Below are 57,671 nucleotides of genomic sequence, written 5' to 3' on the forward strand. Positions count from 1 at the left end.
GTCCTTATTATTTACATACTGTGGATATTCTTTTCTTAGCACACGTTCTAATTCTACTGAAATACCTGTACTACTCGCTATACCTAAATTACAAGTATCTGTTCCAGGACAAGCAGTGATATCTAATAAACTATCGTATCCAGCTTCTGCAAAACCAAGTTTATTTAATTCTGTGTAGAAGAATGGTAAAAAAGCTGCTCTTACATGACGAATTAAAATATTCTGACGTAATGTAAATCGTAACTCATTTGCTCCGTATTTCTTAATTAAATCAGCTAACTTTCTAGCTTTATCAGTATAAAAATCACCTAAATGTACTTTTATTCCAATAGCAAATAAACCATCTTGTTTCTGCGGAATTACATTTGTAGATTTCCATAAATCATATGCATCTTGATCTTCAATAGTTACAGAAGGAACTTCTGATGTTTCAAAAACAATTTCATTTTCAAACTCAGCTGTATCAATAGGATAAGATTGATATGCTAAAGCTCTTTTTTCTTTATCTACTAAATTTAAAAATCCATCTAAACCTAAATCTTTAACTAAGAATTTCAAACGAGCTTTTGCTCTTTTAGCTCTTTCTCCGTAACGATCGAAAACCCTTAAAACTCCTTCTATAGTTGGAATTAATAGATCTGTAGCTAAGAAATCATACATTACATCTGCATGCCTTGGCTGAGAACCTAGTCCACCTGCTAACACAACTTTAAATCCGCGAATTTCTTGATCTCCGATCTTTTTAGTTTTAGCTATAAAACCTAAATCGTGAATAAAACTTAACGCAGTATCATCATCTGTGGCAGAAAAAGACATTTTAAACTTTCTCCCCATTTCTTGACAAACAGGATTTCTTAAGAAAAATTGAAATGTTGCGTGTGCATATGGCGTTACATCAAAAGGTTCTTTAGGATCTATTCCTGCAGTTTCTGATGCTGTTACATTTCTTACTGCGTTTCCACAAGCTTCTCTTAATGTAATATCATCTTTCTCTAATTGAGACCAAAGCTCAGGCGTTCTATCTAAACTTACATAGTGAATTTGAATATCTTGTCTAGTCGTAATGTGTAATCTTCCTCTAGAATATTCATCAGACACATCAGAAATACGATGCAATTGTTCGCTAGTTACTTTTCCGTACGGTATTTTTATACGTACCATTTGAACTCCTAACTGTCTTTGCCCATATACACCACGAGCTAAACGTAGACTTCTAAAACGCTCTTCATCTACCTTTCCTTCCTTAAAAAGTCTAATTTTTCTTTCTAATTCCAAGATGTCTTTTTCAACAACTGGATTTTCTATTTCGCTTCTAAAACTTTGCATGGTAATAGGGTTTAGTTATGCAAAAATTGCTGCTTGTTTAATAATTCTTCTTCGGTTTCTACATGATTCTCATCAGGAACACAACAATCAACAGGACAAACTGCTGCACATTGTGGCTCTTCGTGAAACCCTTTACATTCTGTACATTTATCTGGTACAATGAAATAATATTCATCAGATATTGCTTCTTGATCATCTTCAGCATTTAGCTTAATTCCATTCAACAATTCAATATCTCCTTCTAGAGAAGTTCCTTGACCGTAATTCCAGTCTTCGGCCCCTTCGTAAATCGCTGTATTCGGGCACTCTGGCTCACAGGCACCACAATTGATACATTCGTCTGTTATAATAATTGCCATTTCCTGTTTTTTTTAATTGATGAAACCTACTCCCGAAGTATTATTTGTTTTCGGATTGATTAAGATAAAAGCTCCATTCGCTTTGTTTTCTTTATAACTATCCACAAATAATGGTTTACTTACTTTCAGGCTAACTTTCCCTATTTCATTCAGGGAAAGTTTTGAAGGGTTTTCATTTTCGCCTGAAAAGTCAGTATTAATAATTGTATCTAAACTTGTAATCTTAGCTTGTACATCGTTTACACCGTGCTTGATATAATATTTTTCTGAAGCCTGTAATGGCGTACTATCCATCCAACAAATTGTAGCTTCTAATTGTTTTACAACTTTTGGTTCTTGACCAGTTTTCACTAACATATCACCTCTACTCACATTCACATTATCTTCTAATGTTATGCTTACAGAACTTCCACTTTTAGCTTGTTCGAATTCTTGATCGAAAAACTGAATACTTTTTACTTTAGATTTTGTTTCGGAAGGCAATACAGTAACTTCGTCTCCAACTGCTAAATCTCCTCCGTATAATTTACCCGCATAACCTCTGTAATCGTGATATTCGTCTGTTTTAGGACGAATTACGGTTTGTACAGGAAAACGTACTTTAAAATCAGAATCTTGTTCCTCTTCTACATGTAAACCTTCTAAATACTCTAATAAGCTTTTACCTGTATACCATGGAATATTATTTGACGCAGTAACTACATTATCTCCATGTAGAGCTGAAACTGGCACAAAAGTTAAATTTTGATCTTGATATCCGCTTTTTTGAGCTAAATACTCAATCTCTCCTTTAATCTGGTTGAATTTCTCTTCAGAATAATCTACTAAGTCCATTTTATTCACCGCAATAACAACTTCTTTCACTCTAAGTAGATTATTGATAAAGAAATGACGATATGTTTGCTCGACTACACCATTTCTAGCATCTACTAAAATTATAGAAGCTTGAGAATTTGATGCTCCAGTTACCATATTTCTGGTGTATTCGATATGTCCAGGACTGTCGGCTACAATAAAACTTGTTTTTGGTGTAGAAAAATAAATATGAGCTACATCTATTGTTATTCCTTGTTCTCTTTCAGCTACTAAACCATCTGTAGCTAATGAAAAGTCTAAATAGTCAAATCCACGTTGCCTACTTTTTTCTTCAATTGCTTGAAGTTTATCTTCGGTCAATGAATTTGTGTCGTATAAAATTCGTCCTATTAACGTGCTCTTTCCGTCATCTACACTTCCTGCTGTTGCTATCTTTAGTACGTTCATTTCTTTGCTATTATTAGAGCTTTAGACTGTAAGGTTCTTTAAAATAATCCCTAAAAACAATAACTTCTTACAGTCCTTAACTCTTCTTTAATTTTGTAATTCTTTAAAAATATCCTTGTTGCTTTCTTTTTTCCATTGCCGCTTCAGAACGCTTATCATCTATTCTAGCGCCACGTTCAGAAATTTTGGATTCTCTAATTTCTGCAACTACAGATGCAATATCTACAGCATCTGACAAAACCGCTGCAGTACAACTCATATCTCCTACAGTTCTAAAACGAACCATTCTTTGCTCAACTTTCTCATCTTCATCTCGATATACAACTCCATCATTTGCAGACCAAATCAATCCGTCTCTTAAGAAAGTTTCACGCTGATGCGCAAAGTATATAGAAGGAATTTCAATAGCTTCTTTTTGGATATATGACCATACATCTAACTCTGTCCAATTTGAGATAGGAAACACACGAACATTCTGACCTAAATCAATTCTTCCATTTAACATATCGAACAATTCTGGTCTTTGATTTTTTTCATCCCACTGACCGAAATCATCACGAACTGAGAAAATTCTTTCTTTTGCTCTTGCTTTCTCTTCATCTCTTCTTGCTCCACCGATACACGCATCGAATCCGAATTCTTCAATTGCATCTAGTAAAGTCTCTGTCTGTAAAATATTTCTACTCGCATACTTTCCAGTTTCTTCTTTTACTTTACCAGCATCAATATTATCTTGAACATTACGAACGATTAACTCAACTCCTAACTCTTCAACTAATCGATCTCGAAACTCAATAGTTTCAGGAAAATTATGTCCTGTATCGATATGCATTAAAGGGAATGGAATTTTTGCTGGGTAAAAAGCTTTTTGAGCTAATCTTACCAGGGTAATACTATCTTTTCCTCCAGAAAATAACAACACAGGCTTTTCAAACTGAGCTGCTACTTCTCTTATGATATAAATTGCTTCACTCTCTAATGCTCCTACTCTAATTACATCCGTATTCATAATCATGTTTTTTAAATATGTAAACCACATTCTCTATTACTCTCTACCTTAGTTGGATCGAAATACTTAAACTCGTTAGGCAAATCGAATTCCGCTAAATATTGATCTAAATCTTCATCTGAAAAATTGTAAAAAGGACTCACTTTTAGCACTCCATCTTTACTAACAGAAACAATATCAATACTATCTCTAAAAGCAGTTTGTCCTTTTCTCAAATTTGTAAACCAAACATCTGGTTGATGTTCGTGCATTGCTCTTTTGAAAGGTTCTAGTTTTACTTGCTCTGTAAAAACAGCATGATTTGGATCATCTACACTTGGTAAACCTAAAACAACATCTCTGTGAGCAACAGTTTGCTTTGGTACATATAACTTTACGTTTAAACTTAATTTTTCTATAAGTTCTTCTGCATGTTTATACGTTTGAGGTGTATTATAACCTGTATCGCACCACACTACTGGAATATCTTTTTGTTCAGTTACCACTAAATGTAAAATTGCACTTTCATATGGTCTAAAATTAGTTGTAACTACTGGTTTTTTAGCTACTGATAAAGCCCAACTTACAATCTCTTGAGGAGATTTTCCTTTTAATTCTTTATTTATTTCTTCTATATTCATTTTCTGCCCCATTTAATGCTATTCCAAACTCTTTCGTGAAAAAAATACAACAACATTTTGGTTACTAATTCGATTCCTCCTATTGATAATGCTGTATTTACTTCTCCTGTAATCAACCAAGAAATTACGATGGTATCTATAGTTCCGACTGCTCTCCAACTAATTGATTTTACTACACTTCGCATTGGTTTTTCGGAGTATCTATCTTCCTTGAAATTCGATTTATCTTCTATTACTTGTTCAATTATCATTTTCAAAACACATTTACCCTATCGGGATAGTAGGTTTATAAAACAAATATACGTATGATTCATTAATATCAAAGTAAAAATCAAAAAATTAACACTATTGTAATATTTGTTTAACTAAACTAGATCGGCAAGCGTAGTATTACGTAAAACATGCAATGTATTATCACGTACTTGAATCATTAATTTGTGTACTGCACATGCTTGTTCGTCTGGACAATCATCGCATTTTTCATAAAAATTCAAACTTACACATGGTACCATTGCAATTGGGCCTTCAAGAGTTCGGATTACTTCTGTCATTTTAACCTCAGAAGGCTCTTTAATCATGTAATAACCTCCACCCTTTCCTTTTTTGGCTCCTAAAACACCTGCTTTTCTTAAGGTAAGTAATATACTTTCTAAAAATTTATGAGATATATTTTCACTTTCAGATATTGTTGCAATCTGAACCTTTTCTCCTTTTTCTTGCTTCGCAATAAAAGTTAAAGCCTTAATCCCATATTTTGTTTTCTTAGAAAGCATACTACAAATATATACTTTCTTATAGATTTTTACACTTCTAACGCCTGTTTTAGATCCTTAATAACATCATCTACAAATTCTAATCCTATCGAGCTACGTACTAATCCATCTGTAATTCCAACTTCTAGTCGATCTTCTTCGCTTAGTTTACTGTGAGTTGTGGAAGCAGGATGCGTTACAATTGTTCTAGAATCTCCTAGATTTGCAGATAAAGAACATAATTTTATTTTATTTAAAAACTTTCTTCCAGCTTCGATTCCTCCTTTAATTTCAAAAGCTACAATATTACCTCCTAATCTCATTTGCTTTTTTGCTACTTCATATTGAGGATGCGATGGTAAAAAAGGATATTTCACAAAATTTACCGCTGCATGCGCTTCTAAAAATTGAGCAACTTTTAATGCATTCTCACAATGTTTATCTACTCGAACAGCTAAAGTTTCTAAACTTTTAGATAATACCCAAGCATTAAATGGTGACATCGCAGGACCAGTATTTCTAGAAAACAAGTAGATTTCTTTAATCAATTCTACTTTTCCTACTGTAACTCCGCCTAAAACTCTTCCTTGTCCGTCAATCAATTTTGTTGCTGAATGAATTACTAAATCTGCTCCGAATTTTATCGGATTTTGTAAATATGGTGTTGCGAAACAATTGTCTATCACCAATAACAAGTTATACTTTTTAGCTATTTGAGATAATGCTTCTAAATCCAAAATATCTACTGCTGGATTTGTAGGTGATTCTGCATATAAAATTTTAGTATTCGGTTGAATTAAACTTTCAACTTTATCTAATTCATTAACTTTAAAATAACTAGTTTCTATATTCCATTTTGGCAAATACTTTGTAAATAAACTGTGTGTAGAACCAAAAACAGAACGTGAAGAAACGATATGATCTCCAGCACTTAATAATGCTGCAAATGTTGAAAACACAGCGCCCATTCCTGTAGCAAATGCATAACCTGCTTCTGCTCCTTCCATTGCAACAATTTTATCTACAAACTCTGTAGTATTTGGATTAGAAAACCTACTGTATAGATTTCGTTGCTTCTCTTCTGCAAAAGAAGCTCGCATATCTTCTGCATCATCAAAAACAAAACTTGATGTTAAAAATAATGGTGTAGAATGTTCTGAAAACTGTGAACGTTCTGTCTGAATTCTTACGGCCTGTGTTTCAAAATTCTTACTCATATCTCTTTGTTATTCAAAATAATTTTATAATTGATTTTAGCTGTTTGCTCTATAATCTTAGCTACAGAACAATATTTTTCTACAGCCAAACTTGTTGCCTTTTTAACTTTTGCACTACTCACCGTTCCATTGAAACTATACGTAATGGTGATATCTTGAAAAATTGCTGGTATTTCATCTTCTTTACGAGTAGCATCTATTGAAACATTATAATCGAAATCGTAAACCTTTTGTTTGTTTAGAATTTTTACTACATCGATGCTACTACAACTTGCTAGACTTACCAACATTAATTCCATCGGACGAATAGCATTTACAGAGGTTTCATCTTGAGTTTGTCCTACTAATAATGAATAGCCCGTTTGATTTTTTGCTTCAAATAATAGGTGTTTGTTATAATTTTTTAGTTGAATGTTCATTTGTTTTATTTTTTTGTTAATCGTAAAATATCTCCGAATACACCTCTTGCTGTAACTTCTGCTCCAGCTCCAGCTCCTTGAATTACTAGCGGTTGATCTCCATAAGATTCTGTGTAAATTTCAAATATGGCATCAGATCCTTTTAAACTTCCAAGTGGTGTATCTTTAGCTACAGAAACTAGTTTTACATCTAACTCTCCTTTATTTTGTTGTAAGTCTCCATGTAAATCTCCAATGTATCTTAGTACATGATTTTCTTTTTGATCTGACTTTTCTGTAGTGTAATATGGATCTAACTTTGTAGTATTTGATAAGAAATCTTCAACACTTCCAGATCTCAATTCTTCTGGAATTAAATTCTGAATTTGAATATCTTCAAACTCATTTTCTAAATCTAATTCTCTGGCAAGGATTAAAAGTTTTCGGGCTACATCATTACCGCATAAATCTTCTCTAGGATCTGGCTCAGTATATCCATTTTTAATAGCTTCGGATAACACTTCTGAAAATGAAGTTTCTTCTTCAGAAAATGTATTGAAAATAAAACTTAATGATCCTGAAAAAACTCCTCTAATTCTCGTAATATTTTCTCCTGAATCGTGTAATAATTTTATTGTATCAATTAATGGTAATCCTGCTCCTACATTGGTTTCGTAGAGATATGTTTTTTTGTTTTCTTCTAAAACATCTCGTAATTCTTTATAGAAAGAATGTGCAACTGTATTTGCTATTTTGTTCGATGAAACTAAATCGAAACCTGCTTTTACTAAAGGAATATAATTGTGTACAAAATCTTTACTAGCTGTATTATCAACAGCGATTAAGTTTTCTAAATGATGTTCTTTTGCAAAACTTATCACTTCTTCTATACTGTTACTTGTATCACTATCATTCAGATTGTCTTTCCAGTCTTTATCTACTCCGTTTTTACTTAACAATACATTTTTAGAATTGGCTACAGCAAAAATATTTAACTGGACTTTTCTTCTTTCCAAAATGTTTTTTGCGCTTGCTAAAATTTGTTCAATTAAAGTTCCACCTACTAAACCTTTTCCGAAAATTGCAATGTTTATTTTCTTAGCTACTCCAAAAACCTGACCGTGAATTACATTAACTGCTTTGTGTAATTCTTCCTTTTTCACTACCAAACTCACATTCTTTCCTGAGATTGTATTATTGAATAATAACGGAACTATTTGATTCTGAATTAGAGCATTGTATGGTAAGTGGAATTCACTAAGATCTTGACCAATAATTGAAATTACAGCAACGTTATTTACAATTGTGATTTGATTGACATCTTTAGTAATTAAGTCTTGTGCAAATTCTTGTTCTAAAGCTTTAACCGCTAATTTTGACTTTTCTTTATCAACCACCAATCCAATTCCTCTTTCTGAAGAGCCTTGAGAAATAATACTAACGCTTATTCCATGATTTCCTAAAGATTTGAAAATACGTGCATCTACTCCAATTTTACCTAATAAACCTCTTCCTTCAAAATTTAGTAAAGCTACATTCTCTAATACTGAAATTGATTTGATCCCTTTAGTTTTACTCTTTGAAGTAATTAAAGTTCCAGCATCCTTAGGATTAAACGTGTTTAAAATTCTAAGATTTATATTCTTTTCTATTAACGGAATAATTGTTTTTGCATGTAGAATATTCGCACCGAAATTTGCTAATTCATTGGCTTCAGAAAATGAAAGTTCTTCAATCTTTTTAGCTTCACTAACCAAATCTGGATTTGCAGTAAAAATTCCATCTACATGTGTATAATTCTGTAACTCTTCTGCATCTAAATAATTTGCCAATAAAGACGCTGTATAGTTGCTTCCGTTTCTACCTAGAGTAGTTGTTTCATTCTTTAAATTTGAAGCGATATAACCAGAAACAATATTAACTGTACTTCCGTTATGTTCTTTAAAATGATTTACAACGTTCTCTTTAGAAAGCGTATCTATAGGTTGTGCATTTCCGAAACTTTCATCTGTTTTTAGTAAAACCCTAGCGTCTGTTGCATGAGCTGGAATTCCTCTTTGTTGTAATAATTCTGTTACTGTTTTTATCGAAATTAACTCACCTTGAGCTAAAACCTCATCTTTTGTTTTATTGCTATAATCACCCAATAAACTTACTCCTTCAAATAACTTTTCTAGTTTTTGAAACTCATTAGAAAAATCTAATAATGGTGTAATTTTAGTTTGCTCGTATTTAAAAGCTTCTAATTGCTCTTGATAAGTTTCACTTTTTGAGGCACGTTCTAAAATTGATTCTAATTCGTTTGTTGCATTTCCTCTTGCTGAAACTACAACTGTAATATGCTCTCCTTTATTTATTTTATTTTCTATAATATTGATGACATTATCAATTCCTTGATTTGATAATGATTTCCCTCCAAACTTTAAAACTTTCATCTTTTTAGCTTTTGGATTTTCTTTAAAAATTGATCCGAATATTTTTTCTAGTTGTTCATATTCAATTAAAAACGCATCGTGTCCGTGTACAGAATTAATTTCATTGTACGTTACATTAGGATGTTTTTGCGCTAATTTTTTATGCGTTTCTCTATTTTCTTCCGCAGTAAAAAACAAATCAGAATCCACTCCAATAATGTGAATATTGGCTTTAATGTTTTCTAGAATATCTTCTGTATTTTCTCCTTGAGTTACATCGATCGTTTTTAGTAACTGATTCATTAATTTATATGAAGCCAATTGGTAACGCTCTTGTAATTTTTTTCCATGATGTAACAACCAACTTTCTACATTGAAAATTTGTAAACTCTCGTTTTTACTTCTTTGGAATCGTTGTTTAAATGATGCTGGAGTTCTGTAACATAACATCGCATGAATTCTAGCATCGTGAACTGGATTTTTAGAATTGGTTAAAAACAATTCTTGAATTTGACAGTTGGCTATTAACCAATCTGTAGATTTCCAGTCTGTTGCTATAGGAATTAAATGCTCGGTTATTTCTGGTTGCAATACTGACATTTCCCAAGCAATTCCACCTCCTAAAGAACCTCCGATTAGAGCAAAAAGTTTTTCAATATTCAACTCTTTTAAACCTTGAATAAAGATTTGAGCGACATCTCTTGCTATAAAACTTTTGTACTCATCAATTAAAAAATCGTCGTAGCCATTACCTGGAATATTGAAACATAAAATAGTGTACTTGTTAGTATCAATGATTTTATGTTCACCAATTATGTCTTTCCACCAACCATCTTCTCCCGCAACATTACTATTCCCTGTTAACGCATGATTTACTAAAATCACTGGTGCTTCATGAAGTGGTTGTCCGAAAAGCTGGTAAGACAAACGAATTGGTATTGCCTTACCACTTTCTGTTATATAACTAGGTAAATTAATATGGCCTAATGTGTGCATTGTACTATGAACTTAGAAACAAATTATTCTTGAATTACTAACTGATTTACAGCTTTAAAAGCTTCTTTTAAATCAGATTTTAAATCTTCTACATTTTCTAATCCTACTGAAAGTCGAATTAAATCTTGCGTTACTCCTGTTGCTTCTTGTTCTTCATCACTCAACTGTTGATGTGTTGTACTTGCTGGATGAATTATTAAAGATTTTGTATCTCCAATATTTGCTAATAATGAGAATAACTTCGTATTGTCTGCTATGGTCTTTGCCGCTTCATATCCTTTTTTAGCTCCGAATGTTACAATTCCACTTTGACCTTTTGGTAAGTATTTATCAGCTAAGTCTTTGTATTTATTTCCTTCTAAACCTGGATAATTTACCCAAGCTACCTCGTCTTGTTCTTGTAACCATTTTGCTAATTCCAATGCATTTTCACTATGCTTTTGAATTCTTACGGGTAAGGTTTCTAAACCTTGAATGATTTGAAATGCATTGGTTGGACTTAATGCTCCTCCAAAATCACGTAATCCTTCTAAAATTAATTTGAATGTAAATGATGCTGCCCCTAAAGTTTCGTAATATTTTAATCCGTGGTAACCAGCAGAAGGTTCAGTAAATTCTGGAAATTTACCATTATCCCAGTCAAAATTACCTGCATCAACAATTACTCCTCCAAGAGAATTTCCTTGCCCGCCAATGTATTTTGTTAATGAATGAATAACAATATTTGCACCGTATTCAATTGGATTCAATAAAGATGGCGTAGCAACTGTATTATCTACGATAAAAGGAACTTTCGCCTTCTTAGCTTCAGAAGCAATATTTTCAAGATCTAGTACATCTAACTTCGGGTTTCCTAACGATTCAGCAAAAAATGCTCTTGTGTTTTCCTGTACTGCTTTTCCGAAATTTTCAGGATCTGATGGATCAACAAAAGTTGTTGTAATTCCTAATCTTGGTAAAGTCACTTTTAGTAAATTATAAGTCCCTCCGTATAAACTACTAGAAGCTACAATATGATCTCCAGCTCTTAATAACGTTAATAAACCTGTTGAAATTGCTGCTGTTCCCGAAGCAAAAACTACTGCTCCTACTCCACCTTCTAAAGCCGCTAAACGTTCTTGTAAAATTTGATTTGTTGGATTATTTAAACGTGTGTAAATAAATCCTAATTCTTTTAAAGAAAATAAATTAGCTGCATGATCTGCATTATTAAACACATATGAAGTTGTTTGATAGATTGGAACAGCTCTTGTTCCTCCTGTTTGTGTTACATCATGCCCAGCATGTAATGCATTTGTTTCGAATTGTAATGTACTCATTTTTCCTACTTTTTTGAGTTAATAAAAAATTAATCTAAAAAGTCAAACCACACCGTTTTACGATGCCGCATATAGAAAAATGTTATTAAGAAAAAATAAGACGTTTCGTTAAGTTAATAGAAAGTCTATTTTGTTATCTATCCCGATATTTTTTGGGTAGAATTTAGCACCTTCTTTGACTGAGCAAAGGGTTGCTAAGGTTTCACAGGGTCTATTCCCTCCACCTTTCTTGATAACATTATCGATAAGTGTTTGAACTTTACGTCTGCAAATATTCAATCATAAAAACTTAAAATCCAAATTTTTCGATACTTTTTTACAAAAAAATTATTTTAGTTTAAATTTCATAAGCAATGGAAGATGATCTGAAACTTGTCCGAATTCCTTTAAAACTCTAGCCTCAACAGGAATTATATTTTCAGAAGTATAAAAGATATAATCTAATCTTTTATGAGGTTTATCGCTATCATAAGTAAAATCATATTTTTCTTTTGAAAAAGCAGCGTTTCCAACATTTGGAATATTAAAAACCTCTAAGATTGCTGCGTCTTTAAAGACAGGATCGCTATTAAAATCTCCTACTAAAATGGTTGGATAATCTTTAGCATACTGATTAAATAGTTCTACAACTTTTTTAACATGTTTTATCCGTGTTTTTTTATCAAAAGCTTCTAAATGTACATTCAAAAGGATTAGTTCTTTTCCATTTATATTCGTTTTTACAACTTGTACTAATCTATCTAAATAAAAGGCATCTCTGTAAAAAGGATTGTCCTCAACTCTTTCTAATACAATTCTAGAATAATCACTCAAACTGTACTTACTTAAAATCGATTGACCTGAAACTACTTTACCGAAATTCACGCTTGGCAAACCGTAAGGAAAAGGCACATATTTTTTATCCCAGTTTATAGCTCTAGCAATATAAATATAACCTAGTTTTCCTATTTCTTCTTCTTGATTTACATTGAAAGAACGTCCTGAATTATAATCAACTTCCTGTAATGCAATAAAATCGGAGTTCAATTTTTTGAATTCCGTTAACGCCTGATCTAAATTTTTATTGAATAAATCTTTTGTCTTTGCTATTGGTTTATTGTTCGTCATACCACTTAGGTAACCAATATTGTATGTGATCACACTAAATATTGAATCGTTTGTATGACTAACTTGATAATCATTTTCTATAAGTTTTGCATAGTCATTTTTGTTTAAAGCAGCACTCGATCCCCAAAAATAAAAAGCCACAAACAAAACGATAAAAACAAATATCATTTTTATCAGAACAGAAAATATTCGCCTCATAATCAACTCCCTTTTCTTTATTTATAAAGGGAGCCTAATATACGATAAAGTTTTTTTTCTGAATTAATTAAACCTTTTAAGTAATGAAAAGTCTTAGAAGTATAATATTTAAATAAAAAGAGAATGAAGAAAATGGTTTCTGTAATGCTGGTTTTAGGTTTTTTAATGACTGGCTTCGCACAAAAGAAAAAAAGAAGAGGAGATGATGGTTTTTCTGTAGATCAGAAAACTGAATTAGCCTTAAAAAAAATGACGCTTCGGTTAGATTTATCTGAACGTCAGCAAAATAAAATCCGTCCCCTATTAGCTGAACAAATTACAAAACGTGAAGAGTTTAGAAAGAATCGTAAAGCTAAAAAGTTAAGTGCTGATGAAAGATATGAAAGACAAATGGCGCATTTAGATAAAAAAATTGCTTTTAAATCTTCTATGAAAGAAATCTTAAACAGCAAGCAATATGAGCGATTTGAAAAGATGAATGGTAGACGAGCTCATAAAATGAAGAGAAAGATGAAAATGAAAAAAAGAAAAAGACATGAAGAGCAAATGAATGCTCCTGAAAGAGCATAGTAGTTTGATAATTGGTTTTTAGTTAACCCCAATTCCTAAGTGAATTGGGGTTTGTTTTTTAGCTTTCTCCGTTTAATACTTTCCATTCACCATTTTCTCTGTATGTATTTACTTTATCTAAAGTTCTTCTACCATCTGGAAAAGTGCAATATTCTGTTACCAAACAATGATCTTCTGAAATAAACTCGCGTTTAAATGCGCTCTTTACACCTGAAAAATCTGGCATTCCGTTTTCTTGCATATGCTGTACAAAAGATAACTCAATAACTTCTGCTGTTTTAGCAATAATTTCATCATCGATTGGAATATTAGCCATATTGCCTAACATGAGTTCGGCTTCTTTTCTAAAGTTTTTACAACTTATCGCTTTGGCTAAATCGTTATTATTATAAGCTTCTTCTATGGATAAAATTGCGCCTTCTGGTGTAGTAAAATCTAATGGAAAATAATCTTCACCCTCATCGATAATCATACCTAAACTTTGATCAAATTCGGGTAATGCTTCTTGAGGCATTCCTTCTCTTATGGCTCTGATAGTATATCCGCCAATTAATCGAGCATTCTCAATAATCATCCAATCTGAAACTTCATTTTCTGTAATTCCTATTTTCTGACCTAAAGCAACATTTGAAATATCTGCAGGTTCATTTCCTACTACTCCATAAATATTGCCATCGCTATCGTAACTTGGTTCACCTAACCAAATATGCTCGATAATTCCGTTTTCTTCAATTTTAGCTTTTACGGAAAAGTATAATTGTCCTTCCTTTGGAGTTTCAATACAAGATTTAAAATAATGAAGTGTTAATCTTGCTTTTTTCATAGCCCAATTCATTCTATCATCCTCATCTGCTATGTAATGAACATCTGGTTGTTCTTCTCTTTCAAGAATTACTTTTTCTTTTTCACCTTTCTTTCCGAACAGCTTTTTAAAAATCCCCATAGTTTTAGTTTTTATTTACCATCTAAGATAATAAAAGTATTGGGTTATTTTACAAAGATGAAATGTCGTTTATTCTTTAAACCAACTTGCGTACTTAACATAGTTATTTGCAATTCTGTCAACCTCACCAGATGTTAATTCAGGAGAAATATCTTTAACTTTTTTTGCTGGTACTCCTGCATAAATACTTCCACTTTTAACATGAGTATTTTTTGTTACTACTGCTCCAGCTGCAATAATTGTATTGCTTTCAATAATACAATCGTCCATGATAATACTTCCCATTCCTACTAAAACATTATCATGAATTGTACAACCGTGTACAATGGCATTATGACCAATAGAAACATTATTTCCAATAGTCGTAGGAGATTTTTGGTACGTAGCATGAATTACCGCTCCATCTTGAACATTTACTTTATTTCCCATTTTTATAAAGTGTACATCTCCACGAATTACAGCATTAAACCAAACGCTACATTCTGTTCCCATAGTAACTTCTCCTACAATAGTTGCATTTTCTGCAACGAAACAATCTTCTGGAATTTGAGGCTCTTTTCCTCTTACAGGTTTTATTATTGGCATTTAACTTCTTTTATACTTATAAACTATCAAAAAATTAACATCCCACTGGAATGATAAATTCTATAATTTTTTCTGTGACTTTATTATTCTCATCTGTTAATACAAATTTCAGAAAAACTTTACTACTTGTTACTCCGATAGGATATTTATTTACATCATCTACATTCTTCATTAATTTTGACCATCTTTCTCCGCAATGTTTAGCAACAGCTTTTTTAAGGTCATTTATCTTAATTGGTATAAATTTTTCAGCATCTTCTTGAGAATAACTCAAGATTTTGTATGAATTCTTTTGTTTTAAATACGATAATTTCTCCCATTTTGAATAATAATGTTTCCAATTTAAAAGATCACAATGTGGTCCTTCATCCATAATTGTAACACTATTTTCATATCGCTGAAAAACTTTCACTCGTTTATATTTATTATGATATACTTTTAAATATTTTCCTTCAGGACTGCCACTTAAATCTACTTCAATTCTTCCAACACCATCTTTAACTGTAATTTCTTTAGAGAAGTTATAATTAATTTCGATATGATCTATCTCAATAATAAGATCTTCAAACTTAATTTCTATTCTTTTATTTATTTTTTTTTCAGTTAAAAATCCACTAAACACAAAACCTTCTTCTTTCTTTCCTTCAATATTCGCAGAAACTTTTAACCACTTACCTTTAATTTCTTTGCCATTATCTAAAAATGAATAATTAATTCCAGTTTTTCTATCTACTGTTACTTTTTGTCCATATTTAAACTTGCTTAATCTTTCAGAAGAAACACTAGGTTTTTCTCTTACAATCAAACCATTATCAGCTGAAACATATAAGAATTCTTGACAAAATAACCAGTTGGAAATTATTGAAAAGAATAAAATTAAACCAAATTTAATCTTCATTATAAACTATTTAAAATAAGCTAATAAATTTCCTTTTTTTGATGCGGAAACTAATACTTCTTTTCCATTGATTAATTCAACACTACCTCCTTTACCTTTTTTATATTTCGTGATATGGTTAATATTCACCAAATACGATTTATGAATTCTTGCAAAAGGATATTCTCTCAATACTTCTTCGAAATGTTTTAATGTTTTACTCACAACCTTCTTTGAGTTCTCGAAATGAATTTCTGTATAATTATCGTCTGCTTTACAGAAAATAATTTCCTCTACATTAACAACTTCAAAACCGTCTTGAAGCGGAATAGTTATCTTTCCTTTTACTGTACTATGAGGTGTTAATACTTTATTCTGTAGTTGTTCTTCTTTCTCTTTTATCTCTAAAACTAAATTCACTGATTTGATAAGTTCATCAATAGAAATTGGTTTTAGTAAATAGTAAGTTGCTTGATTATTTAGTGCTTCTATAGCATAATGATCGTATGCAGTTACAAAAATCGTTTCAAATGTTTTGTTTTCTACCTTTTCCAATAAATCGAAACCGTTTCCGAAAGGCATTTCTACATCTAGAAAAACTAAATCTAATTCATGTTTTTGAATTAATTCGTAAGCTTCTTCAATATTACTTGCTTCTCCCATTAATTCTATACTCGGACAATATTTACCTACGTAATTCTTTAGTATTTCTCTACTGATTTGCTCGTCTTCAACAATAATAGTTTTCAGTTTCATTATTTATTTTTTTAAGGTTAGTTCGACTTTGGTTCCGCTGCCATCTTCAAAAAGATCAGAAATTGTAACACTTACTTTATCTTGATACATATCGTTTAAAATAGCAATTCTATTTTTGATAGTACTCATTCCTTTAGATTTTTGTTTCAATTGATTTTTTGTTTTCATCTCTAAAGATTTCTTTCTTCCAATTCCGTTATCTTCAATAACTATAGTAATTGAATCTTTATCTCTTTTCTGAACAGCTATACTCAATTCTCCTTTATCTTTTCGATAACGTAATCCGTGCCATATTGCGTTTTCAATATAAGGCTGAAGTAACATTGGAGGGATTTGAAATTCTTCTAAATTGATAGATTTATCAACATCTATAGTATAATCAAATTTATCTCTGAAACGATTGTGTTCTAATTTCACATACAATTCTAACAATTCTATTTCTTTTTGAAATGGAATAAAATCTTCATCTGAATTTTCTAACACAGAACGCATTAAAGCAGAAAATTCTGAAAGATATCTATTTGCATTGCGTTCATCATTGACTGCAATAAAACTGTTTACTGAATTTAATGCGTTAAAAATAAAATGCGGATTCATTTGTGAACGCATCGATTTTAATGCCAATAAATTGTTTGCTAATTGTTGTTTTTGATTTGCTCTGTGCTTATAAAAAGTAAGTAAACTCATTAATATTAAACCTCCTACAAGTGAGTAAATTACGATTAATTGTGTTTTACTTTTTGCATTCATTAATTCACTATCCTTAATCGCTAAACTCACTTTACTATCTGTAAGTTCGTTGTTTCTTTCTAACACTGTAATACGACTTTGATAATCTGAAATTTTCTTTGTCAATCGCTTTGCTTGATAGATTTCTTGTTCTTTTCTGATGTATAATGAATCTACAATATCAACATAATTCCTATACGTCTGAATTGCTTTTACGTGTTGACCAACAGTCGCATACACTTCAGATAATTTTCTAGTAGCATGTTTTTGAACTTCTAAATCTTCTTTTTGTCCGGCTTCTTCAACACTCTTTTCTAAATATTCGATAGCTTCAGCATAATTTGCTTTTTGTACGTAAGCATTTCCGATCTTATAATTTAGTTTTTGAGATGTTAAAGAATCTTTTACTTCTTCATTTTCTTCAGCTATGAATCTAGAAATTGGATTATCATCTCCATTAATGCTGTCAGTTTTAAGTTTATTTAAATAATCTATTTTATTTGCTGGATCATCAACACTTTTTAAAAGCTCTTTTCTCAGTTTTATCTCATTATCATATTGCCTTGTTTCGTTGTAAAAATCAGCTACTTCTTGCTGTACTTTTAAAGCTGGTTTTTTCGGTAATTCAGAAGCTTCTTTTAGTGTTATACTAATTGTTGTATTCGCTGTACTTAAATCACCCTCTCTAGCATATATATTTGCCAGTTTTGTATTGATATCTAATGTTACATCACTAATAGCTTTATCTTTAGCTAACTTTAATCCTCTTTCGTAATATTCTTTAGCTTCTTTGTCTTTACTCTCTTGAGAAAGCGCATCACCTAAACCTTCAAATACTTGGACTTTTTCATAGTTACTCAACTTATCTTTCATTAATAACTTATAAGTATTTTCACTGTCTTCATATTTCTTGGCTAGAAATTGAGTTTTTGCCAACTGTAATCTAGTTTCTGTCTTTTCATTAATCTGTAATGAAATCTTATAATTACTTATCGCAATATCATATTGTTTCCAATGAAAGTAAATGTCTCCTAAAACCTTGTAAGTATTAGCGTTTCTCTTTTTAGATTCATTTGCTTCTAAAGCTTCTTCAATAAAATGGATACTTTTATCTAGATTTTTTTCCTTGTAAAACAAGGCAGAATCCATGATTTGTGTGTAGTTTGGAGATATTATCTTTTGTTGTTTCCCTCTTAATTTATTTATGCTTTTTTTAAAATAACTCGGATTGTCTGTTATCTGAATTAAGATATCATCTTTAACTCTTATGACTTCTCTTACTGTTTCAAAGTCAGGATGTCGAACAATTAATTCATCATCAATTCTTGCTTTTACTCTGTAATACCCATTTGCATCACATTTTGATGTAGTAAAAGAGTTTATACTTATTTCAGCATTTCTTATATAAACGTTATTCTCTGTATCAAAAATTCGAACTTTTAACTCAAAACCTCCACCTTTGTTTAAAATTGAATTTTGCGAATTGATTTTCAAAAAACTAAGTAAAAAAAGAAAAAATGCTATGTAATATTTTAATTTCACCTTCAATTTCTTAATAAATAATATGTAAACTTATCACCAAAAAACCAATAAAAAAAATGCGGTTCTTTAGATTTTATCCTTAAAACCATTGAAAAAGTAAGCTTTACTCAGCTTAAAAAACCATTCACTAACCAAAAACTACATTTTACTCATATCCGTTTTTTTTAGAAAAAGGTTGCTTCTAATTTTGACTTCAGAATAAAACGAGTTATGAAAAGAATAGCAATAATAATCTTCACATTAATTTCCTTTGTGAGTTTTTCACAAAACAATACGAATGAAAAACCATATATTGAAGTAACTGGAACCGCTGAAAAGGAAGTAATTCCTAACGAAATATACCTAGATGTTCCTGTTGAAGAACGCATTGAAAAAGGGAAGAAAATTACCATTCAAGAAATTGAAACAGAATTAAAAAAAGAACTGCAATCTTGTGGTGTTTCTGAGCAAAGTTTATCAATCTCAAATTTAAATTCGAAACTTGTAAAAACTGGATGGTGGAATAAAGAGATTCTCGCTACTGCAGATTATGAGTTGAAAATTAACGATGCTGGGATTCTTAAAGATGTTTTTGAAATCTTTGATCGCTTAAAAATTAAAAATGCTAGGATAACAAAAGCATCACATAATAAAATTGAAGAAATACGAAAAGAAGTTCGCATTTCTGCTATAAAAGCTGCTAAAGACAAAGCTAATTATTTCCTAAATGCCATTGGAGAACAAACTGGTAAATCTTTAATTGTGAGAGATGTCGGTAATCAACAAATTAATAATTTCTCTTTTGCTAATGTTGCCTACAAGCAAAACAAGTTGATGTCTAGAGATGTAAAATTAAAACAAGGAAATATTCAATTTCAAAATATAACGGTTTCATCAAGCATATATGTGAAATTTGAAATCAAATAAATGAGGAGAAAAAGTGATAAAAAAAGAGCAACAAAATTGTTGCTCTTTTATCTTTTTAAAACTAATTGCTGACCAATACTTATTGTATTTCCTTTTAATCCGTTCAATTGTTTTAAATCTTTAACCGAAGTTTTAAATTTTCTAGCTATAGAATATAGCGTATCTCCTTTAATTACCTTGTAATAAAACCTAGTATTGGTATCGTCACTAGTTACTACAGTTGTATTCTCAGTTTCTTTAGAAGTTTCTTTTTTATACTTTTCTCTATCGTATTTTGTTAAATCGTATTTCTTAATTAATGCGATAAGTTTTTGGGGATATTTTTTATCTGTAGCATAACCTGCTCTTTTTAAACCATAAGCCCAACCTTTGTAATCAGTTGTTCGTAATTTAAATAGTTTTGAATATCTTTTTCTTGAAGTCAAAAATTTTGAATGATCTTCATAAGAACGTTCTGGGTGTACATATTTTCTGAAACATTCCGCAATTCTATCATCATCATGAGTAACACTTTTACCTTTCCATCCTCTGTGACATTTAATTCCAAAGTGATTATTAGAACGAATTGCTAAATTACTTCTTCCACTTCCTGATTCTAAAATTCCTTGAGCTAGTGTAATACTTGCTGGAATTTTATATTTATGCATTTCTCTTACGGCTATAGGCGCAAATTTTTCAACATAGTCTTGAGTCGTTTTTACGATACTAGCTGTTGTTCTTTTTTTCTTTTTTGTTGGAGTTACTTTTGGAATTTCTGTAGATCCGTCTACTTCATGATCATCTACAACAACTGGTTTTTGAGGTGTTCTGTTTATTACTTGTTTTTTTGAACCACAACTAGACAACAATACTATTGCTGTAACACTCCATAAAATAAATCTCAGCTTCATTTACACCTTTATTAAATCAATATTTTTCTTCAGTAACTTCTTATTAATTCCATCTATTCCTTGGATTCCTCCTGTATGAATGGCTAAGATTTTACTTCCTTTTTTAAACTTTCCTTTGTTAATCAAATCTACAATTCCAAAAAGCATTTTTCCTGTATAAATCGGATCAAGTAAAATTGATGTTTCAGATTTAAATCTATTTATAAAGTGAATTAAATCTTCATTAAACTTACCATAACCTCCGAAGTTATAATCTAAATTTAATGTCCAGTTTTCTTTTGTTGTAAACTTTCGTATTTCATCATACAAAAAGTTTCCTTTTAAAGCTGGAAAACCAATTACTTCTTGATTTGTATGTACCGAGTTTATTAATCCAGAAATTGTACCTCCTGTTCCAACAGCCGTACAAATATAGTCGAATTTTTGATCTTCATTTGACAATATTTCTTCACAACCTTTTATGGCTAAGGGATTTGTTCCTCCTTCGGGAATTAAATAAAAATCACCAAAAGTATCTCTTAAAGAATTGATAAAATTTGTTTCCGTTTTCTCTCTATACGCTGTTCTTGAAACAAACTTAAACTCCATTCCGTGTTCATGAGCTACTTTTAGTGTTTGATTGGTTTTTAAAACTTCTTCAAAATTTTCAGCTAATTCTTCACCTCTAACTACACCAATAGTTTTTAATCCGCTTAAATTGCCAGCAACTGCAGTTGCAACAATATGGTTAGAATAAGCTCCTCCAAAAGTTAACAAACTTTGATGTTTATAACGTTTCGCTTCTGAAATATTATGTTTTAGCTTTCTGAATTTATTACCTGAAACGAATTCATGAATTTTATCTTCTCTTTTTATCCACAGCTCTACATCACTTCCTGCAATCTCTTTAAGAAGAACTTGTTGATTTTCTGAAATGAACTCGTTATCAAATAGCATAATTATTTAAACTCTTTTTCTAACCAATCGATAAAAAGACGCATTTTGTCTTCATTATTTTCAATCCATATTTTAGATTTAATATCTAATTGACTAATGAATTTACAATAAGTTTCTATATGATCACTATTTCCTACTTTACTGAAAAAAGGCACATAAAAATTCCACCAAATACTTTTCTCATCTTTCTTATCTGAAAAATCTCCTAACAGCGTAAAAATTTGCTTTGTTTTTTCTACGAATACTTCACTTTCAGATTTTTCTTTACCGTCCTTTTCTTTTTCTTTTTTAGAAATTTCCATTACAGACATCATCATTTCTATACCAGTAAACTCAGAGTTTAAATCTGAAGGACTTAAATTTATAGTGATATTCTTTCCATCTTTATCTTTATTTACACTTGTGTTTAAGTTCTTTTTTAAGATGTTGTAAATTTCTTCTGCTCTTAATGATTCTGGCTCAACAAATAAAAAATAGTAACTAGCTAATAACGCTGGAACTCTCTCTTTTTTAGCGTCATTAATTTTTGCTAAATAAAAATGACTTGATCCATGAAGTGGATTGTCTAAAATTGCTTTTTTAAAGTGTTTTTCAGCATTATCATATTCATTAATTTTTAAATAATTAATCGCTAAATTAAAATGTAACAAATAGTTATCTCCTACTTTTTCTATTCCTTCTTCAAATACTTTTATTGATTTCTTAGTTTTACCCAACATATCTAAAGCATTTCCTTTGTTTATATACGCTGGTAATAAATGTTCTTTTCCTTTTTTCAAGATTTTATCACAATACTTCACTGTCTTTTTGAAATCTTTTAGACTGAAATACGAAAGTGAAATCTCATAATTAGCAAGCTCTGAGCCTGGTTTTAATTTTAGCGCTTTTTTGTAATAATCAATAGCTTCTTCGTAATTCCCTTTATCGTGATGAGATATTCCTATCTCTATCAACTTTGTGAAATTATCTTGTCCTTGAACAAGAATAGTAACCATTAATAAAAATGTAGTAATAATCTTTTTCATAGTTTATATAGTTTAGTTAAAAATTCGAAATTTTCTCTTCTACTTCTTCCCATTCTAGCATTAAATCATCAAGCTTTTTCTTCTTCCCTTTATATTCTTCAAAGAAATTTGGTCGTGAAGAAACTTCTTCATAATTCTGGGCTAATTCTAAATCTATGGCTTCAATTTCAGCTTCTAAATCAGAAATTAAATTTTCAACTTTAGACGATCTATTCTTTAATTTTCTTAGCTCTTTCTCTTCCTCTTTAGATAATTTATAAGCCTCTTTTTTACTTGTTGATTTTTCTTCTTTTACAACTGTTTTCTTTTCAGCTTCACGTAAGCTTTCCATTTTATGTTGCTCTAAGAAATAATCTATTCCTCCTAAATATTTTTTTATTTCCTTATCCTTAAAACCATAAACATTGGTTGCTAAACCTTGAAGGAAATCCCGATCGTGAGAAACTAAAATTAAGGTTCCTTTAAAATTTTGCAATGCTTTTTTAAGCACATTTTTAGACGCAATATCTAAGTGGTTTGTAGGCTCATCCATTATTAACACATTAAATGGCGTCATTAATAACCTACATAATGCTAATCGATTTCTTTCACCTCCAGATAATACTTTCGCCTTTTTATCTACAGCTTCTCCTCCAAACAAAAAGGCTCCTAACATATCTCTAACTTTTACTCTATTAGTATCGTTAGCAGCTTCTTCTACAATTTCTAAAACTGTTTTTTCAGGTGGTAAATACTCGGATTGATTCTGAGCAAAATATCCAACTTCTACATTATGACCTAACTTTAAATTTCCTTCAAAAGGAATTTCTCCAACAATCATTTTTGCTAAAGTTGATTTTCCTTGTCCGTTTTGACCAACAAAAGCAACTTTCGCATTTCTTTCTATCATTAAATTCACATCAGAAAGTACATGCTTATTCCCGTAACTTTTGCTTACATCTTCAGCTTCTACAACTATTTTCCCTGGTTCTTTGGAAATTTCAAAGCGAACATTCATTACTGCATTTTCATCTTGATCTACTTCTATTCGCTCAACCTTATCTAACTTTTTTATCAAAGATTGCGCCATAGATGCTTTGCTAGCCTTGGCTCTAAATTTTTCAATTAATTGCTCGGTTCTTTTTATTTCTTTTTCCTGATTCTTCTGAGCTTGTAATTGTTTTTCTTTAATATCTGCGCGTTGCTCTAGATATTTAGAATATGCTTTTTTGTAATCGTAGATTTGTCCTAATGAAATTTCGATAGTTCTATTCGTAACATTATCCAAGAACATTTTATCATGCGATACTGTTACTATAGCTCCGGCATAACTCTTTAAAAAGTCTTCTAACCAAATGATTGACTCAATATCTAAGTGGTTGGTAGGCTCATCTAACAATAAAACATCGTTATTCTGTAATAATAACTTTGCTAGCTCAATACGCATTCTCCAACCTCCAGAAAATGTATCTGTGAGTTTATCAAAATCTTCTCTTTGGAAACCTAAACCCTGAAGAATTTTTTCTGTATCTCCTTGGTAATTATAACCACCAATAAGTTCGTAACGCTCAGTAAGTTCATTTAAATCAACAATCAATTGATTATAACTTTCGCTTTCGTAATCTGTACGTTCTGCTAATTGCTTATTGATCCCTTCTAGTTTTCCTTCAATTTCTTTGATTTCTTCAAAAGCTTGATATGCTTCTTCAAGAATAGTTCTTCCTTGAACAAAATCAATATCCTGGCGCAAGAAACCTATACTAATATCTTTATCGAAAGCTAAAGTACCGCCACTACTTTCAATGTCTTTTGCAAGTACTTTTAATAATGTTGATTTTCCTGCTCCATTTTTACCAATGAGTCCTACTCGATCTCCTTTTATCAATTTAAAAGTAATACCTGAGAACAAGTCTGTTCCCATAAAAGAAACGGTTAAATTATGTACGTTTAGCATTTAATATTAGTAATTATAATTTCTTAATAGGTATATTTTATATGGATAACTATTAAGTCCTATTTATTTTTCGGAAATTTGTACAAACTTACAAAACTGTATTCGTACAGCATCCCAAAAATACCACAATATGCTAGGCAAAGGATCTAAATTAAATAGCATTTTAAATAATAAATGCCCTAGATGTCAAAAAGGTGATTTTTTTAAGCATAAAGCTTCATTTAACATTAATAAAGTGACTACAATTCACGATAATTGTTCGCATTGTAATTTAAAATACATGATGGAGCCTTCTTTCTTTTTTGGAGCTATGTATGTAAATTATGCTTTAGCTGTTGCACTTTTTGTAGTTATTTTTATTATTTCGAAAGTGTTTTTGCAACAAACTATTATAACAAGTTTTGTTGCGGTTGTTGTAGTTTCATTATTATTAACTCCCTTTACAATTCGTTTATCTCGAATTATTTGGATTAATTTATTCGTGCATTACGATAAAAAATATGCTGATAAAAAGGTGGAAGAAATTAATTAAACCTTTTGATATCAACATCACTGTCTAAAGTTTCTCCTTTTTCTAAATGATTAAAAAGATTTTTGGCAACTGTTGGAGCAATCATTACTCCTCGAGTTCCTAAACCGTTTAAAACAGCCAAGTTTGAATGTTTTTCATGAACTCCAACTAAAGGTCTACGATCTTTTACAGTAGGGCGAATTCCTGCGGTTTGATTAATAATTCTATACGGAACTGTAATTGTTTTAGAAAGTTTATCAACCAACTCTTGTTTACCTTCTTCTGTAGGATCTAAAGTTTTATCGGTCCAGTTAAATGTGGCTCCAACTTTATAAATATCTTCTCCTAATGGTAATACAAACACAGATGATTTCAACAAGAAATCTATATTCAATTCTGGAGCGTGAATAGTTATAATTTCTCCTTTAGTTCCATTTAAAGGTAAATGATTAAAAAATGGATTCTTTTTTAAACCAAAACCTTCACAAAAAACAACTTTAGAACTTTCTATCGTTTTATACTGAACTTTATTTTCTGTCTCAGTTAATGCATCATATTCAAAAGATTCAGTATATAACTTACCTTCTGATTTAAGATAAGCTCTGTATTTTTCAATTAAATCTTTCGTTGCTATTCTACCGGTTCCTAATAACTCGCCAAAACCAAAATCTCCAATTACTCCATCAATTTTTCCTCTAGAAATTTCAGGTTTCATATAGATAGAAAGCATTGGTTTATCTGAAGCTATAAACCAATTATTTTCATCTCCTACAGAATTAAAAACCTTTTTAGTAGCGAATTTAGTATCAAATTCTTCTCCTAATTTCTCTGAAATCCTTTGATAAAAAGGCATTGCCAATTCTAACTGTTGATGTCCGTTCCAAACAGGAGTAAATCGTTTTAAAATTACAGGATTGTATGTACCGCTCGCTACACTCGATGAATTTTGCGAATTATTTTCGAATACAACAAAAGTTTTATTGTGTTCTATTAACTCTTCACAAAAAGCTAAACCCGCTAAACCTAAACCAACAACTATATAATCGACTTTCATATTTCAAAAGTATAAAGATTGATTTTTACTTGAGTATAAAAATTAAAATTCTTTATTTTGAGAGTAAATAAAAAAAGTTGCCCGTGTTCTATGTATATTTCCCCAGTTGACATATTAGATATTTCTCCAGAAGATCTTGAAAATATAGATCAGAAGACTATTATTCGTTTGGAGAAGCGTTTGAAAATACAACGACTACAAAATCAAGATGAGTTTTATAATCTTGAGGAAATGCATATGCTTTTAGAACAATTAAAGGATCCAGAAAAGAGAAAAGTTATTCTGTTTATTGAAAAACATCCTAATTTTAAAGAGTTTATTCGTACGGGAAATGACAGCGGACCAAGTACCTTTTCTTTTGAAAATGAGTTTTTAGAAAACTTATATCAATACGCAGATTTTTTAGCTCCATATTTAGACACTTATTTTTTTCCTCTTTTAAAAGAAGATTATCAGAAGCGTAAATACGATACTATAATTCAAGCTTTAAAAAATGAAGCTGTTTTTACTAGTGATCTATTACTTCGCTGTTTTAAATATCTAGAGCAACAAACTATTATTCTAATAGAAACGATAAAAGTAACTAAGTCGCAAACACTATATTTTAGATGTCCACAAGTTACTTACGATACGCATGTTGAACTTTTAAATTTAATTCCGAATGGAATTTCTAGTGATTTAAAACTTGATTACGTAAATGCTCTTGTTGATTATTACAATAGAACAAAAATCAACAATAGTGAATACAACAAAATTAAAAAGGCTTATCGTTTATTTAAAAAGATAAAAACTGGAGATTCTTTTGTAGAAGATCAATTTATAGATTTAGCTTCGCTTGGTTATCAAGGAAACAATTATGATACTGACTCAGGTAGTAATCTTGTAGATGTTATTCGTGTTTTAGCTTTTATTGCTGCTGTAGTTCTTGCTATTGCAAGATTTGCCAATAGTAGTAGTTCTAATAGTTATAATACTTTCGATAGTAATTCTATTTACAGTATTGAGAACATAAATGAAAATGTTGCCAAAATCTATAAATCGAGTCAGCGAGAATTCATTTGGGATTTGTATCAAAAAGCTAAAGATTCTTCTTATAGAACTTCCAAGAAAATTGATTCTTTAGATCTTAAAACTGGAGACAGAGCTTTTGATAAAACATTTGATCATTACTACGATCTTACAAATAGATTCTCTTCAAAATATACAACTCAAATTACAGACTCAGTTACAATTAAAAATACGAGTGATAAGTCTTTAATCTTATTTACAAAGTATCAAAATCATACGTTAATGAAATCTGTTTTTATTAATAGTAAAGATTCTCTAAGAATTGCTTATGAAACTTATTGCCGTTTGATTTTTTACTTAGGAAAAGATTTTAAGAAGTTTAAAACAATCACTAATAACACCAAAAAGTATTTTACTGATGTTTCTTTAGAAGATACCGAAACCTTATTAAAAACACATGAAATTTATGGAAAAAGAGATAGTACTAGTCATGTTTTAATTACTAATGATAGTATAAAGTTTCAAAAACTGAGTGTAAAAATTATATCTAATTCAGATTATACTTACAAGAGAAAATACAATACAAGTACGTCTACTCCATATTTTAGTAAAGAAGTTTCTTATGATGATTATAAAAGATCTTCTAATTGGAATACTTCTAAAACAGATTTCTTTAAGAAATTAAACACTGAAGTTAATACGAGTACCATGAAAAAGATAACTGATGATTTTTCCACAGGTGATAATCTGTATCCAGAACATTTTAAAAATCATTCACACGTAGATATTAGTGGATATCCTGTGTTGATTAAAAATCAATCGAATAAACATTTAGTAGTTTTCAACCGTAATTTATCTTCTCGTAGAGATTTTACTTTTTACATTAAACCTCATGACGAGTTAAAGGTGTTTCTTTTTGATATTGGAGATTCTTTGTATTTCTATCGAGGTAAACATTTTTACAACTATCAAGATAAACCTGTTTTAAAACAAGATTTAAATGATGTTAGATTATTTAGTAAACCTGTTATTGTTAAAGCGATAAGAGAAGAAGATCCTTATATAAAAGTTAAAGAAATAATTACCGAAATATCTGGTTTACGTTACTAATTATTGTAATCCAGTTTTATTTTTATTATTCATTTCTTTCTTCGTTTCTTTCATCTCATCAGGCAATAAGTTATACAGATTGATAACAATGAACTTTAAAGCTTTATAATCTTTATTTTCCATTGCTTTGTCTCCTTCATCAAAAAGTTTTTTCGCCTTTTTACCATTTGTGAAAATTTCAGAATTAAATTTATAATTCATGAAAGTATATACATAATTTTCATCTTTAGCATTGAAAATTACGTTTTGTAAAGACTCTAGCTCTTTTATCTTTGACTTTAAAAGGTATTTATTTCCCGAATTAAGATACTTTCTCTCATCTTTAATGATATTCTCCAACCTTTCTTTAAACTGTGGTAATTCGTCTGTTTCTATATCATATTCGATATCTTTAACAATACGTCTGTAGTTACTTATTTCTTCGTCAAGAATTACATGTCTTGTTAATAAATCATACTGATTGATTAACTCACGCTTTTTATTATCAATACTAAACTTCTTATCCGTGGTATCGTTATCAGATAATAAAGTTAGTTCGATTTGTAATTCGATTAAATTGTCTCTAATCTTTTTAAACTTTGATAACAACTCATAATTATCTCCATGGTTCTGTAACTCTTTATCTAAGTTTTCAATAACCACATACAAATCTTTATCGATTTTCGATCGGCTTATGTAACGTTCAGTTGGAGTAAATGTATTTTTAAATTCCTGATCTGTTAACGACAAGAAAACATTCACATGAATATCTCTAGATTCAGACATTTTGATTTCTATTTCAATGTCTGTTCCTTTAATCAAATCTTCAGTTAAATCTTTACCAGAAATTTCTATAAAACCTATGGTTAAACCAGAACTTGGCAAACCATTATCGTCACCTTCTACAATATTGATTTGTAATAAATCATCGCTTCCTTTCACTATTGTTTTAGAAGCAGTTTTATAAATTACTTTTTTAAGTGGTAAAATACTGTTCTTAGTAAAAATAGCTTCTAATCTAGTTTCACCGTATTCTATATCGTCTATTTCTAAACAAATTGCTTGAGGAAGTAATTGTCCTTTCACATTATATTTTCCTTGTGAAATTTTGATATCTCGTGAACTATATAATTCTGATTGATTTTTATCGAAAATCTTAAGCTCAAAACTATTAACAGTTCCTTCTAATAAATCGACATAAGCAAAAACATCTTTATCGAATGCAATCATTCCTGTATCAAAACCACCGTCTAATCTTGTAATACGATAATAACCAGAAACCTTATTCGTATTTTTTACATTGATTAATTCCTCTTCATCATTCGAACTCTTTTCATAGAAAACTTGAAAATTGTTTCCAGTGTTTTCTTTCTGATCTGTTTCAGCAATTATCGTTTCTGATTTCTTTATCGTTTTAGGTTTAGACCCTGCATAAAAAGCAGCTCCTATTCCTACTGCTGCGGTTGGATCTACACTCGTATCAACTATAATTTCTGTTTGTGCTTTTACGTTCTCTCGAACATAAGGTATTAATGTTGTTCCACCAACCATAACAATTCGTTCAATATCTGAACTATTCAAATTATTATTGGTAAGTACTTGTTTTGAAAAAGATATGGTACGTTCTACCAAAGGTGCTATCAAATTATTGAATTGATTTCTCGTTATTTCAACAGTTTCATAAATATCTTCTTCAGGATAATCAATTTCAATTTCTACATTTTCAAAAATCGTTAATTCCTTTTTCGCTTCTTCTGCTTTAAACAAAAGTTCGTAATATAATTTCTGATACTTATTATCGGTTTCTTTAAATTGTTGCCATAAGTTCTTCTCGTTCAATTCTTGTTCTAAAAACGGAACTAAGATTTTTTCTACAATTAAATTATCTATGTCTAAACCTCCTAAGAAATTATCTCCCTCATTATCCAAAACATTAATTTCTCTGTCGTCAATCTCGATCAAAGCAACATCGAAAGTTCCACCACCAAAATCATAAATCAACCATTTCTTTTTCTCTTGAATATCTAATTCTCCTTGATTTGCAAAAGCCAAACTAGCTGCAATTGGCTCTTGTAAAAGATATACTTTTTTAAAACCTGCATTTTCTCCTGCTATTTTAGTTGCATTAGATTGTATTGTATCAAATGAAGAAGGAATCGTAATTACAATTTCTTCTACTTGCTCACCTGAATGAATAAAGTTTTTTAATTCTTGTAGAACAAGTGAAGACAAACTAACAGGAGTTACATTATCGTTTAAGTTTGGAACAAAATAAGATTCTGAAGTTCCCATTTTACGCTTAAAGCACGTAAAAACATTCAACGCATCTCTTTCTAATAACTCTCTTGCTTTATCTCCAACTATAATTTTATTCTTTCGATAAGCAACAGCAGACGATAAAGTTTGTTTTAAACCTAGAGGATTTTTAAAAACTTCTAACTTTCCATTATCATATTTAGAAATTAAACTATTTGTAGTTCCTAAATCTATTCCAAAATTTACTGTTTCCATAACCTTATTATTCTGCTATTACAACTCCTTTTTGCACTAAAACCATTTGTCCATTTTCTGTACTATAAACTATAGGTTTTAAAACTTTCGTTATTTTCATTTTACTATGAAAATCATTCATTAAAGTTGCTTCTATATCTGTTCTCTCAAGAGAGTATTTTTCTCCTATTGGATTCTTTAACACATAGCCTAACGCTTCAATCTCATGATATAACCTACGGATATTTCTATCAAAAATATCTATATCTTTTTTTTCTGATTTCTGAGCGATATCGAAGATCTGATTTAGGATTTCTTTCATAATAAAATGTGTTAGTATTGCTAGCTTTTTTTTGTAATAATACGAAAAAAAGCGCCCTGATGATTCAGAGCGCTTTCTTTTTTATAAATCTTTTAAGGAATTAGTAGTTCCACATATCCATTTCGCGGTTACGTATTCCTTCTTTAATTCTATCTGCTTCTAACAATTGGAATAAAGAATTTCCACGGATGTAGTCACTAATTTGACGGTCACCATATAAGTTTTCTTCTTTAATTACAATTGAATTAAAACGACGTGCATTTAAAAGGTTATCATAAGATATAGGATGCGCAGAATTCTTTGGGTTGAATACTTTAGAAGCATGTAAAACCTCACGAGCATCAGGGAAGAATACCCAGAATAATTCATAGATTTCATCATCTTCTATGTCATCTACTCCCATTACCTGAACATCAGGTCCCATTGGAGCGATTGCTAGCATTCTATATTTTAATTCACCTTGTCGCTTATCAAAATACCAGATACCTTTAATTCTATATCCTTTAATATCTTGAGATTGTACATAATATGGATCAGAATAACCTCCATTTTCTTCACCACCATCAACTTCTCTTAAATTGAAAGTTTTTTCTTCAATTTCCTTCATTCCTATTTTTGATGTAAAATAAGAATCGTTGTACACCTCTTTAATTTTACCTTCTTTAATACCTTTCATTAAGGTATCGAACAACGAACGTCTATTATTAGAAGTACTAGCTGTATCAATTGGGTAATAGTAAGGTAAGTTGATTTTTTGGTTTAAGTCTATAAACTCCCACACTACTTTAGACCATAGTACATCTCTGTCACTTATGTAACCATAAGGTAGTGGTTTGTCATTATCAGAGTCAATTTGCTCCTGACTCTTTACTCCAATCTCCTCTACTGATTTAGCATTTAATAGATTGGCCTGTGCAAATGTTGCACTGGTTATAGACAATGCTATAATCACCAAATTAAAACGCTTCCAATTCATACTTTCTTTGTTTAAATTATTAATTTGAAACTTTGATGTTAACTCCACCAACTCTCTTTACTGGAACTCCTGATCCAGCAACAGTGGCTTTAATATCAAAAATAGCTATGATTTCACCTCTTCTAGCTTTAGCTATAGCTTGTTTAGCTCTTCCGCTCATTTTAGTACCTGTTACAGGAACAGCTGGCTGACCTGGAACTTTTACTTTAAAGCTGCTTACTTTAAGAGTTAAATCAAATAAGAAATCTGGTAAACCTGCACCAATAGTAGTTCTTCCGATACTTCCTTTTGGCATAGAAATAGTTCCATACTGACCTCTTACCATACCTAACGCTGGAGGTATGTCTTTTATTCTAAATTTCTTGTTAGAACTTACTTTTTTTCCATCTGGTAATGTTCCAGTAACACGAATTGTTACTTCATTTCCTTTACCAGGTCTCATTACGTAGCTATCTCCTTTAGATCTTTTTAATCCTGGAGCAGATGCTACAACTTTATTAGAAGGTACACCTGGCATAGAAATCGTCATTGGATTTACTAAACCACGATATACAGCATTCATTTTATCTGCAGAAATTACAGCTTCGTTTGGTCTTGGAATTACAGAATATCCTCCACTAATTGGAATTTCTACTAAAGAGTCATTTTCTTTGAATGTGAAAGTACCTTTAATATCTCTATCTCCAACAGCACCTGCAGGTCCGTCTAATATAACCTGACCGGCTTTAATCTTATCTTCTGGCCAATCTCTACCGTTAATTGTAACCTTTTCAGCAGTTAAATTTGGATCGTTTTTACCTAATACAATTTTACCTGATAATTTTTCACCTGGGTAATATGCATTCTTTTCAAAAACAACCATTGCTTCGTAATTCTTTAAAGAAACTGCACTTTCTAATTCACCTTGTAATAAAGTAGATAAGGCATCAGATTCAGTTGTTTTAATATCAGCCTGAATTTGAGTGAACTTAGTTAAAGAAGCTACTAAAGGAAAACCTTCATAGTGGTAGTTTAACCAGTTTAACTGCTTGTTATCTTTATTTCTTACAGGATCTGTACTAAAACGACTAGAAACAACATTTCCCATTTCAGAATCTCCTAAAACTTCTAAAGCTGCTTTTTTGAATTCATCCATTTTAGACACAAATTCCTTACCTTCAGGAGTAATTGTTCCACTTACGAAAAATAACTCATCTAAAAATTTAGATTTATCCATTGTTTCGTAATCTTTTTTATCCTTAAGATCTGCAGTCATTCTTGTCTTTAGATCTTCTAAATAATTGTAAAACGCATCAGCCTTAGACCTTAATACATCAGTCTTTTCTTTAGCTTCACCATATTGTTTTGCTTGCTCTGATGCTTTTAAAGCTAAACTTTCGTAAGCTCTACTATTTGACTCAGTTGCTCTTACGTTAGCATCTGATAATTTTTCGTTCATCAATCCAAAAGCTGATAATACCTCTTTACTCATGTTCATTGCTAACATCGCAATGAAAATAAGATACATAAGGTTAATCATCTTCTGTCTTGGAGATTGTTTTCCGCCTGCCATAATTTAAAATTAGTTTGTTTAGTTAATTATTAAATTATTTAGTGCTCATAGCAGTTAACATACCACCGTATACTCCGTTTAAAGAAGATAAGTTAGTAGCTAAAGATTGCATTTGCTCTTGTAAACGTTGGCTATTTTCAACCATTGCTGAATTTAATTCAGTTTGTCTAGAAGCATTCTCTACTTGAGTTTGGTATAAGCTATTTAAAGAAGCCATTTGTGAAGCTGCTTTAGATACTTGCTCGTTATAGTTATTTGTAGCAGAAATAGACTGAGAAGCAGCTGCTAAAGGCTCAACTGCACCTTGGAATCCTTTAATACTATCTCCTAATCTAGATACTAATTGTGCATCTAACTTAGCTTCTTGTAAAATGTTATCTAATTTTTGAGATAATAAAGATTGAGCTTCTTCTGGAGTAGCTTCTTTTTCTTTCTTTTTCTTACCAGTAGAACTTCCGTCTGCTAATTCAGGGTAAACTTTAGTCCAATCTAATTCATCTTCAACAGGTTCGAATGCAGATAATGCGAATACCACAGCCTCTACAATCATACCGATGGTAAGCATTAAACCTCCTGTTAAAGGACCAAGCTTAATGTGCTGAATCTTGAATAACGCTCCAAGAATCACAATTGCAGCTCCTAGACCATAAGCCATGTTGAATAATTTCTTAGTTGAGTTTGATTGTGCCATAATTCTGAAAATTTTTATTAATTAGGGATATTTATTATGTTTATTTATTTACTGTTTTTTAGTACCTAAGTAATCTTGTACTGTTCTAAAACCAATGTAACTTCTTGCTGTATCTGCATATTCCCAGTCACGAGAACCTACTTCTAAGAAATAAGCTACATCTTTCCAAGAACCACCACGTACAATTTTACGACGGTTTTCTCTGTTTTCTACGTTAGGATTCATTGTTGATCCCATATAGTAAGACATTTGATTGTATGCTGTGTTAGTCCACTCAGAAACATTTCCTGCCATATTATATAATCCAAAACCATTCGGGTTATATGAAATTGCTTCTACTGTGTATAGAGCACCATCTGCTGCATAATCTCCACGTACTGGTTTAAAGTTTGCTAAGAAACAACCTCTATCACTTGTTGTACTTGGTCCTCCCCATGGGTATTTAGCATAATCTAAACCTCCACGAGCAGCATATTCCCATTCAGCTTCTGTTGGTAACCTGAATGCTGGTACTAATCCTAAATTCTTTTTTGATCTTTGGTAAGAGTTTTTGTTTTTAGTTCTCCAGTGACAAAAAGCTCTTGCTTGTTTCCAACTAACACCAACTACTGGATAATCTTCGAATGCTTTGTGTGCAAAATATTCTTGGTGCATTGGATCGTTGTATGAATAGTTGAAATCTTTAATCCATACTGTAGTATCTGGATAAACATTTAATGTTTCATCCACTAAAAAGTCTTTTCTGTTTTTTCCTGTTCTTGCAGCTTCCTCGTTATCAAACCAGAAATATCTATAGTTTAATAATTTAGTATTAAAAGAACGTATACCATTTAAAGCTTCTTCTTTCTTTATATATAAAGAGTCCATTACTTCAACGTAATCGGTATCTGGATAATCTTCTTTATTCCAAACTAATTCTTCTTCCCAGTTTAATGGTTTGATTGAATCAATTCCTTCTCCTACTTCGTAGTAGTTTTCTCTCATATACTTTTGATATGGAGATTCATTGGTTGTATCTTTTGAAGCAAACGCATAAAGTTGAATTCCTTCAGCTCTTTTTGCATCTCCTGTTAAATCTTCGTCACCAATAGCAAACTCTGCTTGGTAAGCTAATTTAGTTCTTACTACAGAGTCTCTAACCCAGTGTACGAATTGTTTATATTCACTATTTGTGATTTCACTTTCATCCATATAAAATGGTTGAACCGTAACTGTTCTAGTTGGGGCATTCATTGCTCCTAACGGGTCTTCATCTTGCTTACCCATTGTAAACGAACCACCTTTAATAAAAACCATTCCATATGGCTTTTCCGCGAACCATTTCCTTTTAGATTTAACACCAGTCAGCTCTCCTCTATCGTTGTTAGATCCACAACTGTAAACAAGTGCTATTATCAGGGTAAACAGTGCTACTTTCTTCATATTTTTTCTATTAAAGAGTTTGTAACTTTTTTATAATTTTATTCAACATTTTCTACCAAGGAACGCAAATATAACTTTTTTATGTAAGTTTTTGCTGTGCTTTGTACCATCTTTCAGGAATTTTTTGTTCAATGGCCTTCAAATAATCTTGGTATGCACATGGTATTAACGCATGTCTTCGATATTTATTATCTGTAATTAGATTAATCTCCATCCACCAACGACCACTTTTGTCACTCTTATAGAAATTAATAGGATCATCATCTTCCAAAATTACACTGAACTTTTCATAATTCGTTTTGCAACAATACGGATAATCCTTTGCTCTATAATTTACGCCTTCGACGAAATACCAAATTGCTTGGGCGATTAGACTAGATGTTTGGTTGTATCTATCATATTTATCGTTATACTCATAGATACCGAAAGAAGAAACTTTGTCACTTATACCAGCATATCTTGCTATCGCACATAACTTATCTCCAAAAAAACCATTTGGATTTGCATTTGCATTTGCTGGTGCATCACTTTGTTTAATACTTCCTATATCTATACTCACAATATCTGCATCTCTTAAGATTGGCTCTACTAGTTCTATATTATTAACTACTTCACCTAATCTAAAGGCATCAAAATATAAATTTTGCAACAATCTAATTTCTTCTTGAGAATTATAGTACGTCTGATACCCAATATTACTAAAGTTGAATAAATTATTAGGTTCTTCCATAATAATTTTACTCAAATAAGATTGAGAATTCAGGTCGTCTTCTAATGTCCCAAGATTAAAATGACTATCAACTGATACTAAATTTATTGTTTGTTCCAATGTATCATACGCTCTATAATTTGCATATGTTACATCTTGCCCGCCTCCTATTATAACAACAGTTATATTTTGTTTTACTAATGTAGCAACTACGTTCGAGACAGCAAAATATGTATCTCTAACGGTGCTACCACGTTCTATATTGCCTAAATCAGCAATAGTGATATTCCATTCACCTGGAAATAAACTGTAAAAACCTTGTCTTATTTTCGATAAATCTTCTCCACACTCAAGGTTGTTTATTGACTCTCTCCCTTCTTTAACTCCTACAAGAGCCACACTGACATCTTCTAAGTCAGGAAAACCATCTTCTACAGAGTGGATCATTATCTTTCTCCCTAAGGATTCAGCTGGTAAATCAACTAGATTTGCAATTACTTTTTCACTGACAGGAGATAAAAAATCTGTATTCATTAATGTGGGGATTAGTGAATGCTGAGCAATATATAACTTTATTTCTTTTTAGATGTCTTTCTTGTAGTTTTTTTAGTTGTTTTTTTAGAATCAACTAGCTTAACTGCATCTTCTTTTGTGAATTTTTCTATTTCGGTTGTTTTAGGCAACTCTATCTTGGTTTTACCCTTGATAACATTGAACCTTCCCCATCTAGCTTTCTCCACTCGAATACCTACATCTTCCCAATTATGAATTAATTTCTCTCTTTCTTTCTTCTTCTTATCTTCAATTAATTCCTCCAAGTCTGATTGCGTTAAATTATCGAAATCATACTTTTTATTTACATTGATAAAAATTGAATTCCATTTGATAAATGGTCCAAATCTACCAACACCTTTTTGAATAGGAAAACCTTCGTATTCACCAATTGGTGCATCAGCTTTTCGTTTTGCTTCTATTAGTTCGATTGCTCTATCCATATCTACTGACATTGGATTCTCATCTTTATCTAAAGAAACATACTTACCATCAAACTTAATATATGGACCAAACCTTCCATTAGCTACTACAACTTCTTTCTCTTCATAATCACCAAGCGTTTTTGGCAACTTGAATAAATCCATTGCTTCTTCATAAGTAATAGAGCTCATCGTTTGATCACCTTGCAAACTTGCAAACTTAGGTTTTTCTTCATCTGTAGCTTCACCTATTTGTACCATTGCTCCAAAACGTCCTAATCTTACATATACGTTTTTACCAGAATCTGGATCTATACCTAATAATCTTTGACCACTTGCTCTTTCTGCATTTTCTGCTACATCTTTAACTGTTGGATGAAAATCTTTATAGAAATCTTTAATTACCGAAGTCCAATCTTCTTTACCTCCAGCGATATTATCAAAATCACTTTCTACTTTAGCTGTAAATCCGTAATCTAAAATACTTGAGAAGTTCTCAACTAAGAAATCATTTACAATGTTACCTATATCTGTAGGCATCATTTTTCCTTTATCTGCTCCTACCTTCTCAGTTAATGTTTGTTCTTTTACTTCATCAGATTTTAATACCAACTGTATATATTGTCTTTCAACTCCTTCCGCAGTTCCTTTTTCCACATATCCTCTACGCTGCACTGTAGATATTGTTGGCGCATAAGTAGATGGTCTACCAATACCTAACTCTTCAAGATGTTTTACTAAAGATGCTTCAGTATATCTAGCTGGCGGACGCGTGTATCGCTGCGTTGTTGAGATATATTCATTATTTAATTCTTCACCAACTTTCATTTTAGGTAACATTCCTGCTTGCTCTTCTTCCTCATTATCTGTTCCTTCTAAGTATACTTTTAAGAAACCTTCAAAAGTTATTACCTCTCCGTTAGCTGAGAATTCTTTATCATTCTTATTATTAGAAATCTTTACATTCGTTCTTTCTAACTGCGCATCGCTCATCTGAGAAGCAATAGTTCTTTTCCAAATTAAACTATACAACCTATCCTGATCGTAATCAACAGAAACAGTATGCGTTGCCATATTTGTTGGACGAATTGCCTCGTGAGCTTCTTGTGCTCCTTTAGATTTTGTAGAAAAACTTCTAGGCTTACTGTATTCAGCACCGTAAGATGATTCTATTTCTGCCGCTGCTGCGTTAACTGCTTCAGAAGATAAATTCACACTATCAGTTCTCATATAAGTAATCAAACCGGCTTCATATAAACGTTGCGCCATCAACATTGTTTTTGCTACCGGAAATCCTAATTTCCTAGAAGCCTCCTGTTGCAATGTAGATGTTGTAAATGGAGCTGCTGGTGATTTCTTTGCTGGTTTAGTTTGTAAATTCGATACAGAAAAACTTGCAGCAATACATGAATTTAAAAATGCTTCAGCTTCTTCTTTAGTTGAAAAATTCTTTGGCAATTTTGCCTTAAACTTTTTTCCATCTTCATTAGTAAATTCTGCATCTACTCTGTATGAAGCAACTGGCTCAAAACTCTCAATATCTCTTTCGCGTTCTACTATTAAACGTACAGCTACAGATTGAACTCTACCTGCAGATAAACCTGCTTTTACTTTTCTCCATAATACTGGAGATAATTCATAACCTACTATTCTATCTAACACTCTCCTTGCTTGTTGAGCGTCAACTAAATCGTAATTTATGGTTCTTGGGTTTTCTATAGCTTTTAAAATCGCATTCTTAGTAATTGAGTTAAATACAATACGTTTTGTATTATCTTTATTCAACTTTAATTGTTCTGCTAAATGCCATGCAATTGCTTCTCCTTCGCGATCTTCATCGGATGCTAACCAAACCACTTCTGCTTTCTTAGCTAAATCTTTTAGTTTTTTAACTACCGTCTTTTTATCTGAAGAGACAATATACTTTGGTTTAAAATCTCCATCTACATTTACTCCTAATTCTTTAGAAGGTAAATCCGCAATATGACCGTAACTAGATTCTACTTGAAAATCTTTTCCAAGAAACTTCTCTATAGTTTTCGCCTTAGCAGGAGACTCCACAATTACTAAATTCTTTGCCATGTATCTTTTCTTATCGATTTTTTTACACCATTATATATATGGTGTATTTAAGTTGCAAAAGTATACAGTTTTTTTTTATTAAGTATCGTTTTGCAAGAATTAACGCTAATTTAAAACTACAATAGCATTATTATTTAATGACAATTTGTCACTTAATCATAAAATTGGTTGTATCTTTGCGCTCTACTTAGAAGAGATTTAGATTATGGATCAGGTTGAAAAAGTTATAGACGAAAAAATACAAGGAAAGCCTTTATTAACAGAACAAAAGGACGGAAACAGCAAAAAGCTTTTTATTGAAAGCTATGGCTGTCAAATGAACATGAATGATAGTGAAATTGTTGCTGCTATTCTTGCTGAAGAAGGTTTTAATACTACAGGAAATATAGAAGAAGCCGATTTAGTTTTAGTAAACACTTGCTCTATTAGAGAAAAAGCAGAGCAAACTGTTCGAAACAGACTTCAAAAATATAATCACGCTAAAAAACGCAACCCTAAAATGAAGGTTGGAGTTTTAGGATGCATGGCAGAACGTTTAAAAGCTAAGTTTTTAGAAGAAGAAAAAATAGTTGACTTAGTTGTTGGACCAGATGCATATAGAGATTTACCAAACTTAGTTGAAGAAGTTGAAGCCGGTAGAGATGCGGTAAATGTGATTTTATCTAAAGAAGAAACTTACGCTGATGTTTCTCCTGTACGTTTAAACTCTAACGGAGTTTCTGCATTTGTATCTATTACAAGAGGATGTGATAATATGTGTACATTCTGTGTAGTTCCTTTTACAAGAGGTAGAGAACGAAGTAGAGACCCACAAAGTATTATAGAGGAAATTCGTTCAATGCACGATAAAAACTTTAAAGAAATCACTTTATTAGGTCAGAATGTAGATTCTTACTTATGGTATGGTGGTGGACTTAAAAAAGATTTCCACAAAGCATCTGAAATGGCTCAAGCTACTGCGGTAAATTTCGCACAACTTTTAGATATGTGTGCTACTGAGTTTCCTAAAATGCGTTTTCGTTTTTCTACATCGAATCCTCAGGATATGACTCTAGATGTGATTCATGTTATGGCAAAACATCAAAATATATGTAAATACATTCACTTACCTATTCAAAGTGGAAGTAACAGCATGTTAAAAGCTATGAATCGTTTACACACTAGAGAAGAATATTTAGAACTAGTTGAAAATATTTATAAGATTATTCCAGAAATGAATTTAAGTCAAGATATGATTGCTGGTTTCTGCGGAGAAACCGAAGAAGATCATAAAGATACTTTAGACTTAATGGAGAAAGTAAAATATAGCTTCGGATTTATGTTTGCTTATTCTGAAAGACCTGGAACGCTTGCAGCTAAGAAAATGGAAGATGATATTCCTTTAGCGGTAAAGAAAAGAAGATTACAAGAAATTATCAATTTACAACAAGAGCATAGTTTATTTAGAGCAAAAGAACATGTTGGAAAAGTTCAAGAAGTTTTAATTGAAGGAACTTCTAAAAAGAGCGAGAATGAGTGGAAAGGTAGAAATACTCAAAACACAGTTGTTGTATTCCCTAAAGAAAACTACAAAATAGGTGATTTTGTTAATGTAAAAATAGAAGACTGTACCTCTACTACATTAAAAGGAACTGCTGTTGGGTATTCTGAAAACAATTAAATTAAGTGCTTAAAGAAATTAAAATAAAACCAACATTCTTAGTAAAGGATGTATTTAAAGTGAATGTCTACCTCGTATTTAAAACTTGGAAAGCATGGGCTATTTTATTCTTTTTAATTTATTTTTTTATAATTAAAAACGATAGTGATTCTCTAAATATAGCTACCCTTAAAAGTTTAGGTTTAGTAATTGGTATTTTGGCTTTTTTCTTTTCACTTTATAAAAAGTCTAAAAAACTAATAAGCGAAAACCCAAGATTAAAAGAAAACATCCATTTTATTTTTAATCAAGAATATTTTGAAGAAAAGGGAGAAACCTTTTCAGTAAAACATTATTGGAAGAATATTTTTAAGGTTGAAGAAAAAAGAGAATGGTTTTTAATTTACATAAAAAAAAGTAATGCTATGATTGTTAGAAAAGATGATTTAAAAGAACAAATAACTGATTTTAATAAGCTAATAAAAGACATCAATTTAAAAGCCTAGTAGTTGAAAAAATAAATTTGAGAATGGAAAATTTACAAGCAGTAAAACAACGATTTGGAATTATCGGTAACGATATACAACTCAATAGAGCCATTGAAAAAGCGGTTCGGGTTGCTCCTACAGATATTTCTGCTTTAGTAATTGGTGAAAGTGGAGTTGGAAAAGAAAGTATTCCTAAAATTATACATCAGTTATCTCACAGAAAACACGCAAAATACATTGCCGTGAACTGTGGAGCTATTCCGGAAGGAACTATTGACAGTGAACTTTTTGGTCATGAAAAAGGAGCTTTTACAGGAGCCACTCAAACAAGAAAAGGATATTTTGAAGTTGCAGATGGTGGAACAATTTTCTTAGATGAAGTTGGAGAATTACCATTAACTACTCAAGTTCGTTTGCTTCGTGTTTTAGAAAACGGAGAGTTTATTAAAGTTGGTTCTTCTCAAGTGCAAAAAACCAACGTTCGTATTGTTGCTGCAACTAATGTAAATATGCATCAGGCAATAAAAAAAGGAAAGTTTAGAGAAGATTTATATTATCGTTTGAGTACTATTGAGATTGGACTTCCTCCTCTTCGTGATAGAGGAATGGATATTCAATTATTATTCAGAAAATTTGCTTCTGATTTCGCTCAAAAGAATAGAATTCCTGTGATTCGTTTAGATGAAAACGCGAGTAATTTATTATTAAATTATCATTTCCCAGGAAACATCAGACAACTGAAAAATATTGCTGAGCAAATATCTATTATGGAGGAAAACAGAGTTATTACTTCTGATATTATCGCTCAGTATTTGCCTAACATTTCTGGTAATTTACCAGCATTAGTTGAAAATAATTCTTCAAGTAATGATTTCTCAACAGAGAGAGATATTATGTATAAGATTTTGTTTGACATGCGTAACGACATTAATGACCTAAAGAAACTTACTTTAGATTTAATGCAAAATGGAAATAACTCTGAAGTTCAAGAAGAAAACAGAAACCTCATACAACGTATTTATAACGAACAACCTTCGACTCATCAAGTAGAAGTGGTAGAAATACCTGAAACTACTTCTCAAAACAATTATGATTTTATTGAGACTATAGAAGAGCATGAAAACCTATCTTTACAAGAAAAAGAGGTTGAAATGATTAAAAAATCTTTAGAACGTAACAAAGGAAAACGAAAACTTGCTGCTAAGGAATTAGGTATTTCTGAACGTACTCTTTACAGAAAAATAAAACAATACGATCTTTAAAACATTAGTGAAGCCAAATAAACAATGAAAAAAAGTATTATTACATTATTTTACAGCTTAAGTATTATTCTATTAGTTGGTTGCGGAGCTTATTCTTTTACAGGAAAAGGTGACATTGGTGATGCAGAAACTATTCAAATTGATTTTTTTCCAAATCAAGCACCTTTAGTAGAACCGAGTTTAAGTCAGCGTTTCACTCAAGATTTACAAGATTTATTTACCCGTCAAACAAATCTAACCCTAGTAAGAGCCGGTGGAGATTTACGTTTTGAAGGAGAAATTATAGATTACAGAATTACTCCTATGAGTGCAACTTCTAGTCAAGGAAGTCAAACTGCTGCGCAAAACAGATTAACAATAGTTGTTAATGTTCGCTACACCAACAAGAAAAAAGAGGAAGACGATTTTGAAAAACAATTTTCTTTTTATTCAGATTACGGAGCTAGTCAACAATTATCAGGCTCAGTTTTAGAAGGTGCACTAGATGAAATTTTAACAAGAATACATCAAGATATTTTTAATGCTTCTGTTGCTAAATGGTAAAAGAAAACTACATAAAAATACTTGAAAACCCTTCAGAAATTAAGGATTTAGACTACAACAATTTAAAAAACATTGTAGATAAATACCCTTATTTTCAATCCGCAAGAAGTTTATATCTAAAATCTTTAAAAGATCAGAAAAACTTTCGATATAATAATGAGTTAAAGGTTACAGCCGCTCATACAGTAGATCGTGCAATATTATTTAACTTCATTACTTCTGATTTATTTAAAGAAACAGAGAAAAAAGATGTTATTCTTGAACAAAAAGACACGAAAACATCTGCCATTGAAAAACCTGAAAAAGAGCAACTAGAAGAAGAGTTAAACATTGGAACACCACTTTCTTTTACAAAAAATGAAGCTTTTTCATTTAATCAATGGTTGCAATTATCTTCTGAAGTTCCTAAAGTAAATACTGAACTTCCTAAAAAGAAAGAAAAGAATTTACAAGATGATATTATAGATCGCTTTATAGCCAATAATCCTAAAATATCTAAGGTAAATAAAAATGCTTCTGTTCCTAATAAACAAAATGTAGTAAATCAAGAACCTACATTAATGACAGAAACTTTAGCTAAAATTTATCTAGAACAAAAGAAATATGACAACGCGATAAAGGCTTATGAAATATTAAGTTTGAAATATCCAGAAAAAAGTGGTTTCTTTGCAGACCAGATTAAAAAAATAAGAATTCTACAAAATATAAAATAATGACAACGTATAATTTACTTTTAATATTAATCTTAATCGTTGCAGTAGCATTAATTCTAATCGTAATGGTACAAAACCCTAAAGGAGGAGGATTATCTTCGTCTTTCGGTGGAGGCGGTGGAGTGAACATTGGTGGTGTGCAAAACACTAACAATTTCTTAGACCGTACTACTTGGACTTTAGCTATCGCAATGTTCGCTTTAATCTTATTATCGAACTTTGCAATTCCTAGAGCAAACAGCGCAAATACACCTGACCTTAAAGAATCTCTAGATGGTATTGAAACTACAGCTCCGGCTGAAACTACAGCACCAGCAACAAAAGATTCTGTTCAATAAGATCAAAAAACATATATTTTAAAATGCCAACGATGACACGTTGGCATTTTTTTATTTGGTTTTTTATTAAAACTATTAGCCTCAGAAAAAATGTCAGTTTTATCTCAATGGCATAATTTCTGACTAATTGAAAAGTGAATAAAATTAAGATTAATCAAAATTTTTAAAATAAAATGGGATTAAACATCAAACCTTTAGCAGATAGAGTTCTTGTAGAACCAGCTGCAGCTGAAACTACTACCGCTTCAGGAATTATCATACCTGATAATGCAAAAGAAAAGCCTCAAAAAGGAACTGTTGTAGCAGTAGGAAATGGTAAAAAAGATGAGCCTTTAACTGTAAAAGTTGGAGACACAGTTTTATATGGTAAATTCTCTGGAACTGAACTTAAATTCGAGGGAAAAGATTACTTAATGATGAGAGAGTCGGATATTTTAGCGATCATCTAACAATCAACTAACCTAATTAAACAAAAACAAAATGGCAAAAGACATAAAATTTGATATTGAAGCTCGCGACGGATTAAAACGTGGTGTAGATGCATTAGCAAATGCTGTAAAAGTAACTTTAGGACCAAAAGGTCGTAACGTAATTATTTCTAAATCTTTTGGAGCTCCTCACGTAACTAAAGATGGAGTTTCTGTAGCAAAAGAAGTAGAATTAGAAGACGCTCTTGAAAATATGGGAGCGCAAATGGTAAAAGAAGTTGCTTCTAAAACTAACGATTTAGCTGGAGACGGTACTACTACTGCTACTGTTTTAGCTCAAGCTATCGTAAAAGAAGGATTAAAGAATGTTGCTGCTGGTGCTAATCCAATGGATTTAAAAAGAGGTATCGATAAAGCTGTAACTGCATTAACTGAAGATTTAGCTAAACAAGCTAAAGAAGTTGGTGATTCTTCAGAAAAAATTCAACAAGTTGCTTCAATTTCAGCTAATAACGATAAAGTAATCGGTGATTTAATCGCTACTGCTTTCGGTAAAGTTGGTAAAGAAGGTGTTATTACTGTTGAAGAAGCTAAAGGAACTGATACTTACGTAGATGTCGTAGAAGGAATGCAGTTTGATAGAGGATATTTATCTCCTTATTTCGTAACAAATGCTGATAAAATGATCGCTGAGTTAGAAAATCCTTACATCTTATTATTCGATAAGAAGATTTCTAATTTACAAGAAATTTTACCAATTTTAGAGCCAGTTGCTCAATCTGGTCGTCCGTTATTAATTATTGCTGAAGATGTAGACGGACAAGCGTTAGCTACTTTAGTAGTAAACAAATTAAGAGGAGGATTAAAAATCGCTGCTGTTAAAGCTCCAGGATTTGGTGATAGAAGAAAAGCAATGTTAGAAGACATCGCAATCTTAACTGGTGGTACTGTAATTTCTGAAGAAAGAGGTTTCTCTTTAGAAAACGCAACTTTAGATTTATTAGGAACTGCTGAAACAGTAACTATCGATAAAGACAATACAACTGTTGTAAACGGTGCTGGTGACGAAGAGCAAATTAAAGCTCGTGTTAACCAAATTAAAGCGCAAATCGAAACTACTACTTCTGATTACGATCGTGAGAAGTTACAGGAGCGTTTAGCTAAATTAGCTGGTGGTGTTGCTGTATTATACGTTGGTGCTGCTTCTGAAGTAGAAATGAAAGAAAAGAAAGATCGTGTAGATGATGCTTTACATGCAACTCGTGCTGCTGTTGAAGAAGGAATCGTTGCTGGTGGTGGTGTTGCTTTAGTACGTGCTAAAAAAGTATTAGAAACTATAACTACTGATAACTTAGACGAAACTACAGGAATTCAAATCGTAAACCGTGCAATTGAAGCTCCTTTACGTACTATTGTTGAAAATGCTGGTGGTGAAGGTTCTGTAGTAATCAACAAAGTATTAGAAGGTGAAAGTAACTTCGGATATGATGCTAAAACTGAACAATATGTAGATATGTTAGAAGCTGGTATTATCGATCCTAAGAAAGTAACTCGTGTTGCTCTAGAAAATGCTGCTTCTGTTTCTGGCATGATCTTAACTACTGAATGTGCTTTAGTAGATATTAAAGAAGAAGGACCTGCTGGTGGTGGAATGCCTCCAATGGGTGGTGGAATGCCTGGAATGATGTAATCGACAATTCGATCATGAAATATTAAAAAGCAATCTCAAATGAGGTTGCTTTTTTTTATATTTATACTGTAAAAAAAATTGTTATTCTATAAAAGTTTACAACGTAAAAAATTAACATGGGCTGGGATATAAGTTATCATCCAATTTCTGAAGAGCAAATTATTGAACGTTACTTCAATGTTCTTGATGATAAAACATTAATTACTGAATTATCTGCTAAATACAATATAAAAGACTTCTACGCTAAAAAATATGAAGAGCTTATTGATATTGCCTTAGTAACAACTCAAGATGATGTTTTTGACAAAACTCATGGTTATTATATTGCTGCCACACAAGGCTTCTTTGAAAAGTATTTTTATGTTCGTGGTAGCGCTTTATCATTTCTTGAAGGAAATATATTATCTAAATACACAAAAAGCTGGCAAGAAATTCTTCCTCAAGAAAAGCTTACTGATGCAGTTCATAATCAAATTATAGAGAATTATTGTTCTGGAAAATTTATTCCTCCTGAAAACATTGAATTGTTACTAGAAAATTATGACAATGATTTAAAACTACAAGAAGAGATTAACACATTATTTTCTCACGAACGTATTGGTATCTTTTTTAAAGCGATGTATTATGCATTAGATAAAGGACTCGGACTTTTGGAAGCTACAGAAATAATTGAACCTAATCCAATGGACCTTAATAGTTCTGTTTCTTATTCTAATCTTTTTAATTGCGATCCACAAGGAGCTTTATTGTATAGAGATGCGGCTATGGAACAACTTTCTAAAATTGAAGAAGAAAAAGATTTAACACCTGGAACGATTACTTCTAATACAAACTATGAAGTTAGCAATCATAAAATCGAAGAAAAAGAACCTAAAAAAAGTTTTTGGAAACGGTTATTCAAAAAATAATTAATTCAATACAACTCCCTCTTTTTTAAAATATTTCTCTTCTATATCTTTTAACATCTCCTTTGTTAGAGGTTTGTTTCTAAACTCAGATATTAATTCATTTGAAAGTGCTCTTTCTTTATCATTTGCATTTAAAGAAGTTGTTAGCATCACAACTATAATTTGTGCTCTTTTATCTTTTGGTAGCTCTTTGTACTTCTCTAAGAATTCCCAACCATCTACTTTTGGCATATTAATATCTAAGAAAACAATATCTGGTATTTCATTTTCTCCGGCAGATTCTAAAAACTCTATCGCTTGTTCACCATCGTATTTGGTTACTATTTTATCGCAATAATTATTGTCTTTAATAATTAATTCATGTATAAAATTTGTAGCCTTATCATCGTCAACAAGTAAAACTGTATTGATTTTTGCACTCATTTTATTGCTATTTATTATAAATTAAACTTAACGATTTCCTTTCTTATGGTGAAGTAAAAGTCACTCCCCTCACCCTCTTCAGATTCAACCCATAGTTTTCCGTCATGCATATCAACTATCTTTTTACAATGTGATAATCCTATTCCGGTTCCTTCATACTCTTCTTTACTATGTATTCTTTTAAAGATTGAAAATATTTTTTCTTTATACTTCTCTTTTATTCCTATACCGTTATCACTGACTTTAAACTTCCAATATTCACCTGAACTTTCTGATGTTATTTCAATTTTAGGTTGATTCCCTGGATGCTGAAACTTTATGGCATTTGAGATTAAATTTTGAAAAAGTAATCTTAATTCAGATTTATAAGCAGTTAATACTGGCAAATTTCCCCAAGTAATAATGGTATTATTTTGAGAAATTGTATGATCAAGATCTTGCTTTACATCATTTAAAATTTCATTACAATCTACTTCAGATAATTCTCTATTTTGACCAAGTACAGAATATTCCAATAAATCTTTCACAAGGTTTCTCATCCTACTTGTAGCAGACTCTATAAAACCTAACATCATTTTTCCTTGCTCATCGAAACTTTCTTTATATCGAGTACTAAGCATATCAACCATACTTGATACTGTTCTTAAAGGCTCCTGTAAATCGTGAGAAGCGATATAAGTGATTTCATTTAGTTCTTTATTCTTAACCTTTATTTTTTCGAACGCATGATTTAGTTTCTCATTCTTTTCTTCGAGAATTAAACTAGAAGCTTTCATTTCTTTTTCAATGGGACGATAGATAAAGTATACCTCAAGAATTAAAATTAATAGTGCTAAAAAGAAGAGTAAATATTCAATCTGAACTATAAAACGTAATTTTTTATCTGAATTTTTCTCAAGAATCTTAACAATAGCATCCATTTCTGAAAGAAAACTATTTTGATTCTGTGTAATTGTTTCAAGGTTAAGTTTTGATTCCCCTAGAAGTTTTGTCTCTTCTTCGATAAACCTAATATACTTATCTAGCTTTTTCAACTCGCTTGTAACCTTAATATCTCCACTAACAACAGTACTTTTAGTTGAACGAGATATTAAAAGTTGATGTGCGTTTTTCCATTGATCTAACAGTTCAATTAAAAATTCGTCAGATTTGGCTCCTCTATCAATAGCACAAAACTCATTAGTGATTCTTTGACTAAGCATTCGTTGTTTCCCTGCAACGTTAATTGTATTTGCATCTGTTTTTTTCTGTTTTAACCAATACTGTATAAAAATTTGATTGATTCCTAGTACTAATACAGTGATACAAATACCAATTACATATCTTTTATTCATAGCCAATTAAGTTACGAAAATAGCTTGAAAAAAGCATTAGCTTAAATTTAATAAATAACTGATTATCATCAATAAAAAAAAACTCAGGAAAAATCCTGAGTTTTTATATTGTTAACCTTTTTTATGGTTTTTGACAACTTCTTCGTCTCGATACTTACAACAAGCATCTAATTTATCGTAAGCTTCTTTAGGTGCTTTAAAGTCTTTCGTATCATGTCCTACACCTGCAACTTTCTGACAAACCGTTTTTTTATCTGTTTTTCTTTCATCTATAATCACCATTAATTGATGCGTATTTAAATCCCAGTTTGCATACTTTACTCCTTTAGTGTTTAATGCAGCTTTTTCAATACGAACTTTACATTCCATACAAACACCATCTACTTTTAAAGATAATTTTGCATTTCTTTTCTTTTTTTGTGCTTGACCAGCAAATGCTACAAATACTAGACAAATGATTGTGATAATTTTTTTCATAATTATAATTATGTATTTATTAATTTATTTTAAATCGAAATCCTGTATAAAAAGTGCTTCCAAATATTGGTGCATAGACAATAGTACTGTCAAAATTCGCTCCAAAAGGATCATCACTTCCTAAAATCGGGTTTACTTGTTTTAGATTCGTTATATTTTCTCCACCAACATAAACTTCAAACTTATCAGAGAATACTTTTGTAATCTGTGCATTTAACAAACTATAACCGTTAGAATATTCTGGTAATTGTAAGTTTACTGGATTTGTAGAAGTGTTAGGTAATCGTTGTTTTCCTATAAAATTATATGTTGTATCGAACCTCCATAATCCTCCTCGGTTACTTTTAGCCGTTTCATAAGAAACATTCATAAAAAAGCGATGCTGTGGTTGAATTGGTTTTGATAAGTTTCCTGAAATATAATCTGTAGACACATCAAAATATTTATAAGCAGTTCTAAAATTGAATTTCTTTAAAGGCGAATAATTTACCTCTACTTGAAAACTATTAGCTATACTTTTTCCATCTAAATTATAGAAAGAGATTTGTTGTGGATTTTCCCAATCTACAACTACTTGATTCTCAAAATTTGTTTGATAAAAATCGAATGTAATGTCTCCTTTTCTTTCAAATAATCTAAATCCTTGTAAGAAAGACACTCCATAATTCCATGCTTTTTCAGGATCTAATCCGTAGATATTTCCTCCTCCATTAATAATATTTATTTGTCGAGAAGAAGCAAATAATTGCTGATTTTCAGCAAAAATATTAGCGCTACGTTTTCCACTTCCAATAGAAGCTCTTAAAACACCTCTATTCCATGGCACATACCTTAAATGTAATCTTGGAGTTAAAAATGTTCCTAACAAATTATGAGTATCTAAACGTACTCCTGCTGTTAAACTAAAATCCTCACTATTGTCGTAAGCATACTCAAAGAAAACTCCTAATGAATTTTCATCTCTTGAAAAATCTGTGGTTTCAACCAACTCTTCATAATCATCATAAGTAAAACTAATACCTGTTTTAAATTTATTTCTTGTATCTCCAATTATAGAGTTGAAAATAAAGTTGGAATATACACTTTGATGTTTAATATTATAGTCTCTTAATCCGAAATAAGAATCTTGATCGTGATTACTATACGCTAGCTGAAGTCCCATGCTTTGGAAAGGTAATTCTGGAAAAACATATCCTAATTTTCCTGAAAAGTCAAATCTTTTTGTTTTGATTTCACTTCCCCAAATAGTATTAGAACCTTTATTTACATCTGGATCAAAACCTGTTTGTCCAGTTTGTTTTCTGTCATTTAAATATCTAAAATTCAAGAAACTCACCCATCCTTTTTCGCTATCTGTAAATTGCCAACGATTCATTACATTGATTTGTTCTGCTAAAGGAACATCAATAAAACCATCGTTATTTTTATCAAATTTCTGACTTCTAAGATTTCCATGAACATATAAACCCGTTTGCCATTTCTCACTTAATTTCTGATTGAAATGAGTATTTAATTCTAGTCTTCCATTTCGATTTCCATAACCGTTAACAAAAAACTTATCATCTGAATATGGCTTTACAAGTTCTGCATTTATCTGACCTGAAATACTTTCAAAACCGTTAATAACACTTCCTGCTCCTTTTGTAATCTGAATACTTTCTACCCAAGTTCCAGGAGTAAATGTAAGTCCGTATACTTGAGAAGCTCCTCTTACCATTGGAATATTCTCCTGCGCTATTAGTAGATAAGGACTATTTAAACCTAACATTTGAATTTGTCGAGTTCCTGTTAAAGCATCAGAAAAATTAACATCGATAGACGGATTTGTTTCAAAACTCTCTGCTAAATTACAGCAAGCTGCTTTTAGTAATTCTTCACTATTTACTGTAAAAACATTTTCTGTAGTAAAGAACGATTTTGATGTTGCTTGTTTTCTTGCAGATACTGATACTTCATCTAAAGTTGCTTGTTCTGTTAAAAAGTGATGTATCGGTTTTAAAGTTTTAATTTCTATTGTATCTGTTTTATAGCCTACAAAACTCACAACTAGTTTTTTATATTCTTTTTTATAAGGTATTTCGAACCAACCTTTTTCGTTTGTGGTGGTTCCTACTTTTGTATTTAACCAATGTACATTGGCTCCAAACACTCCCAGGTTATCTTTTGGATTTGCTTTATCCATAATCATACCTTTGAATGTTTGCTGTGCTACTATTTGTGAACTCATGAATATAAGCGCACAAATGAACATTTTAAATTTCATGTTTATTTGTATATAATTTATATTTTACTTCTTTTTTGTTGACATTAAGTCACTGAAAAAAGTATTATAAATCATATGAGATATACTTCGTAAAGTACTTGTAAATCTAGATTTAGATTTGGAGGTGAATAATATTCGTTTAGATTAACCTGTTCGGCTTCTTCTAAAAACAGGTCATTATATGAAGTAATGAAAGCTACTAGAAACTGCTGTTTTTCTAAATCGAATTTCTCAGCAGAGTTTTTTAATTCCTCTTGGCCTTCAACTTGTGTTATTTCGTCTTTACAACAATTTTTCTTTTTGATGATTTGTGGATCATCACAATCTTCTTCTCCTGCTTCATCGCCACAACCTTGATCTCCGCCAAAATAAGAAACACCAACTAAAAACTCACCACAGTAATGCTTTTTCACTGTAAATGAAAAAGTTGAAAGAAGCACTAAAAGCGCTAATAATATTGATGATATTTTCGTTATTGAAGATTTCATTGTTGCTTAACCTATACAAAAATAAAAAAGTTCTTCTAAATCTGGTAGAACATTAACATTTCAGTAACAATATGAAGGTGAATTACTTTTTTAAATAGACGAATGGTATTTTAAGAATGTTGAATTAAATTTTACGTTCAACTACATAATCAATCATCATAAGCAATGATTGTTTGTATTCAGAATCTGGATAACTTTCTAAAATCTTCAATGCTCTATTCTTGTAATTATGCATCTTATTGATTGTATAATCTATTCCTCCATTTTCTTTTACAAAAGCAATAACTTCTTTAACTCTTTTCTTGTTCTTATTATGATTTTTAACGGAATTGATTAACCATTTACGGTCTTTTTCACTACAATTATTTAGCGTATAAATTAAAGGCAAAGTCATTTTTTGCTCTTTGATATCTATACCTGTAGGTTTTCCTATTTTTTCGTCACTGTAATCAAAAAGGTCGTCCTTAATTTGAAAAGCAATTCCGATGTATTCTCCAAATTTTCTCATCTGTTGAACTACATCATTGCTACAACCCACAGACGCAGCTCCGATTCCACAACAAGCAGCAATTAAAGTCGCTGTTTTTTGACGAATAATTTCAAAATATACATCTTCTGTAATATCTAACTTTCTTGCTTTTTCAATCTGCAGTAACTCTCCTTCACTCATTTCTCTTACTGCAATAGAGATTAACTTTAGCAAATCAAAATCTTCATTATCGATTGAAAGTAATAATCCTTTAGACAGTAAAAAATCACCTACTAAAACTGCTATTTTATTTTTCCAAAGCGCATTAATAGAAAAGAAACCTCTTCTAATATTACTATCGTCTACAACATCGTCGTGTACTAAAGTAGCTGTATGAATAAGCTCAACAATAGAAGCTCCTCTGTAAGTTCTTTCATCAAAACCTCCATTAGACACCATTTTTGCGACTAGAAAAACAAACATTGGACGCATTTGTTTTCCTTTTCTTCTTACGATGTAATAGGTGATTCTGTTTAATAACGGAACCTTAGAAAGCATTGAATCTTTGAATTTAGATTCAAACAGTTCCATCTCTTTTGTAATCGGAATTTTTATTTGTTCAACAGGTTTCATTAAGCCTCCCCTTTGTGGGATCAAAAATAAAGAAATAAATTAAGATGCTTATCTTTGGTTTTAAACTTAATTTATGAAAAATCTATTTTATTTTCTGTTTGTGTTTTCTTTTTTGACCTTAAATGCACAAGAGCAAAAAACTAGTTTTCCTGATCTTTTTTTAGGAAAATATAAAGGCGATTTGAAAATTTCATCTCAAAGAGGAGTTCAAAAAATTCCGATGGAATTTCATCTAACAAAAACAGAAAAAGATTCTACATACAATTATGTAATTATATACAATAAAGCCCCTAGAAATTATCTTTTAAAAGTAGTTGATAAAGAAAAGGGACTTTATAATATTGATGAAAATAATGGTATTATTTTACCTGCTTCTTTCAATAAAACTACATTACATAGTTTTTTTGAAGTACAAGGAAACTTTCTAAGCACTCGTTTAGATTTTTCTGAAAACCAATTAGACTTCGAGATTTTATTTACTAAGCTTGATAATAAAATAAAAACCGGTGGCGAAGCTAGCGGTGTTCCTGAAGTTTCTGGCTACCCTATAAGTGTTTTTCAAAAAGCAGTTTTAAAGAAATTTGAATAATTTAGTTATTAATTTTCTTTAAATCTGTAAATGTTTTTTTGACACTAATAAGTTTTCCGTCTTTAGAGATTCCTTCTAAGAAAAGTGTAATATCGTTTTGATCTAGTTTTGGAATTTTAAACTGATACGATTCTTTTCCTACTTTTATATTTGGTTTCCAATAAACAACTCCATAATCTTTAAAAGCCTTACTTCCTGTAGATAAATACTTTGGTTGATAATATTCTTTTTCTACACTGAATCCAAACGGCATTTTGTAAGTAAAAAATGGCTCATCAACATTTCGCTCTACCACTCTTGGTTTTGTATAAATATGAATTTCTCCTCTACCTGCATAAGAAGTAAATACCTCATCCACTTCATCTAATCTCATTTGACGTAAAGCTAACATATCAGATCTATTAAAAGTAATTTCTATTCCATTCACATATACCCTAGCTGGATTTAATTTCAGACCTGGTTTCGAAACTTTAATTTCTACATTTAACTCATTTTCATCAACTCTAAACCTATTATATCTTATGAATTCTAAAATTCGCTGGTTTGGCGCATATGTTTCGTCTATTTTATAAGCTCTTTTATCCATACCAAACATTACTGGCGTATTTTCTATTTTCAATTTTCCTTTTACTTCAACCTCATTTAGCACCTCTTGCTTTTCATAAACAAAAGACTTTAAATCTTGCACCTCATCTTCAAAATATATCCCTTGATCATCGGTTATTGAAACATCTATATTCCCTATTTTTCGCCCCGGAAATGTTTGAACATATAAATACGGTTTCTTTAGAATCTCTTTATTTGAAAAAGAAAAATTAACTGTAGCTGTATCCTTTACATATAAATTTTTAAACTCTACTTTGTTTTTATTTAGTTTCTGTGCGATAAACAATTCGTTTGAATTCGTTAAAAGATGAATCTTAGTAGAATCTGTTATAGCACTTACATCGTTTATAGTACCTTTTATCGTTATTCCTTTTTCAAATTTGAATTGTTGTTTTGGTGTATTATAAAAAATCGTATTCCAATTGTATTTAGACCAACCTTGTGTTAATAACAACACATCTAATTCTCTTAACTTTTTTCTATTCGGATTTTCAAAAAGATCTTTTACATCTTTCAATTCTCCTTTTATATATGGTTTGATGAAGAAATTCGTGTAAATATTTTCATCTGGATTGTACGATTTTGTCTCTTTAGGTAAAAATGAAGCACTCAGAAATATATCATCTACATCTGTGTCTTTTTTAGAAAAACTGATAGTCAATGAATCGTTCGTAATTTCAGTAGCTTCCATACTTAATTTACTAAACAACGATTTACTGTGGCTGAAGAAAACGCGCTCTGCAACAGGTTTATTTGCACTAGAAAATAAAGTAACGATGTTTGTTCCTGGTTTAAATAACTTCTTATTGATAAACAACGAATACGTATATGTGTTAGGTTTAAATTTTATGTAGCGTTTTAAATAAGAGTTTGTGTTATGAATAAGAATGTAATATTTATCTCCAGCTAAATCATCTATCGTTTCTGGATTGGTATTAATAATAAACTTACTCATGTTACTACTAATATCTTCGAAAGCTAATGTTACTCCTTTCAATTCTTTTGAAGGTAATTTCTGACGCAATTCTTGGCCATTATCTAGAGTAGTTTTAATCTCATACTCTTTTCCAACTTCTATTTGCATACCAATTTTTGCTTGTCCGAATCTATTAAACTTAAATTCTAACAATGATTTATCACCAGATACTAATTCAGCTTTTGTTACTGAAGGCACTCTACCACTTTTACTATTTAGAATTACACCCAAGGTATTATACGAATTCGCTAATAAATGTCCGCCTTCTGGTAATACTTGTAAATCGTACTCATCTTTAAGTACTGTTTTCTTTTTCTCCTGTTTTTTATTATCAACAATTGTTAGTTCCTGAAGAAAAGATTCGTCTTCTTCAAAATTCCTCATGAAATTTGTTGATGCTTTTATATAGTATTTTTCTGATGTGTATGTAGAATCGATTTTGAAATTACCACTTGCAACTCCATCTTTTACATACAATAACTTTTGATCTTTATACACTCCATTTTCATCGTACAACGTACAATAAAGATTCGATGTGTTTTGATGCAATTTTTGAGTATTTAGATTTAAAACATAAGCTTTAAACCATACTTCTTCTCCTTTAAAAAAACTTGTTTTGTTTAAATGCACATAAGGTACTTCTCGTTGATTTTCGAAATACTTTACATAAAGACTGTCTACATTTTTAACCTGAGCAGTTAGCATAGACACAAACAAAATAAATGAAATGAATAGTAATTTTCTTGCCCCCATAGAAATATAATTTGATTCTTATAAAGATACGAAATAAAAGACTGTAGTTCAATAGAATTAAACTATACAGTTATACATTTACTCTATCAACTCTTTAATATTTGTAAATGTTTTCACCTGATGAATTAACTCACCGTTTGCTCCAATACCTTCAATAAATATTTTAATATCTTTCTGATTAAGATGTGGTATTTTGAAATCTAATGTGTTTACATTAGGCTCTAATGTTATATTCGGATTCCAATACAATGTTCCGTAGTTTTTAAATATTTTACTTTGAGTTGACGCATATTTAGGCTGATAAAACTCTTTTTCTACACTAAAACCTAATGGAACTGGATATTTTAAAAATGGTGGATCTGTAGTATCTCTAACATTCTTTTTGGTGAAAATATGAATCTCGCCTCCGAAAGAATTGGATATAAAAATTTCTTCAACATCAATATTTCTAAGTTGTCTCAAATACAACATATCATTTGGAATATCCGTAATTTGGAATGAATTCAGGTAAATATTGAATGGTGAACCAAGTCCAGAACCTTCTCTGTTTACTATTGTCACACTTCTAAGATCTTCATTAACTATAAAACCTTTAGATCTAATAAAATCTAAAATTCTACCATATTTCGGATATGTTTCATCAATTTTATATCCAGTTTCATTTCCTATAACATCTGGATTATTTTTAAAAACATACTTAGCTTTTACTTCTACTTCATTTAAAAATTCAAATTCATCTAATACAAAAGCATCCGCTAAAACCACTTCTTTTTTTACTGCTTTCTTCTTTTTTATGTAACGTTTCGACGTATCAGAAAACTTAATATTATCTTTTTTTAATGCAGGATAACTTCGAATATATGCCTTAATACTTTTTAATGTATTCTTTCTATCTAGAAATGAAAAGTTAATCGTATCTGCCTCTTTTATGTACAAATTTTTAAACTCAACATTATTATTTTTAAGAAAACTAGACATAACTAAATTATTGGCATTTGACACCAAATAAACCTGAGTAGAATCGTTAACATCTTTCATGTTTATGGTTCCTTTTAAACTAATCCCTTTTTCGAATTGATAATACTTTGTTGGTGGTGTATT

At 30.8% G+C, this 57,671-nt stretch carries 52 protein-coding genes and 1 riboswitch (2 of these 53 running past the window's edge); of the genes, 14 read left to right on the forward strand and 38 right to left on the reverse strand.

Annotated elements, in window-relative coordinates:
- The 12 genes from Q1A15_RS00505 to Q1A15_RS00560 form a co-directional block, all read right to left on the reverse strand.
- On the reverse strand, positions 1-1,326 hold the 5' portion of the coding sequence (locus Q1A15_RS00505) for a nitrite/sulfite reductase (protein WP_299617272.1). 786 nt of this gene lie to the left of the window's left edge; 1,326 of the gene's 2,112 nt are visible here — the first part of the coding sequence; the start codon lies at positions 1,324-1,326; its stop codon lies beyond the left edge, outside the window.
- 11 nt (positions 1,327-1,337) lie between these two features.
- Complete coding sequence (locus Q1A15_RS00510) at positions 1,338-1,685, reverse strand: 4Fe-4S dicluster domain-containing protein (RefSeq protein ID WP_095074191.1); 348 nt, start codon at positions 1,683-1,685, stop codon at positions 1,338-1,340.
- A 12-nt stretch (positions 1,686-1,697) separates the two neighbouring features.
- Positions 1,698-2,948 (reverse strand): GTP-binding protein, encoded by a 1,251-nt coding sequence (locus tag Q1A15_RS00515; RefSeq protein WP_299617273.1) that lies wholly within the window; start codon positions 2,946-2,948, stop codon positions 1,698-1,700.
- 103 nt (positions 2,949-3,051) lie between these two features.
- Positions 3,052-3,957: a sulfate adenylyltransferase subunit CysD gene (gene cysD, locus Q1A15_RS00520; protein WP_173862369.1), complete on the reverse strand. Its 906-nt coding sequence runs from the start codon at positions 3,955-3,957 to the stop codon at positions 3,052-3,054.
- Between the two features lie 11 nt (positions 3,958-3,968).
- Positions 3,969-4,577 carry a phosphoadenosine phosphosulfate reductase family protein gene (locus Q1A15_RS00525; protein WP_299617278.1) on the reverse strand — a complete coding sequence of 203 codons (609 nt, stop codon included), beginning with the start codon at positions 4,575-4,577 and terminating at the stop codon, positions 3,969-3,971.
- Entirely contained in the window at positions 4,574-4,828 is a 255-nt protein-coding gene (locus Q1A15_RS00530) for a DUF2061 domain-containing protein (RefSeq protein WP_299617280.1), read from the reverse strand. The genes Q1A15_RS00525 and Q1A15_RS00530 overlap by 4 nt, the downstream gene beginning before the upstream one ends.
- 114 nt (positions 4,829-4,942) lie before the next feature.
- Complete coding sequence (locus Q1A15_RS00535; RefSeq protein ID WP_095074201.1) at positions 4,943-5,350, reverse strand: Rrf2 family transcriptional regulator; 408 nt, start codon at positions 5,348-5,350, stop codon at positions 4,943-4,945.
- A 29-nt stretch (positions 5,351-5,379) separates the two neighbouring features.
- Positions 5,380-6,546 carry an aminotransferase class I/II-fold pyridoxal phosphate-dependent enzyme gene (locus Q1A15_RS00540; protein WP_299617283.1) on the reverse strand — a complete coding sequence of 389 codons (1,167 nt, stop codon included), beginning with the start codon at positions 6,544-6,546 and terminating at the stop codon, positions 5,380-5,382.
- The gene (locus Q1A15_RS00545) at positions 6,543-6,965 is read right to left on the reverse strand and encodes an OsmC family protein (RefSeq protein ID WP_299617285.1); all 423 of its coding nucleotides are present in this window, start codon (positions 6,963-6,965) and stop codon (positions 6,543-6,545) included. The genes Q1A15_RS00540 and Q1A15_RS00545 overlap by 4 nt, the downstream gene beginning before the upstream one ends.
- 5 nt (positions 6,966-6,970) lie before the next feature.
- Positions 6,971-10,354 carry a bifunctional aspartate kinase/homoserine dehydrogenase I gene (gene thrA, locus Q1A15_RS00550; protein ID WP_299617287.1) on the reverse strand — a complete coding sequence of 1,128 codons (3,384 nt, stop codon included), beginning with the start codon at positions 10,352-10,354 and terminating at the stop codon, positions 6,971-6,973.
- A gap of 23 nt (positions 10,355-10,377) precedes the next feature.
- Positions 10,378-11,673, reverse strand: coding sequence for an O-acetylhomoserine aminocarboxypropyltransferase/cysteine synthase family protein (locus Q1A15_RS00555; protein ID WP_299617289.1), 1,296 nt, complete (start codon positions 11,671-11,673; stop codon positions 10,378-10,380).
- A 130-nt stretch (positions 11,674-11,803) separates the two neighbouring features.
- A riboswitch (SAM riboswitch) is annotated at positions 11,804-11,912 on the reverse strand.
- Between the two features lie 88 nt (positions 11,913-12,000).
- Positions 12,001-12,948, reverse strand: a complete 948-nt coding sequence (locus Q1A15_RS00560; RefSeq protein WP_299617291.1) for an endonuclease/exonuclease/phosphatase family protein — start codon at positions 12,946-12,948, stop codon at positions 12,001-12,003.
- Positions 12,949-13,101: 153 nt separating this feature from the next.
- Here Q1A15_RS00560 and Q1A15_RS00565 point away from each other — a divergent pair, with 153 nt between their 5' ends.
- Complete coding sequence (locus Q1A15_RS00565) at positions 13,102-13,548, forward strand: hypothetical protein (RefSeq protein WP_299617293.1); 447 nt, start codon at positions 13,102-13,104, stop codon at positions 13,546-13,548.
- Between the two features lie 58 nt (positions 13,549-13,606).
- Here the strand turns inward: Q1A15_RS00565 and Q1A15_RS00570 are convergent, their stop codons facing one another.
- The 5 genes from Q1A15_RS00570 to Q1A15_RS00590 all read right to left on the reverse strand — a co-directional run bounded on the left by Q1A15_RS00570 (position 13,607) and on the right by Q1A15_RS00590 (position 18,932).
- A complete protein-coding gene (locus Q1A15_RS00570) occupies positions 13,607-14,491 on the reverse strand; it encodes a DUF2314 domain-containing protein (protein WP_299617295.1) in 885 nt (294 codons plus the stop codon).
- Positions 14,492-14,560: 69 nt separating this feature from the next.
- Positions 14,561-15,076, reverse strand: coding sequence for a gamma carbonic anhydrase family protein (locus tag Q1A15_RS00575; RefSeq protein WP_299617297.1), 516 nt, complete (start codon positions 15,074-15,076; stop codon positions 14,561-14,563).
- A 34-nt stretch (positions 15,077-15,110) separates the two neighbouring features.
- On the reverse strand, positions 15,111-15,974 hold the full coding sequence (locus Q1A15_RS00580; protein WP_299617299.1) for an SH3 domain-containing protein: 864 nt from the start codon (positions 15,972-15,974) through the stop codon (positions 15,111-15,113).
- 6 nt (positions 15,975-15,980) lie between these two features.
- Positions 15,981-16,709, reverse strand: a complete 729-nt coding sequence (locus Q1A15_RS00585; protein WP_299617301.1) for a LytTR family DNA-binding domain-containing protein — start codon at positions 16,707-16,709, stop codon at positions 15,981-15,983.
- A gap of 3 nt (positions 16,710-16,712) precedes the next feature.
- A complete protein-coding gene (locus Q1A15_RS00590) occupies positions 16,713-18,932 on the reverse strand; it encodes a histidine kinase (RefSeq protein ID WP_299617303.1) in 2,220 nt (739 codons plus the stop codon).
- Between the two features lie 258 nt (positions 18,933-19,190).
- Between Q1A15_RS00590 and Q1A15_RS00595 the strand changes: the two genes are divergently transcribed.
- Positions 19,191-19,886 carry an SIMPL domain-containing protein gene (locus tag Q1A15_RS00595; RefSeq protein ID WP_299617305.1) on the forward strand — a complete coding sequence of 232 codons (696 nt, stop codon included), beginning with the start codon at positions 19,191-19,193 and terminating at the stop codon, positions 19,884-19,886.
- Between the two features lie 47 nt (positions 19,887-19,933).
- Here Q1A15_RS00595 and Q1A15_RS00600 read toward each other — a convergent pair whose 3' ends face one another.
- From Q1A15_RS00600 to Q1A15_RS00615, 4 genes are read right to left on the reverse strand one after another with little or no spacing between them, the layout of a single operon-like run.
- Entirely contained in the window at positions 19,934-20,776 is an 843-nt protein-coding gene (locus Q1A15_RS00600; RefSeq protein WP_299617307.1) for a glucosaminidase domain-containing protein, read from the reverse strand.
- On the reverse strand, positions 20,777-21,712 hold the full coding sequence (locus tag Q1A15_RS00605) for a pyridoxal-phosphate dependent enzyme (protein WP_299617309.1): 936 nt from the start codon (positions 21,710-21,712) through the stop codon (positions 20,777-20,779).
- A 2-nt stretch (positions 21,713-21,714) separates the two neighbouring features.
- Positions 21,715-22,737 carry a tetratricopeptide repeat protein gene (locus Q1A15_RS00610; RefSeq protein ID WP_299617311.1) on the reverse strand — a complete coding sequence of 341 codons (1,023 nt, stop codon included), beginning with the start codon at positions 22,735-22,737 and terminating at the stop codon, positions 21,715-21,717.
- Positions 22,738-22,753: 16 nt separating this feature from the next.
- A complete protein-coding gene (locus Q1A15_RS00615; RefSeq protein WP_299617313.1) occupies positions 22,754-24,670 on the reverse strand; it encodes an ABC-F family ATP-binding cassette domain-containing protein in 1,917 nt (638 codons plus the stop codon).
- Positions 24,671-24,800: 130 nt separating this feature from the next.
- Here Q1A15_RS00615 and Q1A15_RS00620 point away from each other — a divergent pair, with 130 nt between their 5' ends.
- The gene (locus tag Q1A15_RS00620; protein WP_299617315.1) at positions 24,801-25,202 is read left to right on the forward strand and encodes a DUF983 domain-containing protein; all 402 of its coding nucleotides are present in this window, start codon (positions 24,801-24,803) and stop codon (positions 25,200-25,202) included.
- On the opposite strand, the gene Q1A15_RS00625 is transcribed toward Q1A15_RS00620, so the two are convergent.
- Positions 25,195-26,235, reverse strand: a complete 1,041-nt coding sequence (locus Q1A15_RS00625) for an FAD-binding oxidoreductase (protein ID WP_299617317.1) — start codon at positions 26,233-26,235, stop codon at positions 25,195-25,197. The two genes, Q1A15_RS00620 and Q1A15_RS00625, sit on opposite strands and share 8 nt — an antisense overlap.
- A 90-nt stretch (positions 26,236-26,325) precedes the next feature.
- On the opposite strand from Q1A15_RS00625, the gene Q1A15_RS00630 reads away from it, so the two are divergent.
- Positions 26,326-28,353, forward strand: a complete 2,028-nt coding sequence (locus tag Q1A15_RS00630) for a hypothetical protein (RefSeq protein WP_299617319.1) — start codon at positions 26,326-26,328, stop codon at positions 28,351-28,353.
- Here Q1A15_RS00630 and Q1A15_RS00635 read toward each other — a convergent pair whose 3' ends face one another.
- The 8 genes from Q1A15_RS00635 to topA form a co-directional block, all read right to left on the reverse strand.
- Positions 28,354-30,843, reverse strand: coding sequence for an Hsp70 family protein (locus Q1A15_RS00635; RefSeq protein WP_299617321.1), 2,490 nt, complete (start codon positions 30,841-30,843; stop codon positions 28,354-28,356).
- 7 nt (positions 30,844-30,850) lie between these two features.
- Entirely contained in the window at positions 30,851-31,144 is a 294-nt protein-coding gene (locus tag Q1A15_RS00640; protein WP_299617323.1) for a hypothetical protein, read from the reverse strand.
- Positions 31,145-31,244: 100 nt separating this feature from the next.
- Positions 31,245-32,120, reverse strand: a complete 876-nt coding sequence (gene gldN / locus Q1A15_RS00645) for a gliding motility protein GldN (RefSeq protein WP_299617325.1) — start codon at positions 32,118-32,120, stop codon at positions 31,245-31,247.
- Positions 32,121-32,139: 19 nt separating this feature from the next.
- A complete protein-coding gene (gene gldM, locus Q1A15_RS00650) occupies positions 32,140-33,672 on the reverse strand; it encodes a gliding motility protein GldM (protein ID WP_299617327.1) in 1,533 nt (510 codons plus the stop codon).
- 34 nt (positions 33,673-33,706) lie between these two features.
- Entirely contained in the window at positions 33,707-34,363 is a 657-nt protein-coding gene (gene gldL / locus Q1A15_RS00655) for a gliding motility protein GldL (RefSeq protein WP_299617329.1), read from the reverse strand.
- Positions 34,364-34,411: 48 nt separating this feature from the next.
- Positions 34,412-35,785 (reverse strand): gliding motility lipoprotein GldK, encoded by a 1,374-nt coding sequence (gene gldK / locus Q1A15_RS00660; protein ID WP_299617331.1) that lies wholly within the window; start codon positions 35,783-35,785, stop codon positions 34,412-34,414.
- A 79-nt stretch (positions 35,786-35,864) separates the two neighbouring features.
- Positions 35,865-37,028 carry a formimidoylglutamase gene (locus Q1A15_RS00665; protein ID WP_299617333.1) on the reverse strand — a complete coding sequence of 388 codons (1,164 nt, stop codon included), beginning with the start codon at positions 37,026-37,028 and terminating at the stop codon, positions 35,865-35,867.
- A gap of 38 nt (positions 37,029-37,066) precedes the next feature.
- The gene (gene topA, locus Q1A15_RS00670; protein ID WP_299617335.1) at positions 37,067-39,550 is read right to left on the reverse strand and encodes a type I DNA topoisomerase; all 2,484 of its coding nucleotides are present in this window, start codon (positions 39,548-39,550) and stop codon (positions 37,067-37,069) included.
- Positions 39,551-39,755: 205 nt separating this feature from the next.
- Here topA and miaB point away from each other — a divergent pair, with 205 nt between their 5' ends.
- The 9 genes from miaB (at position 39,756) to Q1A15_RS00715 (ending at position 47,559) form a co-directional block, all read left to right on the forward strand.
- A complete protein-coding gene (miaB, locus tag Q1A15_RS00675; RefSeq protein ID WP_299617337.1) occupies positions 39,756-41,210 on the forward strand; it encodes a tRNA (N6-isopentenyl adenosine(37)-C2)-methylthiotransferase MiaB in 1,455 nt (484 codons plus the stop codon).
- A 5-nt stretch (positions 41,211-41,215) separates the two neighbouring features.
- The gene (locus tag Q1A15_RS00680) at positions 41,216-41,695 is read left to right on the forward strand and encodes a YcxB family protein (RefSeq protein WP_299617339.1); all 480 of its coding nucleotides are present in this window, start codon (positions 41,216-41,218) and stop codon (positions 41,693-41,695) included.
- A 23-nt stretch (positions 41,696-41,718) separates the two neighbouring features.
- The gene (locus tag Q1A15_RS00685) at positions 41,719-42,939 is read left to right on the forward strand and encodes a sigma-54 dependent transcriptional regulator (protein WP_299617341.1); all 1,221 of its coding nucleotides are present in this window, start codon (positions 41,719-41,721) and stop codon (positions 42,937-42,939) included.
- Positions 42,940-42,963: 24 nt separating this feature from the next.
- Complete coding sequence (locus Q1A15_RS00690; RefSeq protein WP_299617343.1) at positions 42,964-43,482, forward strand: LptE family protein; 519 nt, start codon at positions 42,964-42,966, stop codon at positions 43,480-43,482.
- Positions 43,476-44,195: a hypothetical protein gene (locus Q1A15_RS00695; protein ID WP_299617345.1), complete on the forward strand. Its 720-nt coding sequence runs from the start codon at positions 43,476-43,478 to the stop codon at positions 44,193-44,195. The genes Q1A15_RS00690 and Q1A15_RS00695 overlap by 7 nt, the downstream gene beginning before the upstream one ends.
- Complete coding sequence (gene secG, locus Q1A15_RS00700; protein WP_299617347.1) at positions 44,195-44,533, forward strand: preprotein translocase subunit SecG; 339 nt, start codon at positions 44,195-44,197, stop codon at positions 44,531-44,533. The genes Q1A15_RS00695 and secG overlap by 1 nt, the downstream gene beginning before the upstream one ends.
- 173 nt (positions 44,534-44,706) lie before the next feature.
- Positions 44,707-44,982: a co-chaperone GroES gene (locus Q1A15_RS00705; protein WP_095074248.1), complete on the forward strand. Its 276-nt coding sequence runs from the start codon at positions 44,707-44,709 to the stop codon at positions 44,980-44,982.
- A 31-nt stretch (positions 44,983-45,013) separates the two neighbouring features.
- Positions 45,014-46,651, forward strand: coding sequence for a chaperonin GroEL (groL, locus tag Q1A15_RS00710; RefSeq protein ID WP_299617350.1), 1,638 nt, complete (start codon positions 45,014-45,016; stop codon positions 46,649-46,651).
- Between the two features lie 116 nt (positions 46,652-46,767).
- Positions 46,768-47,559 (forward strand): hypothetical protein, encoded by a 792-nt coding sequence (locus Q1A15_RS00715; protein WP_299617352.1) that lies wholly within the window; start codon positions 46,768-46,770, stop codon positions 47,557-47,559.
- Here Q1A15_RS00715 and Q1A15_RS00720 read toward each other — a convergent pair whose 3' ends face one another.
- The 6 genes from Q1A15_RS00720 to Q1A15_RS00745 all read right to left on the reverse strand — a co-directional run bounded on the left by Q1A15_RS00720 (position 47,560) and on the right by Q1A15_RS00745 (position 53,646).
- Complete coding sequence (locus Q1A15_RS00720; RefSeq protein ID WP_299617354.1) at positions 47,560-47,982, reverse strand: response regulator; 423 nt, start codon at positions 47,980-47,982, stop codon at positions 47,560-47,562.
- A 14-nt stretch (positions 47,983-47,996) separates the two neighbouring features.
- Positions 47,997-49,316 carry an ATP-binding protein gene (locus Q1A15_RS00725; protein ID WP_299617356.1) on the reverse strand — a complete coding sequence of 440 codons (1,320 nt, stop codon included), beginning with the start codon at positions 49,314-49,316 and terminating at the stop codon, positions 47,997-47,999.
- A 111-nt stretch (positions 49,317-49,427) separates the two neighbouring features.
- Positions 49,428-49,793 carry a cation transporter gene (locus Q1A15_RS00730; protein ID WP_299617358.1) on the reverse strand — a complete coding sequence of 122 codons (366 nt, stop codon included), beginning with the start codon at positions 49,791-49,793 and terminating at the stop codon, positions 49,428-49,430.
- A 19-nt stretch (positions 49,794-49,812) separates the two neighbouring features.
- Positions 49,813-52,020, reverse strand: coding sequence for a TonB-dependent receptor (locus tag Q1A15_RS00735; protein ID WP_299617360.1), 2,208 nt, complete (start codon positions 52,018-52,020; stop codon positions 49,813-49,815).
- 107 nt (positions 52,021-52,127) lie between these two features.
- Complete coding sequence (locus tag Q1A15_RS00740) at positions 52,128-52,544, reverse strand: hypothetical protein (protein WP_299617362.1); 417 nt, start codon at positions 52,542-52,544, stop codon at positions 52,128-52,130.
- Positions 52,545-52,668: 124 nt separating this feature from the next.
- Positions 52,669-53,646, reverse strand: a complete 978-nt coding sequence (locus tag Q1A15_RS00745; RefSeq protein WP_299617364.1) for a polyprenyl synthetase family protein — start codon at positions 53,644-53,646, stop codon at positions 52,669-52,671.
- Positions 53,647-53,719: 73 nt separating this feature from the next.
- Here Q1A15_RS00745 and Q1A15_RS00750 point away from each other — a divergent pair, with 73 nt between their 5' ends.
- Positions 53,720-54,235: a hypothetical protein gene (locus tag Q1A15_RS00750; protein WP_299617366.1), complete on the forward strand. Its 516-nt coding sequence runs from the start codon at positions 53,720-53,722 to the stop codon at positions 54,233-54,235.
- Position 54,236: 1 nt separating this feature from the next.
- Here Q1A15_RS00750 and Q1A15_RS00755 read toward each other — a convergent pair whose 3' ends face one another.
- Together Q1A15_RS00755 and Q1A15_RS00760 are read right to left on the reverse strand one after the other, a co-directional pair.
- Positions 54,237-56,570, reverse strand: coding sequence for a hypothetical protein (locus Q1A15_RS00755; protein WP_299617368.1), 2,334 nt, complete (start codon positions 56,568-56,570; stop codon positions 54,237-54,239).
- A 78-nt stretch (positions 56,571-56,648) separates the two neighbouring features.
- On the reverse strand, positions 56,649-57,671 hold the final stretch of the coding sequence (locus Q1A15_RS00760) for a hypothetical protein (protein ID WP_299617370.1). 1,326 nt of this gene lie beyond the right edge of the window; 1,023 of the gene's 2,349 nt are visible here — the last part of the coding sequence; the start codon falls outside the window, past its right edge; the stop codon is at positions 56,649-56,651.

The sequence above is a fragment of the uncultured Tenacibaculum sp. genome (assembly GCF_947495995.1).
Lineage (GTDB): Bacteria > Bacteroidota > Bacteroidia > Flavobacteriales > Flavobacteriaceae > Polaribacter.

Bases quoted from the DNA above. Each gene is read 5' to 3' on its own strand.
- Q1A15_RS00510 (WP_095074191.1), bottom strand. From the start codon at position 1,685: ATGGCAATTATTATAACAGACGAATGTATCAATTGTGGTGCCTGTGAG.
- Q1A15_RS00515 (WP_299617273.1), bottom strand. From the start codon at position 2,948: ATGAACGTACTAAAGATAGCAACAGCAGGAAGTGTAGATGACGGAAAG.
- cysD (WP_173862369.1), bottom strand. From the start codon at position 3,957: ATGAATACGGATGTAATTAGAGTAGGAGCATTAGAGAGTGAAGCAATT.
- Q1A15_RS00525 (WP_299617278.1), bottom strand. From the start codon at position 4,577: ATGAATATAGAAGAAATAAATAAAGAATTAAAAGGAAAATCTCCTCAA.
- Q1A15_RS00530 (WP_299617280.1), bottom strand. From the start codon at position 4,828: ATGATAATTGAACAAGTAATAGAAGATAAATCGAATTTCAAGGAAGAT.
- Q1A15_RS00535 (WP_095074201.1), bottom strand. From the start codon at position 5,350: ATGCTTTCTAAGAAAACAAAATATGGGATTAAGGCTTTAACTTTTATT.
- Q1A15_RS00540 (WP_299617283.1), bottom strand. From the start codon at position 6,546: ATGAGTAAGAATTTTGAAACACAGGCCGTAAGAATTCAGACAGAACGT.
- Q1A15_RS00545 (WP_299617285.1), bottom strand. From the start codon at position 6,965: ATGAACATTCAACTAAAAAATTATAACAAACACCTATTATTTGAAGCA.
- thrA (WP_299617287.1), bottom strand. From the start codon at position 10,354: ATGCACACATTAGGCCATATTAATTTACCTAGTTATATAACAGAAAGT.
- Q1A15_RS00555 (WP_299617289.1), bottom strand. From the start codon at position 11,673: ATGAGTACATTACAATTCGAAACAAATGCATTACATGCTGGGCATGAT.
- Q1A15_RS00560 (WP_299617291.1), bottom strand. From the start codon at position 12,948: ATGATATTTGTTTTTATCGTTTTGTTTGTGGCTTTTTATTTTTGGGGA.
- Q1A15_RS00565 (WP_299617293.1), top strand. From the start codon at position 13,102: ATGAAGAAAATGGTTTCTGTAATGCTGGTTTTAGGTTTTTTAATGACT.
- Q1A15_RS00570 (WP_299617295.1), bottom strand. From the start codon at position 14,491: ATGGGGATTTTTAAAAAGCTGTTCGGAAAGAAAGGTGAAAAAGAAAAA.
- Q1A15_RS00575 (WP_299617297.1), bottom strand. From the start codon at position 15,076: ATGCCAATAATAAAACCTGTAAGAGGAAAAGAGCCTCAAATTCCAGAA.
- Q1A15_RS00580 (WP_299617299.1), bottom strand. From the start codon at position 15,974: ATGAAGATTAAATTTGGTTTAATTTTATTCTTTTCAATAATTTCCAAC.
- Q1A15_RS00585 (WP_299617301.1), bottom strand. From the start codon at position 16,709: ATGAAACTGAAAACTATTATTGTTGAAGACGAGCAAATCAGTAGAGAA.
- Q1A15_RS00595 (WP_299617305.1), top strand. From the start codon at position 19,191: ATGAAAAGAATAGCAATAATAATCTTCACATTAATTTCCTTTGTGAGT.
- Q1A15_RS00600 (WP_299617307.1), bottom strand. From the start codon at position 20,776: ATGAAGCTGAGATTTATTTTATGGAGTGTTACAGCAATAGTATTGTTG.
- Q1A15_RS00605 (WP_299617309.1), bottom strand. From the start codon at position 21,712: ATGCTATTTGATAACGAGTTCATTTCAGAAAATCAACAAGTTCTTCTT.
- Q1A15_RS00610 (WP_299617311.1), bottom strand. From the start codon at position 22,737: ATGAAAAAGATTATTACTACATTTTTATTAATGGTTACTATTCTTGTT.
- Q1A15_RS00615 (WP_299617313.1), bottom strand. From the start codon at position 24,670: ATGCTAAACGTACATAATTTAACCGTTTCTTTTATGGGAACAGACTTG.
- Q1A15_RS00620 (WP_299617315.1), top strand. From the start codon at position 24,801: ATGCTAGGCAAAGGATCTAAATTAAATAGCATTTTAAATAATAAATGC.
- Q1A15_RS00625 (WP_299617317.1), bottom strand. From the start codon at position 26,235: ATGAAAGTCGATTATATAGTTGTTGGTTTAGGTTTAGCGGGTTTAGCT.
- Q1A15_RS00630 (WP_299617319.1), top strand. From the start codon at position 26,326: ATGTATATTTCCCCAGTTGACATATTAGATATTTCTCCAGAAGATCTT.
- Q1A15_RS00635 (WP_299617321.1), bottom strand. From the start codon at position 30,843: ATGGAAACAGTAAATTTTGGAATAGATTTAGGAACTACAAATAGTTTA.
- Q1A15_RS00640 (WP_299617323.1), bottom strand. From the start codon at position 31,144: ATGAAAGAAATCCTAAATCAGATCTTCGATATCGCTCAGAAATCAGAA.
- gldN (WP_299617325.1), bottom strand. From the start codon at position 32,120: ATGAATTGGAAGCGTTTTAATTTGGTGATTATAGCATTGTCTATAACC.
- gldM (WP_299617327.1), bottom strand. From the start codon at position 33,672: ATGGCAGGCGGAAAACAATCTCCAAGACAGAAGATGATTAACCTTATG.
- gldL (WP_299617329.1), bottom strand. From the start codon at position 34,363: ATGGCACAATCAAACTCAACTAAGAAATTATTCAACATGGCTTATGGT.
- gldK (WP_299617331.1), bottom strand. From the start codon at position 35,785: ATGAAGAAAGTAGCACTGTTTACCCTGATAATAGCACTTGTTTACAGT.
- Q1A15_RS00665 (WP_299617333.1), bottom strand. From the start codon at position 37,028: ATGAATACAGATTTTTTATCTCCTGTCAGTGAAAAAGTAATTGCAAAT.
- topA (WP_299617335.1), bottom strand. From the start codon at position 39,550: ATGGCAAAGAATTTAGTAATTGTGGAGTCTCCTGCTAAGGCGAAAACT.
- miaB (WP_299617337.1), top strand. From the start codon at position 39,756: ATGGATCAGGTTGAAAAAGTTATAGACGAAAAAATACAAGGAAAGCCT.
- Q1A15_RS00685 (WP_299617341.1), top strand. From the start codon at position 41,719: ATGGAAAATTTACAAGCAGTAAAACAACGATTTGGAATTATCGGTAAC.
- Q1A15_RS00690 (WP_299617343.1), top strand. From the start codon at position 42,964: ATGAAAAAAAGTATTATTACATTATTTTACAGCTTAAGTATTATTCTA.
- Q1A15_RS00695 (WP_299617345.1), top strand. From the start codon at position 43,476: ATGGTAAAAGAAAACTACATAAAAATACTTGAAAACCCTTCAGAAATT.
- secG (WP_299617347.1), top strand. From the start codon at position 44,195: ATGACAACGTATAATTTACTTTTAATATTAATCTTAATCGTTGCAGTA.
- Q1A15_RS00705 (WP_095074248.1), top strand. From the start codon at position 44,707: ATGGGATTAAACATCAAACCTTTAGCAGATAGAGTTCTTGTAGAACCA.
- groL (WP_299617350.1), top strand. From the start codon at position 45,014: ATGGCAAAAGACATAAAATTTGATATTGAAGCTCGCGACGGATTAAAA.
- Q1A15_RS00715 (WP_299617352.1), top strand. From the start codon at position 46,768: ATGGGCTGGGATATAAGTTATCATCCAATTTCTGAAGAGCAAATTATT.
- Q1A15_RS00720 (WP_299617354.1), bottom strand. From the start codon at position 47,982: ATGAGTGCAAAAATCAATACAGTTTTACTTGTTGACGATGATAAGGCT.
- Q1A15_RS00725 (WP_299617356.1), bottom strand. From the start codon at position 49,316: ATGAATAAAAGATATGTAATTGGTATTTGTATCACTGTATTAGTACTA.
- Q1A15_RS00730 (WP_299617358.1), bottom strand. From the start codon at position 49,793: ATGAAAAAAATTATCACAATCATTTGTCTAGTATTTGTAGCATTTGCT.
- Q1A15_RS00735 (WP_299617360.1), bottom strand. From the start codon at position 52,020: ATGAGTTCACAAATAGTAGCACAGCAAACATTCAAAGGTATGATTATG.
- Q1A15_RS00740 (WP_299617362.1), bottom strand. From the start codon at position 52,544: ATGAAATCTTCAATAACGAAAATATCATCAATATTATTAGCGCTTTTA.
- Q1A15_RS00745 (WP_299617364.1), bottom strand. From the start codon at position 53,646: ATGAAACCTGTTGAACAAATAAAAATTCCGATTACAAAAGAGATGGAA.
- Q1A15_RS00750 (WP_299617366.1), top strand. From the start codon at position 53,720: ATGAAAAATCTATTTTATTTTCTGTTTGTGTTTTCTTTTTTGACCTTA.
- Q1A15_RS00755 (WP_299617368.1), bottom strand. From the start codon at position 56,570: ATGGGGGCAAGAAAATTACTATTCATTTCATTTATTTTGTTTGTGTCT.